53 protein-coding genes (2 of these 53 running past the window's edge) are annotated in these 56,876 nt (G+C 71.7%); 26 read left to right on the top strand and 27 right to left on the bottom strand.

Going from position 1 to position 56,876, the window contains the following annotated elements:
* Positions 1-426 carry the 3' portion of a polyprenyl synthetase family protein gene (locus tag H291_RS0107310; RefSeq protein WP_020014328.1) on the top strand. 723 nt of this gene lie to the left of the window's left edge, so 426 of the gene's 1,149 nt are visible here — the last part of the coding sequence; its start codon lies off the left edge, out of view; its stop codon occupies positions 424-426.
* Positions 427-450: 24 nt separating this feature from the next.
* Here H291_RS0107310 and pknB read toward each other — a convergent pair whose 3' ends face one another.
* On the bottom strand, positions 451-2,343 hold the full coding sequence (gene pknB / locus H291_RS0107305; protein WP_026365501.1) for a Stk1 family PASTA domain-containing Ser/Thr kinase: 1,893 nt from the start codon (positions 2,341-2,343) through the stop codon (positions 451-453).
* Positions 2,344-2,461: 118 nt separating this feature from the next.
* Here pknB and H291_RS0107300 point away from each other — a divergent pair, with 118 nt between their 5' ends.
* The gene (locus H291_RS0107300) at positions 2,462-2,827 is read left to right on the top strand and encodes an Rv2175c family DNA-binding protein (protein ID WP_026365500.1); all 366 of its coding nucleotides are present in this window, start codon (positions 2,462-2,464) and stop codon (positions 2,825-2,827) included.
* Between the two features lie 58 nt (positions 2,828-2,885).
* Here the strand turns inward: H291_RS0107300 and H291_RS0107295 are convergent, their stop codons facing one another.
* Positions 2,886-4,280 carry a class II 3-deoxy-7-phosphoheptulonate synthase gene (locus H291_RS0107295; protein ID WP_020014325.1) on the bottom strand — a complete coding sequence of 465 codons (1,395 nt, stop codon included), beginning with the start codon at positions 4,278-4,280 and terminating at the stop codon, positions 2,886-2,888.
* A gap of 55 nt (positions 4,281-4,335) precedes the next feature.
* On the bottom strand, positions 4,336-5,562 hold the full coding sequence (locus H291_RS0107290; RefSeq protein WP_026365499.1) for a pyrophosphate--fructose-6-phosphate 1-phosphotransferase: 1,227 nt from the start codon (positions 5,560-5,562) through the stop codon (positions 4,336-4,338).
* Positions 5,563-5,831: 269 nt separating this feature from the next.
* On the opposite strand from H291_RS0107290, the gene H291_RS0107285 reads away from it, so the two are divergent.
* Complete coding sequence (locus tag H291_RS0107285) at positions 5,832-6,377, top strand: GNAT family N-acetyltransferase (protein WP_020014323.1); 546 nt, start codon at positions 5,832-5,834, stop codon at positions 6,375-6,377.
* 75 nt (positions 6,378-6,452) lie between these two features.
* Here the strand turns inward: H291_RS0107285 and H291_RS0107280 are convergent, their stop codons facing one another.
* The gene (locus H291_RS0107280) at positions 6,453-8,285 is read right to left on the bottom strand and encodes an AMP-dependent synthetase/ligase (RefSeq protein WP_020014322.1); all 1,833 of its coding nucleotides are present in this window, start codon (positions 8,283-8,285) and stop codon (positions 6,453-6,455) included.
* A 165-nt stretch (positions 8,286-8,450) separates the two neighbouring features.
* Here H291_RS0107280 and H291_RS0107275 point away from each other — a divergent pair, with 165 nt between their 5' ends.
* A complete protein-coding gene (locus H291_RS0107275; RefSeq protein ID WP_020014321.1) occupies positions 8,451-9,395 on the top strand; it encodes an ROK family glucokinase in 945 nt (314 codons plus the stop codon).
* A gap of 96 nt (positions 9,396-9,491) precedes the next feature.
* Here H291_RS0107275 and H291_RS0107270 read toward each other — a convergent pair whose 3' ends face one another.
* Complete coding sequence (locus H291_RS0107270; protein WP_020014320.1) at positions 9,492-10,229, bottom strand: hypothetical protein; 738 nt, start codon at positions 10,227-10,229, stop codon at positions 9,492-9,494.
* 55 nt (positions 10,230-10,284) lie between these two features.
* Here H291_RS0107270 and H291_RS0107265 point away from each other — a divergent pair, with 55 nt between their 5' ends.
* Entirely contained in the window at positions 10,285-11,049 is a 765-nt protein-coding gene (locus H291_RS0107265; RefSeq protein WP_020014319.1) for a lysophospholipid acyltransferase family protein, read from the top strand.
* Between the two features lie 53 nt (positions 11,050-11,102).
* Here the strand turns inward: H291_RS0107265 and H291_RS0107260 are convergent, their stop codons facing one another.
* A complete protein-coding gene (locus H291_RS0107260; RefSeq protein WP_020014318.1) occupies positions 11,103-12,110 on the bottom strand; it encodes a LacI family DNA-binding transcriptional regulator in 1,008 nt (335 codons plus the stop codon).
* A 214-nt stretch (positions 12,111-12,324) separates the two neighbouring features.
* On the opposite strand from H291_RS0107260, the gene H291_RS0107255 reads away from it, so the two are divergent.
* The 7 genes from H291_RS0107255 (at position 12,325) to H291_RS0107225 (ending at position 20,872) form a co-directional block, all read left to right on the top strand.
* On the top strand, positions 12,325-13,602 hold the full coding sequence (locus H291_RS0107255) for an extracellular solute-binding protein (RefSeq protein ID WP_157236761.1): 1,278 nt from the start codon (positions 12,325-12,327) through the stop codon (positions 13,600-13,602).
* A 3-nt stretch (positions 13,603-13,605) separates the two neighbouring features.
* On the top strand, positions 13,606-14,496 hold the full coding sequence (locus tag H291_RS0107250) for a carbohydrate ABC transporter permease (protein WP_020014316.1): 891 nt from the start codon (positions 13,606-13,608) through the stop codon (positions 14,494-14,496).
* Complete coding sequence (locus H291_RS0107245; RefSeq protein WP_020014315.1) at positions 14,496-15,392, top strand: carbohydrate ABC transporter permease; 897 nt, start codon at positions 14,496-14,498, stop codon at positions 15,390-15,392. Before H291_RS0107250 ends, H291_RS0107245 begins: the two co-directional genes overlap by 1 nt.
* 10 nt (positions 15,393-15,402) lie before the next feature.
* The gene (locus H291_RS0107240; protein WP_020014314.1) at positions 15,403-16,590 is read left to right on the top strand and encodes a glycoside hydrolase family 1 protein; all 1,188 of its coding nucleotides are present in this window, start codon (positions 15,403-15,405) and stop codon (positions 16,588-16,590) included.
* 69 nt (positions 16,591-16,659) lie between these two features.
* Complete coding sequence (locus H291_RS0107235; protein ID WP_020014313.1) at positions 16,660-18,243, top strand: glucoamylase family protein; 1,584 nt, start codon at positions 16,660-16,662, stop codon at positions 18,241-18,243.
* A gap of 89 nt (positions 18,244-18,332) precedes the next feature.
* Complete coding sequence (locus H291_RS0107230; RefSeq protein ID WP_020014312.1) at positions 18,333-19,973, top strand: alpha-amylase family glycosyl hydrolase; 1,641 nt, start codon at positions 18,333-18,335, stop codon at positions 19,971-19,973.
* Between the two features lie 20 nt (positions 19,974-19,993).
* Positions 19,994-20,872 carry a phosphoribosylaminoimidazolesuccinocarboxamide synthase gene (locus H291_RS0107225; RefSeq protein ID WP_198012483.1) on the top strand — a complete coding sequence of 293 codons (879 nt, stop codon included), beginning with the start codon at positions 19,994-19,996 and terminating at the stop codon, positions 20,870-20,872.
* 6 nt (positions 20,873-20,878) lie between these two features.
* Here H291_RS0107225 and H291_RS0107220 read toward each other — a convergent pair whose 3' ends face one another.
* Positions 20,879-23,320, bottom strand: coding sequence for a hypothetical protein (locus H291_RS0107220; protein ID WP_020014310.1), 2,442 nt, complete (start codon positions 23,318-23,320; stop codon positions 20,879-20,881).
* A gap of 119 nt (positions 23,321-23,439) precedes the next feature.
* Between H291_RS0107220 and H291_RS0107215 the strand changes: the two genes are divergently transcribed.
* Together H291_RS0107215 and H291_RS0107210 are read left to right on the top strand one after the other, a co-directional pair.
* Positions 23,440-25,344, top strand: coding sequence for a DEDD exonuclease domain-containing protein (locus H291_RS0107215; protein ID WP_020014309.1), 1,905 nt, complete (start codon positions 23,440-23,442; stop codon positions 25,342-25,344).
* Positions 25,338-25,619: an Lrp/AsnC family transcriptional regulator gene (locus tag H291_RS0107210; RefSeq protein ID WP_020014308.1), complete on the top strand. Its 282-nt coding sequence runs from the start codon at positions 25,338-25,340 to the stop codon at positions 25,617-25,619. The genes H291_RS0107215 and H291_RS0107210 overlap by 7 nt, the downstream gene beginning before the upstream one ends.
* 32 nt (positions 25,620-25,651) lie before the next feature.
* Here the strand turns inward: H291_RS0107210 and qcrB (H291_RS0107205) are convergent, their stop codons facing one another.
* From qcrB (H291_RS0107205) to ctaE, 6 genes are all read right to left on the bottom strand, one after another.
* Positions 25,652-27,451, bottom strand: coding sequence for a cytochrome bc1 complex cytochrome b subunit (gene qcrB / locus H291_RS0107205; RefSeq protein ID WP_020014307.1), 1,800 nt, complete (start codon positions 27,449-27,451; stop codon positions 25,652-25,654).
* 228 nt (positions 27,452-27,679) lie between these two features.
* The gene (locus tag H291_RS0107200; RefSeq protein ID WP_020014306.1) at positions 27,680-28,309 is read right to left on the bottom strand and encodes a superoxide dismutase; all 630 of its coding nucleotides are present in this window, start codon (positions 28,307-28,309) and stop codon (positions 27,680-27,682) included.
* A gap of 165 nt (positions 28,310-28,474) precedes the next feature.
* On the bottom strand, positions 28,475-30,184 hold the full coding sequence (gene qcrB / locus H291_RS0107195; protein ID WP_020014305.1) for a cytochrome bc1 complex cytochrome b subunit: 1,710 nt from the start codon (positions 30,182-30,184) through the stop codon (positions 28,475-28,477).
* Positions 30,181-31,242: a cytochrome bc1 complex Rieske iron-sulfur subunit gene (qcrA, locus tag H291_RS0107190; RefSeq protein WP_020014304.1), complete on the bottom strand. Its 1,062-nt coding sequence runs from the start codon at positions 31,240-31,242 to the stop codon at positions 30,181-30,183. The genes qcrB (H291_RS0107195) and qcrA overlap by 4 nt, the downstream gene beginning before the upstream one ends.
* Positions 31,239-32,018 (bottom strand): cytochrome bc1 complex diheme cytochrome c subunit, encoded by a 780-nt coding sequence (gene qcrC, locus H291_RS0107185; RefSeq protein ID WP_020014303.1) that lies wholly within the window; start codon positions 32,016-32,018, stop codon positions 31,239-31,241. The genes qcrA and qcrC overlap by 4 nt, the downstream gene beginning before the upstream one ends.
* 105 nt (positions 32,019-32,123) lie before the next feature.
* Positions 32,124-32,777 carry an aa3-type cytochrome oxidase subunit III gene (gene ctaE / locus H291_RS0107180; protein ID WP_051109390.1) on the bottom strand — a complete coding sequence of 218 codons (654 nt, stop codon included), beginning with the start codon at positions 32,775-32,777 and terminating at the stop codon, positions 32,124-32,126.
* A 187-nt stretch (positions 32,778-32,964) separates the two neighbouring features.
* On the opposite strand from ctaE, the gene H291_RS0107175 reads away from it, so the two are divergent.
* Together H291_RS0107175 and trpD are read left to right on the top strand one after the other, a co-directional pair.
* Complete coding sequence (locus H291_RS0107175; RefSeq protein WP_051109446.1) at positions 32,965-33,417, top strand: response regulator transcription factor; 453 nt, start codon at positions 32,965-32,967, stop codon at positions 33,415-33,417.
* Positions 33,414-34,463 carry an anthranilate phosphoribosyltransferase gene (gene trpD, locus H291_RS0107170; RefSeq protein WP_020014300.1) on the top strand — a complete coding sequence of 350 codons (1,050 nt, stop codon included), beginning with the start codon at positions 33,414-33,416 and terminating at the stop codon, positions 34,461-34,463. The genes H291_RS0107175 and trpD overlap by 4 nt, the downstream gene beginning before the upstream one ends.
* Positions 34,464-34,568: 105 nt before the next feature.
* On the opposite strand, the gene H291_RS0107165 is transcribed toward trpD, so the two are convergent.
* Genes H291_RS0107165 through ctaC form a run of 3 tightly spaced genes read right to left on the bottom strand, consistent with a single transcriptional unit; the run spans position 34,569 to position 37,704 of the window.
* Positions 34,569-34,970, bottom strand: a complete 402-nt coding sequence (locus H291_RS0107165) for a cytochrome c oxidase subunit 4 (protein WP_020014299.1) — start codon at positions 34,968-34,970, stop codon at positions 34,569-34,571.
* The gene (gene ctaD, locus H291_RS0107160) at positions 34,967-36,781 is read right to left on the bottom strand and encodes an aa3-type cytochrome oxidase subunit I (RefSeq protein ID WP_020014298.1); all 1,815 of its coding nucleotides are present in this window, start codon (positions 36,779-36,781) and stop codon (positions 34,967-34,969) included. Before ctaD ends, H291_RS0107165 begins: the two co-directional genes overlap by 4 nt.
* Complete coding sequence (ctaC, locus tag H291_RS0107155; RefSeq protein WP_026365498.1) at positions 36,781-37,704, bottom strand: aa3-type cytochrome oxidase subunit II; 924 nt, start codon at positions 37,702-37,704, stop codon at positions 36,781-36,783. The genes ctaD and ctaC overlap by 1 nt, the downstream gene beginning before the upstream one ends.
* A 365-nt stretch (positions 37,705-38,069) precedes the next feature.
* Here ctaC and H291_RS0107150 point away from each other — a divergent pair, with 365 nt between their 5' ends.
* Together H291_RS0107150 and H291_RS33695 are read left to right on the top strand one after the other, a co-directional pair.
* Complete coding sequence (locus tag H291_RS0107150) at positions 38,070-39,296, top strand: cysteine desulfurase family protein (protein ID WP_020014296.1); 1,227 nt, start codon at positions 38,070-38,072, stop codon at positions 39,294-39,296.
* Between the two features lie 43 nt (positions 39,297-39,339).
* Entirely contained in the window at positions 39,340-39,591 is a 252-nt protein-coding gene (locus H291_RS33695) for a sulfurtransferase TusA family protein (RefSeq protein ID WP_020014295.1), read from the top strand.
* A 203-nt stretch (positions 39,592-39,794) separates the two neighbouring features.
* On the opposite strand, the gene erpA is transcribed toward H291_RS33695, so the two are convergent.
* Positions 39,795-40,148, bottom strand: a complete 354-nt coding sequence (gene erpA / locus H291_RS0107140; protein WP_020014294.1) for an iron-sulfur cluster insertion protein ErpA — start codon at positions 40,146-40,148, stop codon at positions 39,795-39,797.
* Positions 40,149-40,310: 162 nt separating this feature from the next.
* The gene (locus H291_RS0107135) at positions 40,311-40,880 is read right to left on the bottom strand and encodes a hypothetical protein (protein WP_157236759.1); all 570 of its coding nucleotides are present in this window, start codon (positions 40,878-40,880) and stop codon (positions 40,311-40,313) included.
* A gap of 41 nt (positions 40,881-40,921) precedes the next feature.
* Here H291_RS0107135 and nadA point away from each other — a divergent pair, with 41 nt between their 5' ends.
* The 3 genes from nadA to H291_RS0107120 are packed head-to-tail and all read left to right on the top strand — an operon-like array spanning position 40,922 to position 43,335.
* Complete coding sequence (gene nadA / locus H291_RS0107130; protein WP_121384534.1) at positions 40,922-42,136, top strand: quinolinate synthase NadA; 1,215 nt, start codon at positions 40,922-40,924, stop codon at positions 42,134-42,136.
* A gap of 13 nt (positions 42,137-42,149) precedes the next feature.
* Positions 42,150-42,758 (top strand): DJ-1/PfpI family protein, encoded by a 609-nt coding sequence (locus H291_RS0107125; RefSeq protein WP_020014291.1) that lies wholly within the window; start codon positions 42,150-42,152, stop codon positions 42,756-42,758.
* A 31-nt stretch (positions 42,759-42,789) separates the two neighbouring features.
* Complete coding sequence (locus H291_RS0107120; protein ID WP_033325791.1) at positions 42,790-43,335, top strand: acyl-CoA thioesterase; 546 nt, start codon at positions 42,790-42,792, stop codon at positions 43,333-43,335.
* A 10-nt stretch (positions 43,336-43,345) separates the two neighbouring features.
* On the opposite strand, the gene H291_RS0107115 is transcribed toward H291_RS0107120, so the two are convergent.
* Complete coding sequence (locus tag H291_RS0107115) at positions 43,346-44,725, bottom strand: dipeptidase (protein ID WP_020014289.1); 1,380 nt, start codon at positions 44,723-44,725, stop codon at positions 43,346-43,348.
* 56 nt (positions 44,726-44,781) lie between these two features.
* On the opposite strand from H291_RS0107115, the gene H291_RS0107110 reads away from it, so the two are divergent.
* Positions 44,782-45,399 carry a DUF3043 domain-containing protein gene (locus tag H291_RS0107110; protein WP_026365495.1) on the top strand — a complete coding sequence of 206 codons (618 nt, stop codon included), beginning with the start codon at positions 44,782-44,784 and terminating at the stop codon, positions 45,397-45,399.
* Between the two features lie 79 nt (positions 45,400-45,478).
* Here H291_RS0107110 and H291_RS0107105 read toward each other — a convergent pair whose 3' ends face one another.
* The 3 genes from H291_RS0107105 to yczE all read right to left on the bottom strand — a co-directional run bounded on the left by H291_RS0107105 (position 45,479) and on the right by yczE (position 48,213).
* Positions 45,479-46,492, bottom strand: coding sequence for an aldo/keto reductase family protein (locus tag H291_RS0107105; protein WP_020014287.1), 1,014 nt, complete (start codon positions 46,490-46,492; stop codon positions 45,479-45,481).
* 44 nt (positions 46,493-46,536) lie between these two features.
* Positions 46,537-47,379, bottom strand: coding sequence for a hypothetical protein (locus tag H291_RS0107100; protein WP_157236758.1), 843 nt, complete (start codon positions 47,377-47,379; stop codon positions 46,537-46,539).
* A 63-nt stretch (positions 47,380-47,442) separates the two neighbouring features.
* The gene (gene yczE, locus H291_RS29030; protein WP_020014285.1) at positions 47,443-48,213 is read right to left on the bottom strand and encodes a membrane protein YczE; all 771 of its coding nucleotides are present in this window, start codon (positions 48,211-48,213) and stop codon (positions 47,443-47,445) included.
* A gap of 62 nt (positions 48,214-48,275) precedes the next feature.
* Between yczE and yczR the strand changes: the two genes are divergently transcribed.
* A complete protein-coding gene (yczR, locus tag H291_RS0107090) occupies positions 48,276-49,760 on the top strand; it encodes a MocR-like transcription factor YczR (RefSeq protein WP_020014284.1) in 1,485 nt (494 codons plus the stop codon).
* Positions 49,761-49,790: 30 nt separating this feature from the next.
* Here yczR and H291_RS0107085 read toward each other — a convergent pair whose 3' ends face one another.
* Genes H291_RS0107085 through H291_RS0107070 form a run of 4 tightly spaced genes read right to left on the bottom strand, consistent with a single transcriptional unit; the run spans position 49,791 to position 51,923 of the window.
* Positions 49,791-50,000, bottom strand: a complete 210-nt coding sequence (locus H291_RS0107085; protein WP_020014283.1) for a hypothetical protein — start codon at positions 49,998-50,000, stop codon at positions 49,791-49,793.
* Positions 49,997-51,094 (bottom strand): quinone-dependent dihydroorotate dehydrogenase, encoded by a 1,098-nt coding sequence (locus tag H291_RS0107080; protein WP_020014282.1) that lies wholly within the window; start codon positions 51,092-51,094, stop codon positions 49,997-49,999. Before H291_RS0107080 ends, H291_RS0107085 begins: the two co-directional genes overlap by 4 nt.
* Positions 51,091-51,564 (bottom strand): hypothetical protein, encoded by a 474-nt coding sequence (locus H291_RS29025; RefSeq protein WP_157236757.1) that lies wholly within the window; start codon positions 51,562-51,564, stop codon positions 51,091-51,093. Before H291_RS29025 ends, H291_RS0107080 begins: the two co-directional genes overlap by 4 nt.
* On the bottom strand, positions 51,564-51,923 hold the full coding sequence (locus H291_RS0107070; RefSeq protein WP_020014280.1) for a hypothetical protein: 360 nt from the start codon (positions 51,921-51,923) through the stop codon (positions 51,564-51,566). Before H291_RS0107070 ends, H291_RS29025 begins: the two co-directional genes overlap by 1 nt.
* A 144-nt stretch (positions 51,924-52,067) precedes the next feature.
* Here H291_RS0107070 and H291_RS0107065 point away from each other — a divergent pair, with 144 nt between their 5' ends.
* Complete coding sequence (locus H291_RS0107065) at positions 52,068-53,630, top strand: leucyl aminopeptidase (RefSeq protein WP_020014279.1); 1,563 nt, start codon at positions 52,068-52,070, stop codon at positions 53,628-53,630.
* Between the two features lie 159 nt (positions 53,631-53,789).
* Here H291_RS0107065 and H291_RS0107060 read toward each other — a convergent pair whose 3' ends face one another.
* Positions 53,790-54,140: a hypothetical protein gene (locus H291_RS0107060; protein WP_020014278.1), complete on the bottom strand. Its 351-nt coding sequence runs from the start codon at positions 54,138-54,140 to the stop codon at positions 53,790-53,792.
* A gap of 227 nt (positions 54,141-54,367) precedes the next feature.
* On the opposite strand from H291_RS0107060, the gene lpdA reads away from it, so the two are divergent.
* Positions 54,368-55,801 (top strand): dihydrolipoyl dehydrogenase, encoded by a 1,434-nt coding sequence (gene lpdA / locus H291_RS0107055; RefSeq protein WP_051109389.1) that lies wholly within the window; start codon positions 54,368-54,370, stop codon positions 55,799-55,801.
* A 29-nt stretch (positions 55,802-55,830) separates the two neighbouring features.
* Positions 55,831-56,876, top strand: the 5' portion of a protein-coding gene (sucB, locus tag H291_RS0107050; protein ID WP_020014276.1) for a 2-oxoglutarate dehydrogenase, E2 component, dihydrolipoamide succinyltransferase. 781 nt of this gene lie beyond the right edge of the window; the window shows 1,046 of its 1,827 coding nt (coding positions 1-1,046); the start codon lies at positions 55,831-55,833; its stop codon lies off the right edge, out of view.

The following is a 56,876-nucleotide window of genomic DNA, read 5'->3' as shown; positions in this document are numbered from 1 at the left end:
GCGAGCCCGCGGGCCGCCGCCGACATCGAGGCGGCCGGCCTGCCCCTGGGCGAGGCGTTCCAGCTCCGCGACGACGTGCTCGGCGTCTTCGGCGACCCGGCCGTCACGGGCAAGCCCGCCGGTGACGACCTGCGCGAGGGCAAGCGGACCGTGGTCGTGGCCCGCACCCTGGCGCTGCTGCCCGACGCCGAGGGCCCCGAGGCGACGGTCCTGGTGGCCGCGCTGGGCAACCCCGACCTGTCCGAGGCGGAGGTGGCGCGGGTGCGCGAGGTGATCGTGGCCTCCGGCGCGCTGGACGCCGTGGAGCAGCTCATCACCGACCTCGCGGTGCGCGGCCACGCGTTGCTCGACCTGGCGGACCTCGCCGAGCCGGGCCGCGGCCTGCTCACCGACCTGGCCCACGCCGCCGTCGACCGGGCGGCCTGACACCCGAGCGGGTCCGAAGGGAGCTCACCACGTCCAGAGCGTGACCTCTTCGCCCTTCTTCAGCTTCTCCCCCGCCGCGGGCTCGGTCTCCTTGACGCCCTCGCCGAACAGCTCGCCGAAGCCGCGCACCACCGACGTGTAGCCGGCCTCGTCGAGCAGGGCCTGGGCGTCCTCGACCGACAGACCGACCACGTCGGGCACGGTGCCCTGCTCGCCCCTGCTGACGACGATCGTGATGGTGCTGCCCTGCTCGGCGCCCTTGCCGGCGTCCGGCTTGGTACGGATGACCGCCCCGGCCTCGACCTTCTTGTCGGACTTGTCCTCGCGCGCGACCTCGAACCCCTGCGCGGACAGCGTGTCCGTGGCGTCGGCGGCCGACAGGCCCGTCACGTCGGGCACGGTGACCGGCGGCGCCCCGTCCGAGACGGTGAGCCGCACGGTCTCGTCCGTCGGGACGGAGCCGCCCTCACGGACGGAGGCCCAGATCACCTCGTTGCGCACGACGTCTGCGGAGTACTCGCGCGAGACCTCGACGTCGACGAGGCCGACGTCGCGCAGGGCGGCGCGTGCCTCCTCCTCGGTCATGCCCACGAGCCCGCTCGGCACGTCGGCCAGCTCGGGGCCGAGCGAGACCACGAGGTCCACGGGCTCGTCGCGCAGCGTGCGCCGGCCCTCGTCGGGAGTCACGGAGATCACCTCGCCCTCGGGCACGTCCGAGTCGTGCTGCGGCACCCTGGAGGGCGTCAGCCCGGCCTCGGTGAGCGCCTCCTCGGCCTGCGCCTCGGTGACGCCCACGACGCCGTTCGGCACCACGGCGTAGGCACCCGGACCCTGCTCCGTGTACCACCAGGCGCCGAACAGGACCACGACCAGGGCTACGACGAGGGCGATCTTGCCGCCGAACCGGGACCGCCGCTCAGGCTGCGGCTGGGGTGGCTGCGGCGGCTGCTGGGCCGCCCAGCGCCCGGCGGGCGGCCGCTCCACCACCGCGGTGCGCGCGGCCTTCACCGCGGCCGACGACGGCGGGGGCGCCGCCTTGGCGGGGATGTCCAGCACCTCGTTGGGGATCTGCCGGAACGTGCTGCGCAGCACGTCGAGCGCCACGGCGGCGTCGTGCGGGCGCCGGTCGGGGTCGCGCGCCGTCAGCGCCTGCACCAGCACGTCGAGCGGGCGGCCCAGGTGGCCGGCGAACGCGCTCACGGGCGGCACGTCGGTGTTGACGTGCGCGTAGGCGACCTGGATGGGCCCCTCGCCCTCGTGCGGCAGGCGGCCCGTGAACAGCTCGAACGCGAGGATGCCCACGGCGTACACGTCCGCGCGGGCGTCGACGTGCCCCGTGGCGATGGTCTCGGGCGCGAGGTAGGCCACGGTGCCCAGCACGGTGCCCGTGGTCGTGTTCGACACCTCGGAGATGGCGCGGGCCAGGCCGAAGTCGGCCACCTTGGGGCGGCCGGTGCCCTCCTCCAGCAGCACGTTCTCCGGCTTGATGTCGCGGTGCACGATCCCCTTGGCGTGCGCGGCGGCCAGCGCGGAGAGCACCACGTCGAGGACGGCGAACGAGCGGCGCAGCGTGAGGTCGCCGTCGCGGATGAGCTGGCGCAGGTTGGTGCCCGGCACGTACTCCATGGTCAGGTAGCGCATGTCGCCGTCGGTGCCCTGGTCGTAGACCGCGACGACGCCGTGGTGCTGCAGGCCTGCCGCGGAGCGCGCCTCGCGCTCGAACCGCTGCCGGAAGCTCGCGGCCTGCTCCCCCTCCGCCAGGTGGGGGTGCATCACCTTCAGCGCGATCTCACGGTTCAGGCGCGTGTCGTGCGCGCGGTACACCGTGGCCATGCCGCCGCGCGCCACGCGCGCGACGATCTCGTACCGCCCGTCGACGAGGCGGCCGATGAGAGGGTCTGCCGTCACCTGAGCCACGGGTGGGAGTGTACGGGTGACCACCCACGCCCTGGCAGGAACCCGCATACCGGACAGCGGGCCGTTGCCGGATCGTTGCCGTGTCACGGTCTCGCGCCCCGTCGCCTAGGCTTGCGCCGTGACAGATCTCGACACCCTCGTGGGCGACTGGCTGACCCTTCCCGACCTCGCCGAGTCCCTCGACATCGAGGTGGGCAAGGCGCGCGGGCTGGTCAGCGACCGGCACGTGATCGGCATCAAGCGCGGGGAGCGCACCACCTTCCAGGTCCCGGCCCTGTTCGTGCTGCCCGACGTCGAGGGCCGCCCCGGCGTCATCCCCACCCTGCGCGGCACGATCATGGTGCTGGCCGACGCCCAGTTCACCGAGCCCGAGATCCTCGAGTGGCTGTTCACGCCGAACGACGAGCTCGGCGAGCGGCCCGTGGACGCGCTCATCCACGGCAAGCGCGCCGCCGTGCGCCGCGTGGCGCAGACGCTGCTCTGACCCTCCGGTGGGCCGGTCGCCCGGCCCACCGACCCGGCTGTCCGGCCCACCGACCCGGCTACCGCCGCAGCATCTCCGCGACCTGGAAGGCCAGCTCCAGCGACTGCTGGTGGTTCAGGCGCGGGTCCACGAGCGTCTCGTAGCGCAGCGCGAGGCCCGCGTCGGAGATCTCCTCGCTGCCGCCGAGCACCTCGGTGACGTCGTCGCCCGTGAGCTCCATGTGCAGGCCGCCCGGGACGGTGCCCAGCGCCTTGTGCACCTCGAAGAACCCGGCCACCTCGTCGAGCACGTCCGTCAGCCGGCGGGTCTTGTAGCCGCTGTCCGACGTGATCGTGTTGCCGTGCATGGGGTCGGTCACCCAGGTGACGTTCGCGCCGGACCAGGTGACGGCCTCGACGAGGGACGGCAGCACGTCGCGGACCTTGCCCGCGCCCATGCGCGTGATGAACGTGAGCCGGCCGGGCACGTTGTCCGGGTTGAGCCGCTCGGTGAGCGCGAGGGCGTCGTGAGGTGTCGTCGTCGGGCCGAGCTTCACGCCGATCGGGTTCGCGATCCGGGACATGAAGTCGACGTGGGCGCCGTCGAGCTGGCGGGTGCGCTCGCCGATCCACAGGAAGTGGGCGCTGGTGTCGTAGGCCCGGCCCGTGCGCTGGTCCGTGCGGGTCAGCGCCCGCTCGTAGTCGAGCACCAGGGCCTCGTGGCTCAGGAAGAACTCCACGGAGCGCAGCGCGTCGAAGTCGGCGCCGCACGCGTGCATGAACCGGATGGCGCGGTCGATCTCGTCGGCCGTCTTCTCGTACCGGGCGTAGGCCGGGTTGCTCATGAAGCCGCGGTTCCACTCGTGCACCTGCCGCAGGTCGGCGAAACCGCCCTGCGTGAAGGCCCGCACGACGTTCGCCGTGGCCGACGAGATCCGGTAGGCCTGCTCCAGCCGCTCCGGGTCGGGGATCCGGGCCTCCGGCGTGAACGGGAAGCCGTTGATCATGTCGCCGCGGTAGGCCGGCAGGGTCTCGCCGTCGCGCGTCTCGGTGTCGCTGGAGCGCGGCTTGGCGTACTGCCCCGCCATGCGGCCCATCTTGACGACGGGCGTGCTCGCTCCGTGGGTGAGCACCACCGCCATCTGCAGGATGGTGCGGATCTTGTTGCGGATGCGGTCGGCGTTCGCCTCGGCGAACGTCTCCGCGCAGTCCCCGCCCTGGAGCAGGAACGCCTCGCCCCGGCCGGCGGCGGCGAGCCGCTCGGTCAGGGTGTCGGCCTGTGCGGGCACCACGATGGGCGCGGCCTGGGCCAGGCGGCCGGTCGCGGCCGCCAGCGCGGCCGGGTCCGGCCAGGTGGGCTGCTGCCGCGCCTCCAGGGTGCGGAAGTGGTCCAGCCCGGCCTGGCCGGTGGCCCCGGCAGGCTCAGCAGGCCCGGTGGGACCTGCCGGACCTGCCGGATCGGTGACGGTGCTCATCGGCCCGCCGCCGGTGCCAGGGGTGCCGGGAGTGCCAGTGGTGCCCGCACGTCGCTCAGTGCTCCGCGGGAGCGGCCGGCACGAGCGGCTGGCCGATCTCGGCGAGGATCTGGCCGAACCACTCCTGCGAGACGTCGAACGCCTTGCCGCCGGCGATGCGCGGGAATGCGATGGCCTTGAGGCGGTCGCCGTCCTCCTCGTCGTGGCCGATGACGCCGGACTCGCCGCGCAGGGCGCACTCCACCGCGTAGTCGGTCATCGACTTGATGAGGCGCAGGTCCTCGGCGTTGGCGGCCGCGGCACGCGAGAAGTAGCCCGACTTCTGGACCATGACCTTCTCGGCGCCCAGCTTCTCCGCGAACTGCTTGGCGAACCACTGGCCCGGGTTGATGGTGTCCAGCTTCACGTGCCCGAACGGGTCGCGCTCGACCGTCTCGCCGGCCGCCTCGAGCTGGGCCACGATCTCGTGCATGCCCGCACCCTCCGAGAGGAAGATGTTGACGTTGCCGATCTCGTCCATGACGCCGCGCAGGCGCTTGGCCTCGCCCTCGAGGTCGATCTCGAGCTCGGGCAGGAACACGGCGTGCACGTCCCAGCGCTCACGGGACAGGCCGAGGGCCGGGGCCCACTCCTGGTCGTCGAGCCAGCCGCGGTAGGCCTGCGCCGTGGCGGCGGTCAGCCAGCCGCAGTGGCGGCCCATGACCTCGTGCACGATCAGCATGCGCGGGCCCACGCGGTTCTCGCCGATGACGTTGGCGGCGAACTTCGCGCCCTCCTCGGCGGCGGTCCACGCGCCGAGCGACTGCTTGATCGGCACCACGTCGTTGTCGATCGTCTTCGGCAGGCCCACGACGGTGAGCTCGTAGCCGTTCTCGTGCAGGTAGGCGGCCAGGTCGGCGGCGGTCGTGTTCGTGTCGTCGCCACCGATGGTGTGCAGCACGTCCACGCCGTCGGCCTTGAGCTGCTCCGCGGCGACATGCAGCGGGTCCTGACCCTCCTGGACCAGGCCGCGCTTGACGGCGTCCTTCACGTTGGTCAGCTTCACGCGCGAGTTGCCGATCGGCGAGCCGCCGAACTTGTGCAGGACGTGCGCCTGCTTACGAGCCTCGTCGTCGATCTCGATCTTGTTGCCCGTCAGCAGGCCGTGGTAGCCGTGCAGGTAGGCAATGATCTCGATGTCGGGGTCGAGCTCGGTGTAACGCTCGATCAGACCGCCGACCGACGACGACAGGCAGGGCGCGAAGCCGCCGGCGGTCAGCAGGGCCACACGACGAACAGCCATCGGAGGAGCACCTCTCATCAGGGGGATTTCGGGGGCGCCCCCGCCGGCATCCAGCCCGCGCGGCACCCTTCGTCGTCATCCTACTGAGCGCCGGGGACACCGCTCGGCGCGTCCGGTGACTGAGCACGCCGCCGGACAGGGTCGGACGACCGCCGGACGACGTCGGCGGCCCGGTTCCGGCGCGCGACCGGGCCTCGACACGTGCCCGGACGGCGTGCGAAAATAACCCCGAACCTCTCGGTGCCATGTTGCCCGAGAGGCTTTTTGTTATGACGAACTCAGCGAAGACGACCCCAGCAGACACCCCCGCCCGGCTCACCGTCCGCCCGACGACGCCGGCCGACCGGCCCGTGCTCGAACGGCTCTGGCTCCTGTTCCGGCACGACATGTCCGAGGTCTCCGGCGCACTGCCCGACCCGAGCGGCCAGTTCCGGCGCGAGCGCCTGGACGCGGCGTTCACCGACCCGGGATGGCGGGGCGCCGTCGCGCACCTGGAACCCGCGGGCGGCGCCGCCTCCCCCGTCGGGTTCGCGCTGGTGCGCGGCCTCGACGGCCCCACCCGGGTGCTGAGCTCGTTCTTCGTGGTCCGCGGCGTGCGGCGGATCGGCGTCGGCCGGGATCTCGCCGCGCAGGTGCTGCAGAGCTTCCCCGGGTCGTGGGAGGTCCCGTTCCAGGACGCCAACGCGCCCGCGGTGCGGTTCTGGCGCACGGTGGCCACGGACGCCGTCGGCGAGGCGTGGACGGAGGAGCACCGGGCCGTCCCGGGCCGCCCGGACGTCGCCCCGGACACCTGGATCTCGTTCACCAACGGCTAGACCTGCCGGGAGCTCACCCACCCGCTGGTCGAGCTTGTCGAGACCGGTCTCGACAAGCTCGGCCAGCGAGGAACCTCAGTTGAGCAGGTGCAGGCTCTCCTTGTTCTTGTCCGCGTACAGGCGCTCCACGTCGGCGTCGAAGTCCTTGAGGAACACCGCCCGCTTCACGCTCTGCTTCGGCGTGAGGTAGCCGTTCTCGATCGTCAGGTCGCCCGCGAGCACCGTGTACTTGCGGATCGACTCGGCCTTCGAGACCGACTTGTTCGCCCGCTGCACCGCGCCGTCCAGGGCCGCGAGCACGTCCGGGTCCTTGCGGGCCTCCTCGACGGACATCGCCGGCTTGCCGTGCATCTTGAGCCAGCCCGGCAGGCCCTCGGCGTCGAGCGTGAAGAGCGCCCCGATGAACGGCTTGCCGTCGCCGACGACGACGCACTGGCTGACCAGCGCGTGCGCGCGGATGCGGTCCTCCAGCATGGAGGGCGCCACGTTCTTGCCGCCCGCGGTGACGATGATCTCCTTCTTGCGGCCGGTGATCGTCAGGAACCCGTCGTCGTCCAGCACGCCCAGGTCGCCGGTGCGGAACCAGCCGTCGTCCGTGAACGACTCCGCCGTGGCGGCCTCGTTCTTGTGGTACGCCCGGAAGATGTGGTGGCCCTTGAGCAGGATCTCGCCGTCCTCGGCGATCTTCACGCCGCAGCCGGGGAGCTGGAGGCCGACCGAGCCGATCTTGGTCGCCGTCGGCCGGTTCACGCTGGTCGGGGCCGTGGACTCGGTGAGGCCGTAGCCCTCCAGCACCTTCAGGCCCAGGCCCCGGTAGAAGTGCCCGAGGCGCTCGCCGAGCGGGCCGCCGCCGGAGACCGCGAACTCCGCGCGGCCGCCGAGCTTGGCGCGCAGCTTGGAGAAGACCAGCGCGCTGGCGACCGCGTGCTGCAGCCGCAGGCCCAGCCCCGGGCCCGACGGCGTGTCGAGCGCCCGCGACCACGCGATGCCCGTCGCCGTGGCCCAGTGGAAGATCTTGGCCTTGCCGCCGGCCGCCGCCGTCTGCTCGGCCGTGTTGTAGACCTTCTCGAACACCCGCGGCACCGCGAGGATGAAGGTCGGCCTGAACTCGCCCAAGGCGTCCACCAGCGTGGTGGTGTTGCCCCAGTGGCCGGTGACGACGCCGCCCGCGACGGCGAGCACGTGGATGTAGCGCGCGAACACGTGCGCCATCGGGATGAACAGGAGGGTGCGTCCGCCCTCCTTGGCGAACACCTCCGGCACGGCCTCGACGGCGTTCACGGCGAGCGACGCGAAGTTGCGGTGCGTCAGCTCGGCGCCCTTCGGGCGACCCGTGGTGCCCGAGGTGTAGATGATCGTGGCGAGGTCGTCCAGGCCGGCGATGGCCCGGCGGCGGGTGATCTCGTCGTCGGGCACGTCCTTGCCCTCGGCCGCGACCGCGTCGAGCGCACCGTCGTCGATGACGAGCACGTCGGTCACGAGCGGGCAGGCGTCGCGCACCTCGGCGACGGTGTCGGCGTTGGCCGTGGTCTCCGCGAAGACGAGCTTGACCTCGGCGTCGGACAGGATCCACTCGACCTGCTCGGCCGAGGACGTCTCGTAGACCGGGACCGGCACGGCGCCCGCGGCCCAGGCCGCGAAGTCCAGCACGGCCCACTCGTACCGCGTGCGGCACATGATGCCCACGCGGTCCCCCGGTTCGATGCCGCGGGCCACGAGGCCCTTCGCCACGGCGACGACCTGGGCGTCGAACTCGCCGGCGGTGACGACCCGCCAGGGCTCGCCCTTCCCCGCAGGAACCTCCATCATCGGCTTGCCGGCACCGGCGGCGACCCGCTCAGCGAGAACGTCGTTGAGGTTGGAGGTGGGGGGCAGCTCGATGAGGATCGGGCTGAAGATCTCGTCCATTCTGACTCCAGTGGCAGTACTGACCGTGCCTGCAAAGATACCGGGAAACGGACTCCGCGTGTTGCACTCCGCGCGGTCGCTACCCTGGGTGTGCGCACCTTCTCGGTGCAGCCCCCTTTTCGACGGTCCACGCGGCCGTCGCGCAACGAGAGAACGTGAGGACGAATGCACGCCATCGGGGTCGACATCGGCGGCACCAAGATCGCTGTGGGAGTCGTCGACGAGGAGGGCCAGATCCTCGCCCAGGTGCGCCGGGAGACCGACGCCGACGACGTCGCGCACATCGACAGGGCCATCGCGGACGCGTGCAACGAGCTCGTCAAGGAGCACGAGGTCGGCGCGATCGGCCTGGCCGCGGCGGGCTTCGTCAGCCCGGACCGCACGTCCGTGAACTTCGCCCCCAACATCGCCTGGCGGGAGTACCCGCTGGCCGCGAAGGTGGCCGAGCTGGTGGACGCCGACCTGCCGATCGTGGTGGAGAACGACGCCAACGCCGCCGGCTGGGCCGAGTTCCGGTTCGGCGCGGGCCGCGAGGCCACCGACATGCTGATGCTCACGGTCGGCACCGGCCTGGGCGGCGCCGTCATCTCCGAGCGCGACCTGGTGCGCGGCAAGTGGGGCATGGCCGCCGAGGTCGGGCACATGCGGGTCGTGCCCGAGGGGCACTACTGCGGGTGCGGCCACGAGGGCTGCTGGGAGCAGTACGCCTCGGGCAGCGCCCTGGAGCGCGACGCCCAGCACGCCGCCGTCGCGCGCGTGGACCAGGCCGGACGCCTGCTCGAGCTCGCCGGGGGCGACCCGGAGAAGATCCGCGGCAGGATGGTGACCGAGGCCGCCCAGGAGGGCGACGAGCTGTCGGTCGAGCTGCTCGCGACCCTCGGCCGCTGGATCGGCGAGGGCTCCGCGTCCGTCGCTGCGCTGCTCGACCCGGAGCTCATCGTGATCGGCGGCGGCGTCGGCGCGGCCGGCGACCTGCTGCTCGGCCCGGTGCGCCGCGGCTTCGAGGCGCAGCTGTCCGCCATGGGCCACCGGCCCGTGGCCGCGATCGAGCTCGCCCTGCACGGCAACGAGGCGGGCATCGTGGGCGCGGCGGACCTCGCGCGCCGCTGATTTCTCCGGCGCAAGATCTCCCGCTCAACACGCCCGAGAACGTGTCAGACGCTCAGATCACCCGGGTGATCTGAGCGTCTGACATTGACGAACCTTCTAGACGACGGCGCCGGGGCCGTCGTCGTCCGGGTCGCGCTGGTGCGGCATGCGCCAGATCAGCACACCGAGGCCGGCGACGAACAGGCCCAGCCCGATCTGCCCGGCGAGCGGCGGGATCGAGACGGCCGGCACCGCCGCCGAGACGATCATGCCGATCACCGCGAGCACGGGGATGCCCACCACGAAGCTCCACGCCATCGTGAGCAGCGGGTCTCGGGACAGCAGCGCGGGCGGCTCGGGCGGCGTGAAGTGCGAGTCCGCCTCCTCCTGCGCCTCCGCCTCGGGCGACAGCGGCCAGTCGCGCGGGCCGGAGGGCTGGTCCGGGCGCGTCCGCGCCCGTTCCTCGTCGGCACCGGCCGCGCCGTCGGCCTCCGTGCCGCTCGTGGTCCAGTCGCCGGCGGCCCAGCCGCCGTCGCTCCAGCCCCCGACCTGACGGCGGCCCGCCCGGTCGCCGCCGGCCCGGTCGCTCCCGGCACCATCACCACCAGCACGCTCACCACCAGCGGGACCGCGCGCGCCGTCGTCGTCGCTGCCCTCGTCATCGGACCGCGATGTCTGAGAGGATGCGGCGGACTTCTCCGTGCCGCCGGTCTCGCCGTCGGCCCGGGATACGTCCATGTCGCCGAGCGTGGCGACGATGTCGGCCCAGCGCGAGGCCACGTCGTCGTCGCCCAGCTCGCGTGGGGTGTCGCCGGGCACGTCGTCGTCGCGGTCGTCGGTGTTCGATGCGGCCATGGGCACACTCTATTGTCGTCGGGGGGCCCGCGGGGGCGGGTCTTGAGGAGGAATCTTGTTCTACTGGGTGATGAGGAACGTGCTGGTCGGCCCGCTGCTGCGCCTCGCGTACCAGCCGTGGGTCGTCGGCGCCAGGAACGTGCCGCGCAGCGGCGCCGCGATCGTGGCCAGCAACCACCTCGCGGTGATCGACTCGTTCATCCTGCCGCTGCTGATCAAGCGCCGCGTGACGTTCCTCGGCAAGTCCGACTACTTCACGGGCAAGGGCCTCAAGGGCAAGATCGTGGCCTGGTTCATGACCGGCATCGGCGTCATCCCGGTGGACCGTTCCGGTGGCGCCGCCAGCGAGGCGGCGCTGCGCACCGGCCTGCGCGTGCTGCGCGAGGGCAGCCTGTTCGGCATCTACCCCGAGGGCACCCGCAGCCCCGACGGCCGCCTGTACAAGGCGAAGACGGGCGTGGCGCGGATGGCGCTCGAGTCGGGCGCGCCGGTCATCCCCGTCGCCATGGTCGACACCGACGTCGCCCAGCCGGTGGGCCGCACCGTGCCCGCGTTCATGCCGCTCGGCGCCGTGATCGGCGAGCCCCTGGACTTCAGCCGGTACAAGGGCATGGAGACCGACAAGTTCGTGCTGCGCGCCGTGGCCGACGAGATCGAGTACGCGATCCTGTCGCTGTCCGGCCAGGAGTACGTGGACGCGTACGCGGCCAGCGCCAAGGAGCGCGCGGCCCGCGGCGAGCCCCCGATCCCGACGGCCGAGGAAGGCCCCGGCGGCCTCCCCCTGCCGGAGGTCGAGAAGCCGCGGCGCCCGCAGCGGTAGTCCGCGGAACGTCGGCCCGGCCCAGCCCAGCCCGGTACCGGCCCGGCGCTCGCCTAGCGGGCCGGCGCCGCGCTCGACGCCCGCACCACGAGGCTCGTGGCGAGCTCGGTGCGCAGGGTGTGCCCGCTGGCCGTGCGGGCCCGGTGCACGAGGTCGACGGCGGTGGCGCCCATCTCGGCCAGCGGCTGCCGCACCGTGGTGAGCGCCGGGTCGATCCAGGGCGCGATCGGCAGGTCGTCGAAGCCGACGAGCGAGACGTCGCGCGGCACGACGAGGCCCTCCTCGCGCAGCGCGCGCAGCGCCCCGAGAGCGGTGTCGTCGCTGCTGGCGAAGATCGCGGTGGGCGGGTCGTCCAGGCCCATCAGCCGCTGCGCGCCCTCGTAGCCCGAGGTGACGCCGTAGGCGCCCACGTAGACCAGGTCGTCGTCGGTGGTCAGGCCCGCGCGGATCATGGCGGCGCGGTAGCCCGCGAGCCGCGCGATGGCGTTGTCCTGCTCCAGCGCGCCGGTGATGGTCGCGATGCGCGTGTGGCCGAGCGACAGCAGGTGCGCCGTCGCCTCCAGCCCGCCCTGGAAGTTGGTGGCCCCGACGCTGAGCATCCCCTCCGGGGGCCGCTGCCGCGGGTCGACGACGACGAGCGGCGTGCCGGTCTGCTCCAGGGCGCGCCGCGCCTCGGCGTCGGGCACCGCGACGATGCTGACCAGGCCGTCGGTGCCGCGCTCCAGCGCGTGCCGCACCCAGGAGCTGCAGTCGTCGGGGTCGGGCTCGACCGCCAGGACGACGTCCAGCCCGAGCCTACGGGCGCCCGCGACGGCGCCGCGGACGACGGCCTCGGACCAGGTGCCCTCGAAGTCGACGATGCGCACGTCGATCATGCCGGTGGGCTTGGCCGCCGGCGGGCGGACCACGTAGCCGTGCCGCTCCAGCACCTCGGTGACCCGGGCCCGCGTCTTGCCCGCCACGTCGGGGCGGGTGTTGAGCACCTTGGAGACGGTCGGGACCGAGACGCCCGCCTCGGCCGCCACGACGGCGAGCGGGATGTGCGGCTGGTCGGTTGCCATGGGTCCTCCGTCGGACGTTTTCCGAAATCTGTCTCCGAAACCAGGATGGTAGCCCATCGCGTGACTCGCCTCCGCACCGTTGGGAGACCGGGGCAACTGGCCTGAGATCGTGCTACCAGGCTGGTTGACACCGCACGGCGCCCCGTCTAACCTCCCGTGGTCTTTCCGAGATTCGCCTTCGAAATTTCGGAAACAGATCAACAAGGGAGTGATCGTGAACAGGACACCTCGCCTCGCCGCAGCGGCGACGGCGTCGACCCTCACGCTGGCCCTCGCCCTGACCGGGTGCGGCCGCAGCGACGAGGCCGGCACCACGGCAGACAGCGCCAGCAGCATCTCGGACGGCCCCGCCACGGGCACCGTCGAGGTGTGGGCGATGGGCACCGAGGGTGAGCTGCTGCCCGAGCTCGCCGAGCAGTTCGAGGCCGACAACCCCGACGTCACCGTGAACGTGACGCCGGTGCCGTGGGAGTCGTCCACCGAGAAGATCAACACGGCCATCGCCACGGGCGAGGTGCCCGACGTCATGCAGGTCGGCACCACCCTGATGAGCGGGTTCGTGGGGCTGGACGGCCTCGCGCCCACGCCGGAGGACATCGACTCCTCGGCGTTCTTCCCGGGCGCCTGGGAGACCACCGAGGTCGACGGCACCTCCTACGGCGTGCCCTGGTACGTCGAGTCGCGCGTGCTGTACTACCGCACCGACCTCGCCGAGGAGGCCGGCGTCGAGGCGCCCGAGGACTGGGCCGGGCTGGCCGACTTCGCGGCCGGCCTGCAGGACGCCGGCGCCGAGCACGGCATCGCGCTGCAGACCCGCGGCAACTCCACCGCCCTGATGTACTTCCCGTTCTACTGGCAGGCGGGCGGCGAGATCCTGGACGACGCCGGCGAGTTCACGCTCGACAACGACGCCCAGGTCAAGGCGCTGGAGTACTACTCCTCGTTCATGCGCGACGGGCTCGCCCCGCCGGTGCTCGTCGAGGAGGAGAAGGTGCAGAACTTCGTCGACGGCAAGCTCGGCTCGTTCGTCTCGGGCCCGTGGGAGCGCGCCAACCTGCTCACCACCGCGGGCGACGACTTCGCCGACAAGTTCGGCGTGGTGCCGCTGCCCGCCGACGAGACGACGGCGTCGTTCATCGGCGGCTCCAACCTCGCCGTCCTCGCGGACGCCGCGAACCCCGACTCCGCCTGGAAGTTCGTGCAGTTCGCCACCGACCCGGCCGTCCAGGTCGACTGGTTCGGCATCTCGAACGACCTGCCGGCCGTCCAGTCCTCGTGGGAGGACCCGGCGCTGGCCGACGACGAGGCCGTGGCCATGTACCAGGGCGTGCTGGAGACCGCGCGCTCGACCCCCGCGATCCCCACCTGGTCGGAGATCGAGCACGAGCTCGACCTGATCATCGAGCAGACCATCGCGGGCGACCTGACCCCGCAGGAGGCCGCCACCAAGATGCAGGAAGCGGCCACCTCGATCGGGACAGGCCTGGACTGACCCGTGGCCATCTCCGCACGCCGCCGCCGCACGGGCCTCGCCGCCTGGGGCTTCGCGCTGCCCTTCACGATCCTGTTCGCCGTGTTCATGCTGGTCCCGGTGGCGTCCTCGCTGTACATGGCGTTCACCGACATGCACGGCGCGGACCTGAGGACGCCCTGGGCCGTGAACTTCGTGGGGTTCGACAACTTCGCGGCCGCGCTGGCCGACCCGAAGTTCCAGCAGGCCGCCGGCAACACGCTCTACTTCGTGGGCGTCGCGATGCCGCTCACGCTCGGTATCGCGCTGCTGCTGGCGGTCCTGCTGAACTCGGGCCTGGTCTGGTTCCGGTCCGTGTTCCGCGTGGGCTTCTACGCCCCGGTCGTGACGTCGATCGTCGCGGTGGCGGTCGTGTGGCGGTTCCTCCTGCAGCCCGACTTCGGGATCGTGAACTCGGCCCTCGGCCTGGTCGGGATCGACGGGCCGCGCTGGCTCACCGACGAGGTCTGGGCCATGCCGTCGCTGATCATGATGGCGACCTGGCGCAACGTCGGGTACTCCATGGTGATCCTGCTGGCCGGGCTGCAGGGCATCCCGCGTGACCTGTACGAGGCCTCGGCCATCGACGGCGCGGGTGCCGTGCGCCAGTTCCGGTCCATCACGGTGCCGCTGCTGCGGCCCACCCTGCTGTTCTGCGCCGTCATCACCGGGATCGGCTACCTGCAGTTCTTCGAGGAGCCGTTCGTCATGACGCAGGGCGGTCCGCTCGGGGCCACCAACTCGGTGGCCTACGAGGTCTTCAACCAGTTCGGGTTCGGGAACTACGGCCTCTCGGCCGCGATGAGCTACGTGCTGTTCGTCGCCATCGTGATCCTGTCCTACCTCCAGTTCCGCCTGCTCAGGACGGAGAAGTGATGACTGTCCTCACCGAGCGGCCCAGGACCCGCCGCCCCGCCGGGGACCAGCCCTCCGAGGGCCGGTCCGCCGCCCGCCGGTTCACGCCGCGCGCGATCCTCCTCAACGTCGTGCTCCTGCTGGGCCTCGCGGCCTCGTTCGGGCCGCTCGTGTGGATGATCGTCTCCTCGGTCAAGCCCGAGGGCGAGATCCGGCAGTTCCCGCCGACCCTGTTCCCCGAGCAGCCCACGTGGGACAACTACACCGAGCTCTTCGCGACGCTCGACTTCCCGCGGTTCTTCGCGAACTCGGTGGTCGTGGCGCTGGCCGTCACCGTCGGGTCGGTGCTGTTCAGCGCCATGGTCGGCTACGCGCTGGCCAAGCTCGACTTCCCCGGCCGCCGCGTGCTGTTCCTGCTGATCATGGGCACGCTCATGGTCCCGGGCATGGTCACGTTCGTACCGCTGTTCGTGCTCGTGGCCAACCTGGACCTGATCAACACCTACGCGGCGCTGATCCTGCCCTTCCTGGCGGCGCCGTTCGGCGTGTTCCTGATGCGGCAGTTCATGCTCGACATCCCGGACGAACTGCTCGACGCCGCCCGCGTCGACGGCGCGGGCGAGTTCCGCACGTTCTTCGCCGTCGTGCTGCCGCAGACCAAGCCCGCGCTGGCGACGCTCGGCATCCTGACGTTCCTCGGGTCCTGGAACAACTTCCTGTGGCCCCTGGTCGCCGTGCAGTCGGCCGACAAGTACACGCTGCCCGTGGCCCTGGCCCTGTACTCCACGGGGCAGAACACCGTGCAGTACGGCCTGCTGGTGGCGGGCGCGACCGTCATCGTGCTGCCCATCCTCATCGTCTTCCTCGCCCTGCAGCGGCACATCGTGCAGGGCATCTCCACCACCGGCCTGAAGTAGGAGTTCTTCCGTGACCGAACAGATCACGCTGCCCACCGCCCCCGAGTTCCTGTGGGGCGCCTCGACCGCCGCGCACCAGATCGAGGGCGGCAACACCAACAGCGACTGGTGGGCCAAGGAGCACGTCGCCGGGTCGCTGTGCGCGGAGAGCTCCGGCGACGCCGTCGACAGCTACCACCGCTACGGCGAGGACATCGCGCTGCTGGCGGCCGCCGGCCTGAACGCGTACCGCTTCTCGATCGAGTGGGCGCGCATCGAGCCGGCCGAGGGCGAGATCTCACGGGCGCAGCTGGCGCACTACCGGCGGATGATCGACACCTGCCTCGAGGCGGGCGTGACGCCGATGGTCACGCTGCTGCACTTCACGCTCCCCCGCTGGTTCGCGGAGCGTGGCGGCTGGTTCGCGCCCGACGCCGTCGACCTGTTCAGCCGGTACGTCGAGACCACCACGGAGATCCTGGGCGACGTCGGCCACGTCGTGACCATCAACGAGCCCAACATCACCTCGATGATGCTCGGCGCGAGCCGGCGCACCAACCTGGACGCCGCCGGGCTCGCCGCCCCGGACCAGGCCGCCTCGGAGATCCAGGCCACCGCCCACCGGCGCGCCGTCGACATCCTGCACGGGCTGGGGCACGTCAAGGCCGGCTGGACCATCGCCAACCAGGTGTTCCAGGCGGCGCCCGGCGCCGAGGAGGCCCGCGACGCCTACGCCTACCCGCGCGAGGACTTCTTCCTGGAGGTCGCGCGCGGCGACGACTTCGTGGGCGTGCAGAGCTACCTGCGCACCATCATCGGGGCGGACGGCGAGCCCATCCCCTTCGGCGACGACGTCGAGAAGACCCTGACGGGCTGGGAGTACTACCCGCAGGCGCTCGGCGAGGCGCTGGAGTACACCCACAAGATCACCGGCGGCGTGCCGATGATCGTCACCGAGAACGGCATGGCCACGGCCGACGACTCCCGCCGCATCGACTACACCACCGGCGCGCTGGAGGGCATGGCCAACGCCATCGCCGCCGGCTGCCAGGTGGACGGCTACCTGCACTGGTCGCTGCTGGACAACTACGAGTGGATGAGCGGGTTCCGGCCCACGTTCGGCCTGATCGCCGTGGACCGCACCACCTTCGTGCGCACGCCCAAGCCGAGCCTCGCGTGGCTCGGCCGGGTCGCGCGCACGGGGCTGCTCGCCCGCTGACGCACCACCTGTCAGCCAGACCCTTTCCGCACTGCCCTGTCCCCACTACGACGACGTAGGAGACACCTGATGAGCAGGATCCGCACCGCGCTCGCGACCGGAGCCGTCGCCGCCCTGGCGTTCGCCGCACTGCCGGCGAGCGCCACGGGGGCGACGCCGGCCCCGGAAGCCGCGTCCCAGAGCACTCCCGGCACGACCACTCCCGGCAACACCACCTCAGCCAAGGACCGCCGCCAGCTCCATGCGTGGGCCGCCGACACCTGGCGCTCGTTCGAGGCCATGGTCGACGACGAGACGGGCCTGCCGGACGACAACATCGGCGGCGACCTGGACCCCGCCAGCCGCGGCGGGTACACGTCGCCCACCAACATCGGCGCCTACCTGTGGAGCACTGTCGTGGCCCGCAACACGGGCCTGATCGACCGCAAGGAGGCCCGCGAGCGCCTGTCGACGACGCTGCACACCGTGGCCGGGCTGGAGAAGCACGAGCCGAGCGGCATGTTCTACAACTGGTACGACCCGGCCACGGGCGCCAAGCTCCTGACCTTCCCCACGAGCGGTGACCCGGTCAAGCCGTTCCTGTCGAGCGTGGACAACGGCTGGCTCGCGACGGGCCTGCTGCTGACCGCGCGGGCGGAGCCGTCGCTGGCCCGCGCGGCGGACGCCGTCCGCGAGGACATGGACTTCGGCTGCTACTACGACCCGGCGCAGAACCAGATCCGCGGCGGGTTCTGGGACGAGGACCCGCGGGAGACCGCGCCGGTGGCCGGCGACTACTGCGAGATGGGCGCCGACGTCTGGTACACGGGCCACCACTACGGGGCGTTCAACACGGAGCCGCGCATCGCGTCCTACCTGGGCATCGCCGAGGGGCAGATCCCGGCGGAGCACTACTTCGGCACGTACCGCACGTTCCCCGACACGTGCGACTGGTCCTGGACCGAGACGCGCCCGGTGGGCCAGTGGGCCGAGCACCTGGGTGTGCCCGTGTTCGAGGGCGCGCTGCCGTACCGCGGCATGCGCGTGGTGCCGACCTGGGGCGGCAGCATGTTCGAGGCGCTCATGGTGCCGCTGTTCGTGCCCGAGGAGACGTGGGGCCCGCGCTCGTGGGGCCGCAACCACCCGCTGTACGTGCAGGGTCAGATCGAGCACGGCCTGCGGGAGGCGGACTACGGGTACTGGGGCTTCTCGCCGTCCAACGACCCGGCCGGCGGGTACCGCGAGTACGGCGTCGACCAGCTCGGGCTGGACGGGCCGGGCTACACCTCCGACCAGGAGCGCACGACGGTCGACCAGCCGTACGAGGGCTGCCGCGAGGGCTCGCCGGCGCCCACCGAGTACGGCGACGGCGTGGTGACGCCGCACGCGTCGTTCCTCGCGCTGCGCTACGCGCACGGTGACGCGATGACGAACCTGCGCAACATCGCCGCGGACTTCGACGCGTACGGCCCGGGCGGCTTCTACGACGCCGTGGCCGTGCGCAGCGGCCAGGTCTCCCAGCGGTACCTCGCCCTGGACCAGGGCATGATCATGGCCGCGCTCGGCAACGAGCTGGCCGACGACGCGATGCGCCGCTACGTCTCCCGCGGCGCCCTGGAGCGCGAGGTGCGCCCGCTGATGGCCATGGAGACCTTCGCCGTCGGCCGCGACTGAACCCCTCCGTGTCAGACGCACAGGTCACTCCGGTGATCTGTGCGTCTGACACGCTGGATCTTCCGCACCATCTACGAAGGGGTAGTTCCTTGGCCTCCGTCGACCTCGCGTCCCGCCTGGGACGCACCGTGCTGTACCAGATCTACCCGCAGTCCTTCGCGGACTCGAACGGCGACGGGATCGGCGACCTCGCCGGGATCGCCGAGCGCCTGGACTACCTCGCGTGGCTCGGGGTGGACGCGATCTGGCTCAGCCCGTGCTTCGTCTCCCCGTTCGCCGACGCGGGCTACGACGTCGCCGACTTCCTCACGATCGCGCCGCGCTACGGCACGAACGAGGACCTGGCACGGCTGACCGAGGAGGCCGGACGGCGGGGCATCTCCGTGCTGCTCGACCTCGTGGCCGGCCACACGTCGGACCAGCACCCCTGGTTCCGCGCGTCGGCCGACGACCCGGACGACCACCGGTTCGTGTGGAGCGACGTGCCCGCCGAGGGCTTCCAGTCCGGTCGGGGGAAGCGGGGCGGGTACTACAAGCCCAACTTCTTCCCCGTGCAGCCCGCGCTCAACTTCGGGTACGCCCGCACGGACCCCGCCGAGCCCTGGCGGCAGCCCGTCGACGCGCCCGGGCCGCTGGCCAACCGGGCCGCCCTGCGCGAGATCATGGCGCACTGGTTCGGCCTCGGCGTGGCCGGGTTCCGCGTCGACATGGCGGCGTCCCTCGTCAAGGACGACCCCGGCCACGTCGAGACCGGCAGGCTGTGGCACGAGATGCGTGCCTGGCTGGACCGCGAGTGGCCCGGCCGCGTGATCATCAGCGAGTGGGGCGACCCGAAGGTCGCCGTCCCCGCGGGCTTCCACGCCGACTTCTTCCTCCAGTTCGGCGGCGACGACGACGGCCTGCCGCTGCGCTCGCTGTGGAACAACAACGCGGGCACGGTGAGCGAGTCCTGGGGCGAGCTGGCACCGTGGGCCGGTGCGGACGGCGCCGGTGACGCGGCCACGTTCGTGCAGGCGTGGCAGGCCGCGACGGATGCCATCGCGGCGACGGACCGCGGCGGCGTGGTGGGCCTGCCGACGTCGAACCACGACTTCACGCGGCTGGTGGCGGGCCCGCGCGACGCCGAGCAGGCCCGCGTGGCGCACGTGCTCACGATGACCTGGCCGGCCCTGCCGTCGGTCTACTACGGCGACGAGATCGGCATGCGGTACGTGCCGGGCACCCCCACGCTGGAGGGCTCGCGGCTCGGCCCGGCGTACGACCGGGCCGGCTCGCGCACGCCGATGCAGTGGGGCGATCTGCCCGCGGACCCCTACGGCCCGGGCAAGCCCGCGGACTCGGCCTACCTGCCGGAGGATCCCGACCCGGAGCGTCCGACGGTCGCCGCCCAGGTGGACGACGCCGGCTCGCTGCTGCGCCTGGTCCGCGACCTGATCGCGCTGCGGCACGGCGACGAGCGGCTGGACGCGGCGGCGCCGGTCGATGTGCTGGCCACGGGATACCCCCTGGCGTACGTGCGGGGCGGCACGCTGGCCGTGCTGCTCAACCCGGGGAGCGCGGCGGTGGAGTTCCCGCTGGCCGGTGCCGCCGGGGGACGGACACTGCTCGGCCGGGGGTTCCGGGTCGAGGCGGGCGGCGGGGCGGGCGGCGGGGCCGGCAACGGGACAGGCGCCGACGTCGTGCACCTGGACGGCTCCGGCTACGCCGTCCTGGACCTCGCGGGCGCATGACGCACTCATGGTGACGAGCCCTGGTACGCGCACCGGCCCGGTGCGCGTACCGGGTTAGCCTTGGCCCCGTGGAACTGATCCGGAAGGGCAAGGTTCGCGAGGTCTACGCGGACGGCGACGATGTGATCCTGGTGGCCTCCGACCGCGTGTCGGTGTACGACGTCGTGCTGCCGACGCCCGTGCCCGACAAGGGCGCGATCCTCACCCAGCTCTCGCTGTGGTGGTTCCGGCAGTTCGCCGACCTGGTGCCCAACCACGTGATCAGCGAGGACGTCCCCGAGGAGTGGGCCGGCCGCGCGATCCGCTGCAAGAAGCTGACGATCGTCCCGGTCGAGTGCATCGCCCGCGGGTACCTCGCGGGCGGCGGGCTGGACTCGTACAACGCCACCGGCAGCGTGTCCGGCGTGGCGTTCCCCCCGGGCCTGGTCGAGGCCGACCGGCTGCCGGAGCCCGTGTTCACGCCGTCGACCAAGGCCGACGAGGGGCACGACGAGTACATCTCCGTCGACGAGATCGCCAAGGAGCTGGGCGCCGAGACCACGGACCGCCTGCGCGAGCTGACCCTCGCCATCTACGACCGCGGCGCCGAGATCGCGCGCGAGCGCGGCGTCATCATCGCCGACACGAAGCTGGAGTTCGGGTTCGACGCCGACGGCGTGCTGACCCTCGCCGACGAGGTGCTCACGCCCGACTCCTCGCGCTTCTGGAAGGCGAGCGAGTACGAGCCCGGCCGCGGGCAGTGGTCCTACGACAAGCAGTTCGTGCGCGACTGGTCCTCGACCCTGACCGGCTGGGACCGCACCTACCCCGGGCCCGAGATCCCGGCGGACGTCGTCGCCGAGACCCGCGCCCGGTACGTCGAGATCTACGAGCAGCTCACGGGCGAGACCTGGGGCTGAGCCGCCTCACTCTCCGCGCGGCTTGAACTTGACCACCTTGTTGTCCCCGGGGCGGTTGAAGTTCCCCTTGAACGCCCAGTTCAGGTAGCCGCCGTCGCCCTTGCGCGTGACCGTCCCCGAGTCCAGCCCCACCACGTAGAAGTCGCCCACCGTGGCCAGGTGCACCTTGCCCGTGACGTCGGGCCCGAACTCGAGCCCGATGTCGCGGTGCCGGACGATGATGTTCTTGTCCGGGAACGCCTTGGCGTACTCGTCGGCCAGCGACCTGCTCTTCTCGCTCCGGCTGCCCGGCACGTCGCCGTCGAAGTCGGTGCCGGGGTACGTGCCCTCGTCCCTGTCGTACATCGGGTTGAACCAGTCGCCGCCCAGGCCCTGCTTCACCTTGCCGTTGGTGTAGTAGTCGTCGTCCGGCTCGAACTTCTCGTGCCGGCAGCGAGGGGCGGGCTCGACCTTGACCTTGTTGCCGTCCACGTCCGTGATCTCGAACGACGACTCCTTGAGCACCCGCTCCTCGTCCGTGGTGATCCACTCGCCCTTGAGCAGGTCGATCCCCTGCCAGCTCACGCCCGTCTCGACCTTCTCCTCGGTCTTGGTGTCGTCGTAGGTCAGCTCGCGGACGTTGCCGTGCTCCTCCAGCGCCTCGCGCAGCTCGCCGCCGTCCTCCTGGTCGTCCCGGTCGATCTCGATGTCGCCCTTCTTGAGCTTGCCCTCGTCGTCGCGCGGGAACAGCTCGTCGACCATCGGCGTGAACTTCTCCCGCAGGTCCGGGTACTGGTTGAAGTCGAGGATGAACTCCTGGACGGACGAGGTGCCCTCCTGCTTGTTCTTGCTGTAGCTGCCGCCCGCCTCGAAGCCGTACGGCAGGTCCGTCTCCACCTCGAACCCGGCCTCGTAGAGCGTCGCGAGCGCCTGGTCGTCGATGGTGATGTACATCTGCACGAGGTCGCCGTTCTCGTCGAAGTACACGGTGGTCTTCGTCGAGCCCTTCCACGTGGCGCCGACCCCGCCCTTGCCCATCAGCTTGCCGAGCTTGTCGCTCTTGCCCCACGGCCCGCCCGGCCCGAGCGCGCCGGAGACCAGGAAGCCGCCGATGTCCGTGGACGTGTAGCTCACCTCGTAGAGGCCGTTGTCCCAGAGCCGGTCCTCGACCATGACCTCGCCCTCGTAGCTGCCCTCCGCGCTGCCGCCCGCACCCACGCCCTTGCCGTCCTTGCTCTTGCCGCCCTTCTGCCCGTCGATCCCGACGTTGACGGTGACCTTCTTGGTCTCGGTGTCCGCGTCGTTGACGACGTGGTGGTCCGGCTCGTCCTCGAGATGGTCGTTGTAGCGCCGCTTCGCCGGCTCGCAGCCGGCCTGGAGCTGGCCGCCGAAGGCCCCGCAGGCGCTGTCCATGCCCGACTTCAACCCGTCGGTCCTCGACTGCCACGAGATCCACTCCTGCGCGTCCTCGACGCTCGTGAACTCGTACGCGGTGTCGCTCGTGACGCCGTCGATCGCGGACACGCCGAAGGAGATGGGCGAGCCGAAGATGTCGTCGCCGGACACCCCACCGCCGAACCCGCTGCCCTTGAGCATGTGCACCCGGACGCGGCCGTCACCGAGCCGCTCGATCATCACCGCCTCCGTGGTGCTGAACCGGAAGAACAGGAACGACGTCGTGTGGTCCTCGATGTGGGTGTTGACCTGGACGTAGCAGTCGGGCTCCATGTTGTCGTACGCCGTCGTGACGCACTCGTAGAGCCACCCCGACGTCGCGGCGCGCTCCCTGCCGGGCTTCGAGTCCTTGTACGCCTCCCACTCGGCGTCGCACACGTCCTGGGGCACCGGGAGCCACTTGCAGCCGATGCGGACCTTCGGCGGGTCGAGGCTGACGTCCTCGCTGGTCGGCATCGTCCGGTTGCACTCCTCGTCGTCCGGGTCCTCGCTCTCGTCGCCCCAGCCGGCGGTCACGCAGTCGACGATCTTGTCGTTCCCCTCGCGCTCCAGGCTCTCGTCCCGGCCGCCCGAGATCACCGTCTTCCAGACGTCGTCGAGCTCGGTCTCCGAGACGGTGAACAGGCACGTCACGGGGATCGGGTACCAGACGCAGCCGATCTGGATCACGACCATGGCGGTGTCGTGGTCCTCCTGGGCGACCCGGGACAGCGTGAGCTCGTCCTCGCACGAGGTGTCGCCGGGCCGGTCGTCGTCGCCGGGGCCGCCCGGCCCGTCGTCGTCGCCGGGCCCGTGCCCCGGCCCGTCGACGCAGTCCTCGGGGCTCTCGGGCTGCCCGATGGACTGGACGGCGCAGACGAGCTGGCCGCTCAGGTCCCGGCCCACCGGCGTCGCCGCCGCGAGCGCCACGGCGACCACGAGGAGCAGCAGGCCGACGACGGCGACGTACTCCGCGAGCGCCTGACCTCGCTCGTCGGGGGCTGGACGCTCGTCGGAGGCGGGCCGGCGGATCATCCGAAGACTCTAGGAACTGGTGTCCGCCCAGGCCAGAGGCCTCGGGCCCAGCCGCCGGTGGGTCCGCGGGCCCACTCGGGTGCCCGGCGTGTCGGGGCGTGTCAGTGACTCCGGCTAGCGTGCAGGCCGTGAACACCTCCACGTCCGCGGGCACCCGGGCCCCGTACCAGGCGACCTTCGAGGAGCTCGGCACGCCGCTGCGGGACGTGACCTTCGTGGTGGTGGACCTCGAGACCACGGGCACCAACGCCAAGGAGGGCGGCATCACCGAGATCGGCGCCGTCAAGGTGCGCGGCGGCGAGGTGCTGGGCGAGTTCCAGTCGCTGGTCAACCCGGGGCAGCCGGTCCCGGCGTTCGTCGCGCGGCTGACCGGCATCACCAACGCCATGGTCGCCACGGCGCCGGACATCGCGCTGGTGCTGCCGAGCTTCCTGGAGTTCGCGCACAACACGGTGCTGGTGGCGCACAACGCCCCGTTCGACGTCGGCTTCCTCAAGGCGATGTGCTCCCGGCTGGACTACCCGTGGCCCGGTTTCACCGTGGTGGACACGGTGCCCCTGGCCCGGCGCCTGGTCACGCGGGACGAGGCGCCCAACCACAAGCTGTCCACGCTCGCCAACCTGTTCCACGCCACCGTCTCCCCGGAGCACCGGGCGCTGGCCGACGCGCGGGCGACGGTCGACGTCCTGCACGCCCTGTTCGACCGGCTCGCGCCGATGGGCGTGACGCACCTCGAGGACCTGGCGACGGCGGCCGACCCGGTGCCGCCCGAGGTGCGCCGCAAGCGGCACCTCGCCGACGGGCTGCCCGACTCCCCCGGTGTCTACCTGTTCCGCGGCCCCGGGGACGAGGTGCTGTACGTCGGCACGTCGGTCAACATCCGCAAGCGCGTGCGCTCGTACTTCACCGCCGCCGAGAAACGGCGGCGCATCACGGAGATGGTGCGCATCGCCGAGCGGGTCACGCCCGTCGCGTGCGCCACGCCGCTGGAGGCGCAGGTGCGCGAGCTGCGGCTCATCACCGAGCACGCCCCGCGCTACAACCGGCGCTCCAAGTTCCCGGAGCGGCACTCGTGGGTGCGGCTGACGGACGAGGCGTACCCGCGCCTGTCGGTCGTGAGCGGCGTCGTGGCGGGCGCCGCGCACATCGGGCCCTTCGGGTCCCGGCGGACCGCCCAGGAGGCCGTGCACGCCCTGCACGACGCCCTGAACCTGCGCCAGTGCACCGCCCGCATCCCGCTGGTCTCCAAGCGGCCCGGCAGCCCCTGTGCCCTGGCCGGCATGGGCCGCTGCTCGGCGCCGTGCGTGGCGACCGGGGGCCCGGACACCTCCTACGCGGACGTGGCCGAGGCCGCGCGCGACGCGCTGACCGGCGACCCGGCCCCGGTGGTGCGGGCGCTCTCCGACCGGATCGCGGCGCTGGCCCACCAGGAGCGGTACGAGGAGGCGGGCGAGGTCACGCGCCGCCTGCGGGCGTTCGTGCACGGAGCGCACCGCGCCCAGCGGATCGGCCCGCTGGCCGGGTGCGCCGAGCTGGTGGCCGCGCGCCCCTCCGGCATCGGGGACGCCCCGGGCAAGCCCGGCGGCTGGGAGATCGTGGTGATCAAGCACGGCCGGCTCGCCGGCACCGACGTCTCGGCACCAGGCGCCAGCCCGCTCCCCCTCGTGGACGCCCTGCGCACGACGGCGGAGCACGTCGAGCCGCCCGTGGTGCCCGCGCCCGCCGCGCACCCCGAGGAGACGGACCTGCTGCTCGCCTGGCTCGACTCCCCCGGCGTCCGGCTGGTGCACGTCAGCGACACCTGGGCCTGCCCGGTGCGCGCGGCCGGCGCGCACGCCGACCTGACCTGGGCGTCGGAGCGGGTGCGCGTCGAGATCGGCGAGGCTGACGCGGGTTCCGGGGCTGACGCGGGTTCTGGGGCTGACACGGACTCCGCAGCGGGTGCCGGGGAAGCCGCCGGGGCCGCCGTGCCCGTGGCGGAACCCGCGAACGGCCGGCACGTGGATACGATGACGGCATGCTGACCGCGATCGTCCTCATCGACGCCGAGACGTCCCGCATCCCCGAGGTCGCGCAGGAGGTCGCGAACATCGACGGAGTGAGCGAGGTCTTCTCCGTGACGGGCAAGACCGACCTGGTCGCGATCGTGCGTGTGCCCGAGCACGAGCAGCTCGCCGGCGTCGTGTCCGACCGCGTGAACAAGGTGCCGGGCGTGCAGAACACCGAGACGCTGATCGCGTTCCGCGCCTTCTCCAAGGCGGACCTGGAGCAGGCGTTCGCGCTAGGGCTGGACGACTAGCTCGGGGACCAGCTCGGGCTCGGGGTCGACGTCTAGCCCTTGCTCCCGGGCCGCGGCTCCTCGCCCGGTCCCGTGGCGCCCTCGCCGTCGGCTCGGGGGCCGGAAGTACCCGGCCTGGAACTCCCCGGGCCGGTGCCGCCCGGCCGAGTGCTGCGCGGCCCGGCGGTTCGCGGGCCGGAGGTGCCCTGCCCGACACCCGCGGGCGTCCTTGCCTCGATCGCGTCGTGCTCGCCGTGCGAGTGGGCTGCCGCGAGCTCCGCCGGTGTCGCCGGCTCGACCCGGTCCTCGTAGAAGAACTCGGACAGCCGCTGCCACCGCCGGTCGGAGCGGTAGCCCTTGCGCTTGACGCCGCGCGCGTCCATGGCGGGCTTGATCTCCAGCGGTCTCGGCGAGGTGTGCTGGGTGCGCAGCCAGACCTCCTGCGGGTCGAGCGGGGTGTGCACCTCGACGTACTCGCCGGTGGCGAAGCGCACGATGCGGCCCGACTCGTGGCCGTGCAGCACCAGCTCGCGGTCCTTGCGCTGCAGCGCCAGGCACACCCGTTTGGTCACGAAGAAGGCGAACAGGGGCCCCACGAACAGCAGCACGCGCAGGACCCACGTGATCGCGAAGATGCTCAGCGCGAAGTGCGTGGCGATGAGGTCGTTGGTCGCGGCCAGGGCGCACACGAGGAACGCGACGAACAGCGCGACGGCGACGGCCGTGCGCACCGGACGGTTGCGGGGCCGGTCGAGGACGTGGTGCTCGCGGTGGTCACCGGTCGCGCGGGCCTCGAGGAACGGCCACGTGCCAAGGAGCGTGAACAGGATGCCCGGCACGATCACCGCGGGGATCAGGATGTTCATGGGCAGCGTGTAGCCCCACAGGACCCACTCGAAGCCTGGCCCCGGCATCAGCCGTAGCGCGCCGTCGACGAAGAGGATGTACCAGTCGGGCTGCGTCCCGGCGGAGACCGGCGCCGGATCGTAGGGCCCGTAGTTCCAGACGTTGTTGATCGCCATGGTGCCGCCCATGAGCGTCAGCACGCCGGCGATGATGAAGAAGTTTCCCGTCATCTTGGCCACGTACACCGGCAGGGCCGGGTAGCCCACGACGTTCTTGTCGCTGCGGCCGCCGCCCGGGTACTGCCCGTGCTTCTGCAGCACCATCAGGAACAGGTGCAGCGCGATGAGGGCGATCAGGAGCCCGGGTATCACGAAGATGTGCAGGGTGAACAGCCGTGGGATGACCTGGTCGCCCGGGAACTCGCTGCCGAAGATCAGGAAGGACAGGTACGAGCCGATCAGGGGGATCGCCTTGACCACGCCGTCGATGATGCGCAGGCCGTTGCCGGACAGCACGTCGTCCGGGAGGGAGTAGCCGGTGAAGCCGGCCGCCAGGGCCAGGATGAGCATCGTCAGGCCGACGATCCAGTTGATCTCGCGCGGCTTGCGGAAGGCCCCGGTGAGGAACACCCGGAACATGTGCAGGACGATCGAGCCGATGAAGATCAGGGCCGACCAGTGGTGGATCTGCCGCATGAGCATCCCGCCGCGCACCTCGAACGACATGTGCACGGTGGACTGGAACGCGGCCGACATGAGCTGGCCGTTCATCGCGGGCGGATACTCGCCCTCGTACCGCACCAGCGCCATGGACGGGTCGAAGAACATCGTCAGGAAGAACCCGGACGCGATCAGCACGATGAACGAGAACAGCGCGATCTCGCCGAGCATGAACGACCAGTGGTCGGGAAACACCTTGCGCGCAAGCTCCTTCACCAGCACCCCGATGCTGGTGCGCTGGTCAAGATAGTCGGCTGCCTTGCCGACCGCACTCGGACGCTGCTTCATCGCCACGTCATCACCCCGTTGATAGGCGGCGCGGGCCACTTCCTGACCTCCAGTAGACACCGTGCCGCGCTTCGCTACCACCCTCCACGACGAAGAGGCAGGTCAGGACGTGACATGACAGATCCGGCGCACCCCGTTTTTCGGGGTGCGCCGGATCTGGTCCGTCGGTCAGGCCGTTGCGGCCCGCCGCGGGGTCAAGCAGCGTTCATGCAGGGTTCAGGCAGGTGGTCAGGCCGAGGCGACGACGAGGCCCGCGGTCTGCGTCTTGGCCCGTGCCAGGCGCTCGGAGACGTTGCTCCACGACACCAGGTTCCACCAGGCCTTGATGTAGTCCGGGCGGACGTTCAGGTAGTCGATGTAGTAGGCGTGCTCCCAGCAGTCCAGCATGAGGACCGGGGTGAGCGCGAACGGGATGTTGCCCTGCTGGTCGAACAGCTGGACCACGACCAGCTTCTGGCCGACCGAGTCCCAGGCCAGGACGGCCCAGCCGGAACCCTGCACACCGGCGGCGACGGCGGTGAAGTGCGCCTTGAACTTCTCGAACGAGCCGAAGTGCTCGTCGATCGCGGCGGCGATGTCGCCGGTCGGCTCTCCGCCGGCCTCCGGTGCCATGTTCGTCCAGAAGATCGAGTGGTTGATGTGACCACCGAGGTTGAACGCGAGGTCCTTCTCGATCTTGTTGACGTTTGCCAGGTTGCCCGTCTCGCGGGCCTCCTCGAGCTGCTCCAGGGCAGTGTTGGCACCCTTGACGTACGTCGCGTGGTGCTTGGAGTGGTGCAGCTCCATGATCTTGCCCGAGATGTGGGGCTCGAGCGCGGCGTAGTCGTAGGTCAGGTCAGGGAGCGTGTAGACAGCCATTGCTGAGGTACCTCCAGGATCGGTCCGCGCACCGGACGGTGCGCAGGGTGGGACGCCGTCCTGGTCGTGCGCCGGTGTGGTGCCCGCCGGGACGGCAATGGCCCGTGTCCCCGGCCGCAGACGCGGACCGGGAGACACAGGCCATCGCTTGGTGTCGCAGGTCGCTCAGTGCTCCCGCGAGGTTCCCGCACCGGCCTCGACGGCCTGGTGCTCGGAGCCGGTCAGCTCGTCGTGCTCACCGTGCGAGTGCGCGGCCGCGACCTCCGCCGGCGTGACGGGCGAGACACGGTCCTCGTAGAAGAACCGGGACAGGCCCTGCCAGCGCTTGTCGGCGCCGTAGCCCTTGCGCTTCACACCGCGAGCGTCCGTCTTCGGGGCGATCGTCAGCGGGGCGGGAGCGTCGTAGTTGACGCGCAGCCAGCGCTCCTGCTCGTCGAGCGGGGTGTGCACCTCGATGTACTCGCCGTTGGCGAAGCGCACGATGCGGCCCGACTCGTGACCGTGCAGCACCAGCTCGCGGTCCTTGCGCTGCAGGCCGAGGCAGATGCGCTTGGTGACGTAGTACGCGAACACCGGCCCGACGAAGAACAGCACGCGGAACACCCAGGTGATCGCGTTGATCGAGAGCGCGAAGTGCGTGGCGATGAGGTCGTTCGACCCGGCCAGGGCCAGGATGATGAACGCCGTCAGGAACGCGACGCCCAGGCCGGTGCGCGCCGGCTTGTTGCGCGGGCGGTCCAGCACGTGGTGCTCGCGGTCGTCACCCGTGACCCGGGCCTCGAGGAACGGGTACACGATGAGGAACGTGAACAGGATGCCCGGGATGACCACGGCCGGGATCAGGACGTTCAGCGGCAACGTATAGCCGAAGATCACCCATTCCGTGCCCTGGCCCGGCATCAGGCGCAGCGATCCCTCCAGGAACAGCATGTACCAGTCCGGCTGTGCGCCGGCCGAGACCGGCGACGGGTCGAACGGCCCGTAGTTCCACACGTTGTTGATCGACATCGTGGCGCCCATGAGCACCAGCACGCCGAACACCATGAAGAAGTTGCCGGTCATCTTGGCGACGTACACCGGCGCGGCCGGGTAGCCCACCACGTTCTTGTCGGTGCGGCCACCACCCGGGTACTGGGTGTGCTTCTGCAGCACCATCAGGAACAGGTGCAGCGCGATGAGGGCCAGCAGGATGCCCGGCACCACGAAGATGTGCAGCGTGAACAGGCGCGGCACGATGTGGTGCCCCGGGAACTCCCCGCCGAAGATCATGTACGACATGAACGAGCCGACCAGGGGGATCGACTTGACCACGCCGTCGGTGATGCGCAGGCCGTTGCCGGACAGCACGTCGTCGGGCAGCGAGTAGCCGGTGAAGCCGGCCGCCAGGCCCAGGATCATGAGCAGGATGCCGACGATCCAGTTGATCTCGCGCGGCTTGCGGAACGCGCCGGTGAAGAACACGCGCATCATGTGGACGACGATCGAGGCCATGAAGATCAGCGCCGACCAGTGGTGGATCTGCCGCATGAGCAGGCCGCCGCGCACCTCGAACGACATGTCGAGGGTCGAGGCGAACGCCACGGACATGAGCTGCCCGTGCATGCTCGCCGGGTGCTCGCCCTCGTAGCGCTCCAGCGCCATGGACGGCTCGAAGAACATCGTCAGGAAGAAGCCCGAGATGATCAGCACCACGAACGAGAACAGGGCGATCTCGCCGAGCATGAAGGACCAGTGGTCCGGGAAGACCTTGCGCGCGAACTCCTTGACGGCGACGCCGATGGAGGTGCGCTGGTCGAGGTAGTCCGCGGCCTTGCCGACGGTCGTCGTCGGCTTGGCCGGTGCCTCGTGCTTGGTGTCTTGGGTCGCGGTGCTCACTTCAGGCGCTCCCAGAAGCTCGGGCCGATGGGCTCGGCGAAGTCGTCCTGCGCGATGAGGTAGCCCTCGTCGTCCACGGTGATCGGGAGCTGCGGCAGCCGGCGGTTGGCCGGGCCGAAGACCACGTTGGCGCTGTCGGCGATGTCGAACGTCGACTGGTGGCAGGGGCACAGGAGGTGGTGGGTCTGCTGCTCGTAGAGCGCCACCGGGCAGCCCACGTGCGTGCAGATCTTCGAGTAGGCCACGATGCCCTCGTGGGACCAGGTCTCGCCGGGGGGCGACTGGTCGGCCTTGAGGTCCTCGGGGTTGAGACGGACCATGAGCACGACGGCCTTGGACTTCTCGTTGATCCACTCGTGCGTCTCGCGGAACTCGTCGGTGGTCTCGGGGACCACGTGGAAGACGGAGCCGACGGTCACGTCGGCGGCCTTGATGGGCCGGCCCGACGGGTCGATCGCGAGGCGCGTGCCGGTGCGCCACATGGTGTGCTTGAACTTGGAGACGTTCCAGTCACCGCCCACCGAGCCGATCAGCGGCACGGCGATGGCGAGCGGGAAGAGCGCCAGGGCACCGAAGAACGCGCCCTTGAGCACGCCGCGGCGGCCGACGACGCCCGAGTCCTGCAGGCCGTCGTTGAGGTCCTTGACGGCGATCGCGCGGTCCGCGTCGTTGGTCGCGAGCGGGTGCCGCTCCTGGACCATCTCCTTGTCGCCCATGAGCGCCTTGGCCCAGTGGATGCCGGCGATGCCGATTCCCAGCAGGGACACCGCGAGGCCGAGGCCGATCAGCAGCGTGGAGAGGCGGACGCCCGACGTCGTGCCGTCCGGCGGGACCATCACGTAGGCGACGATCGAGCCGATCGTGCCCAGGATGGACAGGACGAACAGGAAGGTGACGGTCCGCTCGGCGCGCTTGGCGGCGCGCGGGTCGGTGTCGGTCAGCCGGTGCTTGTGCTCCGGGACGCCCGGGTCGGCGAACCGCTCGACGTCGGTGCCCGCCTGCGGGGTGACCGTCACCTCGTGCGAGGTGTCGGCGGGGTTGTTCTGGTTCTCGCTCACGAGGACTTCGCTCCGATCCACACTGCGGCGCCGATGAGCAGACCGAGGCCGATCGCGAAGGCCCAGAGGCCCTCGGACACCGGGCCGAGGGCGCCGAGCGCGTTACCGCCGGCCGACCCCTCGCGCTGCTCGACGAGGAAGGACACGATGTCCCGCTTCTCGTCCGGCGTGATGTTGGCGTCGTTGAACACCGGCATCGACTGCGGGCCGGTGAGCATCGCCTGGTAGATGTTCCGCTCCGACGTCTCCCAGAGGGCAGGTGCGAACTTGCCCTCGGAGAGCGCGCCGCCGGCGCCCACGGCGTTGTGGCACATGGCGCAGTTGGTGCGGAACAGGGCCATGCCGTTCGAGGGGTCGCCCTGAGTCGGGTCGACCTGCTCGTCGGTGGGGATCGCCGGACCGGCGCCCAGCGAGGCGACGTAGGCGGACAGCGCGGCCGTCTGCTCCTTGTCGAACTGCGGCGGCTTGGCCTCGGCCTGCGGGCCGTTCATCTGCATCGGCATCCGGCCGGTCGACACCTGGAAGTCGACGGCGGCAGCGCCGACGCCTACCAGGGACGGCACGCCCTCGGTGCCCTGGGCGTTCGCGCCGTGGCACGTCGCGCAGTTGGCCTGGAACAGCTTCTTACCGGTCTCGATGTCCGCGGTGCTGACGGTCTCGGCCTTAGCCGTGCTCGGAGCCAGGGCGGCGTAGACGCCGCCCGTGGTCAGCAGCGCCAGCAGCAGGAGAACGACCGGCGCCAGCCGGTGGTGCCTGCGGGCGGCGAGTGCCTTCACGAAAATTTCCTCGTCTCGCTGTGAGTGTTGAGCTTCTGTAATGAACCTGGGCCACCGCACGTGGCCGGGTGGGACGGCCACCCGGTGGGGCGGCCGCGCGACCGGTCAGCGCAGCAGGTAGATCACCGCGAACAGCGCGATCCACACCACGTCGACGAAGTGCCAGTAGTAGGACGTGACGATCGTGGTGGTGGCCTCGTGGTGACCGAAGCGCTTGGCGGCGAACGAGCGACCGAGCACGAAGAGGAACGCGATCAGGCCGCCGGTCACGTGCAGGCCGTGGAAGCCGGTGGTCATGTAGAAGACCGAGCCGTACGGGCTGGACGAGATGGTCAGACCCTGGTGCACCAGCTCGGTGTACTCGAAGATCTGGCCGCCGATGAAGAACGCGCCCATCAGGTAGGTCATGGTCAGCCACTCGTGCATGCCCCAGGTCCAGAACTGGAAGAGCTTCCCGGAGCGCGACGGCTTGAACTGCTCGGCCTTGAAGACCGCCCACTGGCAGGTGAACGAGGACAGCACCAGGACGATCGTGTTGATCGTGGAGAAGGTGATGTTGAGCTTGTCCGCCTGCAGCGCCCACTCCTCGGCCGGCATCGTCTGCCGGACCGTGAAGTACATCGCGAAGAGCGCTGCGAAGAACATGAGCTCGCTCGCGAGCCAGACGATCGTCCCGACCGAGACCGGGTTGGGACGATTGACTGTCACGTGCTGGTGCGTGGGGGTGGCTGCAGCCGTTGCGGTCGACACGACAGCCATTATGGCCGACGTTCGGGTGTCCCGAACGCCGAACCGTCACAGACGCTCGCGTCGAATCTCACAAAGTCCTTCCAACGCCCTATCCGGGCCGTCACTTGCTGACGCGATTCAACAGAGTGCCATGAAAAGGGCGCGGACAAATCTGCCGTGCGGCCTGGGTCTGTGCCACGATCGACGCATGACCGGCATGACGACGGATGTGACCAGCGCAGGTGCGAACGGTGCGGCTTCCGGCAGCACGACGTCGAGCCCGCGAGTCCTCCTGTACAGCGACGACCGCACGGTGCGCGAGCAGGTGCGCCTCGCCGTGGGCCCGCGCCTGCACGCGGGCGCGCCCGAGATCACCTGGGCGGAGGCCGCCACGGCGACCGCCGTGGTGGACAAGGCCGACAACGAGACGTGGGACCTGCTCGTCCTCGACGGAGAGGCCGACCAGGCCGGCGGCATGGGCCTGTGCCGCCAGCTCAAGAACGAGATCTACGAGTGCCCGCCGGTGCTCGTGCTGACGGGCCGCCCGGCGGACGCGTGGCTGGCGACCTGGTCGCTGGCCGACGGCGTCGTGGCGCGCCCGCTGGACGCCGTGAAGGTCCAGGAGGCCGTGGCCCACCTGCTCGCGCCGTCGACGGCGGGGACCGCGTGAACCTCGAGGCACCCACCTGGTCCGGCCTGCTCGCCGGGCTGATGACCGGCACGGACCTGAGCCAGGAGGAGGCCCGCTGGGCCATGGACCGGGTGATGACGGGCGAGGTCTCCCCCGTCCAGCTCGCGGGCTTCCTGGTGGCGCTGCGCGCCAAGGGCGAGACCGTCGACGAGCTCGCGGGCCTGACGCACTCCATGGTCGAGCACGCGACCCGCATCGACGTGCCCGGGCCCTCCGTGGACATCGTCGGCACCGGCGGCGACCGCGCGCACACCGTGAACATCTCGACGATGGCGTCCGTCGTCATCGCCGGCGCGGGCCTGCGCGTCGTGAAGCACGGCAACCGGGCCGCGTCGTCGTCGTCGGGCAGCGCGGACGTGCTGGAGGAGCTGGGCATCCGCCTGGACCACACCCCGGAGCGGGTGGCGCAGATCGCGCGCGAGGCCGGCATCACGTTCTGCTTCGCGATGGTGTTCCACCCGTCGATGCGGCACGCGGGCGTGGCCCGCAAGGAGCTGGGCGTGCCCACGGCCTTCAACTTCCTGGGGCCGCTGACCAACCCGGCCCAGCCGCGTGCGGCGGCCGTGGGCTGCGCGGACGCGCGGATGGCGCCCCTGATGGCGGGCGTGTTCGCGGAGCGCGGCAAGTCCGCGCTGGTCTTCCGCGGCGACGAGGGGCTGGACGAGCTCGCGGCGACCGCGGGCGCGACCATCTGGGAGGTGGCCGACGGCCACGTCACCGAGCACCGCCTGGACCCCGCCGAGGACCTGGGCCTGACCCGCATCAAGGTCGAGGACCTGCGCGGCCAGGACGCGGCCTACAACGCGGGCGTCGCGCGCGCCGTCCTGGCGGGCGAGGCCGGGCCGGTCCGCGAGACCGTGCTGCTCAACGCGGCCTCGGGCCTCGTGGCCGACGGATCGCTGCCCGGCACGGGCTCCGGCACGCTCGTGGAGCGGCTCACGGCCGGGATCGGCCTCGCGGCCGAGGCCGTGGACTCCGGGGCGGCACAGGCCACCCTGGACCGCTGGATCGCGGCCAGCCGCTAGCCGGCTCTGCCGCGCGGACACGAACGGCGGTAAAGCGTTAAAGACGCCGGGCGGCGCATCTCCCGCAGGAGGTGCGCCGCCCGGCGTCTTTCACGCGTTACCGCGTCAGTGCGAGTGGATACCCCGCGAGTACTCGAACACCCAGCCCACGAGCGCGATGACCGCGACACAGAAGCCGATGTAGAGCACCCACCAGCCCACGGCCAGGCCGAGGAAGCAGATCGCGGCGGAGCCGGCGATCGCCAGGGGCCACCAGCTCCAGGGTGCGTACACGCCCTGGTCGCCTGCGGCGTCCTCGATGTTGCCGTTCGGGTCGTCCTCGGGCCGGGCGTCGATGCGCCGGGCCGTCAGCGTGAGGTACGCGCCGATCATCGCCACCAGGCCACCGACAAGCGGCATGCCCAGGTAGCCCACGGGCTCCTGCCACTCGGTCATGAAGCCGTAGACCACGCCGGCCAGGACGAAGAAGGGCGTTCCCCAGAGGAACAGCCGTGCCTCGATCTTCACTTGCTGGTCCCCTCGTCCGGCTGGTCAACGATGGTCGTGCTGCTCTGGCCGGAGTCGCCGGTGCCGTTCGCGGCGCGCTGCTGGGCCTGCTTGTCCTGACCGCGCCGGTCGGCCTCGCCGTAGATGTTGTCGAGCACACCGCGGTTGTACTCCGGGTGCTCCATGGCGACGACCTCGGGGTGGTGCAGGTCGAACGCCGGCGACTCCGAGCGGATACGCGGGAGCGAGGCGAAGTTGTGCCGCGGCGGCGGGCAGGACGTGGCCCACTCCAGGGAGCGGCCGTAGCCCCACGGGTCGTCGACCGTGACCTTGGGCGCCTTGCGCCAGGTGATGTAGACGTTCCAGAAGAACGGCAGGGTCGACGCCGCGAGGATGAACGCGCCGATGGTCGACACCTGGTTCTCCCAGGTGAAGCCCTCGTCCGGCATGTAGTCCGCGTAGCGGCGGGGCATGCCCTCGACACCCAGCCAGTGCTGGATGAGGAACGTGGTGTGGAAGCCGACGAACAGCATCCAGAAGTGCACCTTGCCCAGGCGCTCCGACAGCATGCGGCCGGTCATCTTGGGCCACCAGAAGTAGAACCCGGCGAACATCGCGAACACGACGGTGCCGAAGACCACGTAGTGGAAGTGCGCGACCACGAAGTACGAGTCGGACAGCTGGAAGTCCAGCGCCGGGCTCGACAGGATGATGCCGGTCAGACCACCGAAGAGGAAGGTCACGAGGAAGCCGATGGACCAGAGCATCGGCGTCTCGAACGTGAGTTTCCCTCGCCAGAGCGTGCCGATCCAGTTGAAGAACTTCACGCCGGTCGGGACCGCGATGAGCATCGTCATGAACGCGAAGAACGGCAGCATGACCGCGCCGGTCACGTACATGTGGTGCGCCCACACCGTCACCGACAGCGCGGCGATCGCGATGGTCGCGTAGACCAGGCCGGTGTAGCCGAAGATCGGCTTGCGGCTGAAGACCGGGAAGATCTCGGACACGATGCCGAAGAACGGCAGCGCGATGATGTACACCTCGGGGTGGCCGAAGAACCAGAAGAGGTGCTGCCAGAGGATGGCGCCACCGTTCTCCGGGTTGAAGATCTGCGCGTCGAGACGACGGTCGGCACCCAGCGCGAACAGCGCGGCGGCCAGCGGCGGGAAGGCCATCAGCACGAGGAGGCTGGTGACCAGCGTGTTCCAGGTGAAGATCGGCATCCGGAACATGGTCATGCCCGGGGCGCGCATGGTGATGATCGTGGTGATGAAGTTGACCGCACCGAGGATCGTGCCGAAACCGGCCAGCGCCAGGCCGAAGACCCAGAGGTCTCCGCCCAACCCTGGACTGTAGGTCGTGGTCGACAGCGGCGCGTACGCGAACCAGCCGAACGACGCGGCACCCTGCGGGGTGAGGAAGCCGGCCGTGGTGATGAGGCCACCGAACAGGAACAACCAGTAGGCGAACATGTTCAGACGCGGGAACGCGACGTCGGGCGCGCCGATCTGGAGCGGCATGATCACGTTCGCGAAGCCCGCGAACAGCGGGGTGGCGAACAGCAGCAGCATCACGGTGCCGTGCATCGTGAAGAGCTGGTTGTACTGCTCCTTGCTCTGCACGAGCTGGATGCCGGGCTCGAAGAGCTCCGCGCGGATCAGCAGGGCCATGAGGCCGCCGATGCAGAAGAAGATGAACGACGTGATCAGGTAGAGGTACCCGATCGTCTTGTGGTCAGTGGAGGTGATCCACTTGATGATCGTCCGGCCGAGCGTCTGGCGCCCGGGGGCCAGGCCCGGGATCAGCTCGGTCGTGGTCGCTGCGGCCATCAGTGCCCAGCCTCCTCTTCCGTGGTTACCGCCGGGTCCTCCACCGGACCGGCCGTGCGGGCGAGGTCCATGCCGAGCGAACCCGTCTGGCCCTTCGCCTCGAGGTCCGCCATGTGGGCGTCGTACTCCTCGGCGGACACGACCTTCACGTTGAAGAGCATGCCGGAGTGGAACTCACCGCAGAGCTCGGCGCACTTGCCGGCGTACGTGCCCTCGCGGGTCGGCGTCACCTGGAACGTGTTGGTCCGGTGCGGGATCATGTCCTGCTTGTACAGGAACGCGGGGATCCAGAACGAGTGGATGACGTCACGCGAGTCGAGCGTGAACTCCACGGTCTCGTTCACCGGCAGGTAGAGCGTCGGGAAGGACGTCGAGGTGCCGACGGCGCCGTCGAGCTCGTCCTCCGCGGTCACGCTGCCGGGGTCCGCCTCGTGCTCGCCGTAGTCGTAGACGTTGGCGTCGAGGTAGTTGAAGTCCCAGCTCCACTGCTTGCCGATCACCTGGATGTGCTCGGTCGCGGTGCCGTCGACGGTCTTGATGGCCGTCACGTCGCGGTCGGTGTACCAGAACAGCACGAGCACCATGATGATCGGCACTGCCGTGTACATGAGCTCGAGCGGCAGGTGGTAGCGCGTCTGCACCGGGAGCTGGTGGTCGTCCTTGCGCTTCCGGTAGGCCGCGATGCACCACAGCATCAGGCCCCAGGTCACGATGCCCACGGCAAGGGCAGCGATCCACGAGCCCACCCACAGGTCGGTGATGCGCTCGGTCTGGTTAGTCACCTCCCCGTCGCTGTAGCCGGGCAGGTATCCGCGCTGGACGGATTCACTTGCGCAGCCAGAGGCCAGCACTGCGACTGCGGCGGCAAGAGCCGACGCACGCAGGATGGCCCGCCGGGTGCGGGTAGGTGGCTTCGAGTGCAAGGGAGGCCTTTCACGTCTCGTCCGGCGCGTCGCACCGGTTTCCTCCCGAGCTCCACGCAGAACCTTCGTCCTCGATGGGATGCAGCCTAGCGCGCTCCGGGGCCTGATGATGCCCGGAACGCCCCCGGAGGAACGTGACGCACTCCGCACCTGGGGCACACATCGACGCTGTTCAGGACACCCACCCAGGTCGTGTCAGAACGATCGCCGTGCGGGACCTGCGGGTACGGGTGCGAGGATCAGGAGGACGACGGCGGAGGCACGCCGCGAACCGCCGTCCGAACCCCGGATCAGACCCTCGTCAGACCCGCGTCAGACCCTTGCGGACCGCCCCCGCGGACCCGCACCCAGCAGCAGGAGGACGTGTGAGCCACGCCACCCCGGCCGACCCGGCCAGGTCCACCACCCCCGGCCGGGTGTACCTCGACAACGGCGGCCGCGCGCCCTGGCACCCGCTCGCCCGGCAGGCGTTCGAACAGTCCCTGGCCGACGGCTGGGCCGACCCGCGCCGGCTGCACGCCGAGGGCCGCCGCGCGGCCCGGCTGCTCGACGCCGCGCGCGAGGCGATCGCCGCGGTGCTCGGCGCCCGGACCCAGGAGGTCCACCTCACGCCGGGCCACACCGCCTCGCTGCACGCGGCGGTCGCGTCGGCCGCCGCGGCCCGACGGCGCGCCGGCTCCGCCGTCGTGGTCGGTGCCGTCGAACGTGCCGCGGTGCTGCACGCGGCGCGGCTGGCCGGGGGCGGCTCGGCTGGTGCGGGCGGCGTGGCCGGGACGGGCGGTTCTGATGGGACCGCCGAGGCGCCCGGCCCCGTTCCCGTCGACCGGTTCGGGCGGGTCGACGCCGAGGCGATGGCCGTCGCCGTCCGGGCCCCCGGGGTCGCGCTGGCCGCCCTGCAGCACGCGAACGGCGAGGTGGGCACTCTCCAGCCGGTCGGGGCCGTGCACGACGCCGCCCGCGCGGCCGGCGTCCCCCTGCTGGTCGACGCCGGGGCGAGCGTCGGGCACGTGGCGGTGCCCGACGCCTGGGACCTGCTCGCCGCCGACCCGGCCGACTGGGGCGGCCCCGCGGGGATCGGCGTGCTCGCCGTCCGGCAGCGGGTGCGGACCGTGCCCGTCGGGCCCGAGGACGAGGACCCGTGGGCCCCGGGCGGCGTCAGCGTGCCGCTCGCGTTCGCGGCCGCGGTGGCCCTGCAGGCCGTGGAGTCCGACCGGGTGGCGCAGGAGGCGCGGCGCCGGGCGCTCGTGGAGCGCGTGCGCGCCGAGGTGGCCCGCATCCCCGACGTCGAGGTGGTGGGCGACCCGGACGGGCGTCTCCCCCACGTCGCGACCTTCTCGTTCCTCTACGTGGACGGCGAGGCGCTGGTCACGGAGCTGGACCGGCACGGGTTCGCCGTCGGCTCCGGGTCGGCGTGCACCGCGAGCACGCTGGAGCCGTCGCACGTGCTCGCGGCGATGGGCGTGCTCACGCACGGCAACGTGCGGATCGCCCTGGACCGGTCCACGACGGCCGACGAGGTCGAGCGGTTCCTCGCGGTGCTGCCCGGTGCCGTGGCGCGGGTCCGGGAGATGTTGGGCGTCGGCGGCCTGTGACCTCTCGCAGGTGTCAGACACACAGGTCACTAGAGTGACCTGTGTGTCTGACACGCTGGTGGACGCTCGCGGGCTGCGCTGCCCGCTGCCCGTGATCCGGCTCGCCGCGGCCGCGAAGGACCTGCCGGCGGGCACCGAGCTGACGGTCCTGTCGACCGACCCGGCCGCCAAGCACGACGTGCCCGCCTGGTGCCGCATGCGCGGCCACGAGCACGTGGGAACCCGGGAGCACCGGGCCGGGGGTTCGCGCGACGAGGACTGGGACGGCTGGGCCGTCACGGTCCGGCTCGGCTGACGCGCGCCTCTCCCCTTTGAGGCCTAAGTTTCTTCGCTTTGGACAGCCCCAAAGCGAAGAAACTTAGGCCTCAAAGGAGAAGACGGCCCCACGCGAACCAGGCCCGGGCGACGTCGGGAGGCACCCGGGGACGACGACGGGCCGGTCACCGTGATGGTGACCGGCCCGTCGTGCCGAGAACGTCGCTCAGCGGGAGGCTGCGATCAGGAGAACGACCCGCCGCAGGCGCATGCGCTGCCGGCGTTCGGGTTGTCGATCGTGAAGCCCTGCTGCTCGATGGTGTCCTTGAAGTCGATCGTGGCGCCCTCGAGGTACGGCACGCTCATCTTGTCCACGACGACCTCGACGCCGTCGTAGTCGCGCAGAGCGTCCCCGTCGAGCACCCGCTCGTCGAAGTAGAGCTGGTAGATCAGCCCGGAGCAGCCACCCGGCTGCACCGCGACGCGAAGGCGCAGGTCGTCGCGGCCCTCCTGCTCGAGCAGGCTACGGACCTTGCCCGCGGCGACGTCGGTGACGTTGACGCCGTGGGTAGCGATGTCCGTGGTGGTGTCGGTCATGTCATCTCCCGATCGTGTTCGACATACCGGTAGTCGATCCTTGAACGTTGCCAACCCATCGGCTGGTCCGTCTGTTCCCGCTTGCCGGTCTGTTCTCAGATCGTACGCCCACGTCCCGCCGGATCCCATCACCGTCCGGGATGCGCGTCGGCCTCCGCGCCCTCAGCGCGCCCAGCCCGGCGACCACGTCCGGGCCACGCGGGCGAGGTCGTCGCCGGCCACCTCGTGCACCCCGCTCAGGCCCGCCGTGGACCACTCCCGCCTGCTCACCTCGCTGCGGCCCGTGACCACCACCACCGGCACCGCGTGCGGCGCGGCGGCCGCCGCCGCCTCCACGACCACCCCCTTGTGCAGCCCCTCGCCGTCCAGCCGCGTGACGTACGCCACGACGACGTCGGCGCGTCCGGCGACGTCGGCCAGCTCCGCACCCTCCGCCCGCGGCAGCGCGGACGGGGCGGGCCCGGGCGCGGCGGGCCCCGGGTGCGCGGGCCCGGCGTCCTGCGCCCCGACGGCGGCAGGCCGGCCCACCGGGATCGCCGGCCCCGCCAGGAGCACGCCCCGGGCGGCGCCGTCGTCGTGCACCGGCCGAGCCGGGGGCGCGGTGACGAGGCCGGGCACGCGGAACTCGCGCGCCTCGGTGGTCGCGTGCGGGGCGGCGGCGAGCCACGCGGCGGCGAGTCGCTCGGCGTCGGGCAGGGTCTCGGCAAGCAGCAGCACGTGCACGAGAGGCATCGTGGCACCGTCCTGACTGAGTGTCACCACCGCGTGTCATGATGGTGACCGTGAGCACCCTGCTGGCTGAATACTCCGGCTTCTCCGAGCCCGCCTCGTCCCCGTTGCTGCTGCTCGGCCAGGGGCGTGACCTGGCCTCCGAGCGCGGCGTGGAGTGCACGGGCGAGCTGCCCGCGCCGAGCGACCCCGACCTCGTCGACCGGGCGCGCGCCGCACGGGCCGCCCTCGGCAGCCGCGCGTTCGTCCTGGGTCACCACTACCAGCGCGACGAGGTCATCGACTTCGCCGACGTCACCGGTGACTCCTTCAAGCTCGCCCGCGAGGCGGCCGCCCGCCCGGAGGCGGAGTTCATCCTGTTCTGCGGCGTGCACTTCATGGCCGAGAGCGCGGACATCCTGACCTCCGACCAGCAGCAGGTCGTGCTGCCGGACCTCGCGGCCGGCTGCTCGATGGCCGACATGGCCGCGATCGGCCAGGTCGAGGAGGCCTGGGCCGTGCTGCAGGACGTCGGCATCGCGGACTCCACGATCCCCGTCACCTACATGAACTCGTCGGCCGCCATCAAGGCGTTCACCGGGCGCCACGGCGGCACGGTGTGCACCTCCTCCAACGCGGAGGTCGCGCTGCGCTGGGCGTTCGACCAGGTGGGCGGCGTCGACGGCACCGGAAAGGTGCTGTTCCTGCCCGACCAGCACCTGGGCCGCAACACCGCGGTCCTCGAGCTCGCGATGTCGCTGGACGAGTGCGTGGTCTTCGACCCGCGCAAGCCGAACGGCGGGCTGACCGACCAGGAGCTGCGCGACGCGCGGATGATCCTGTGGCGCGGCCACTGCTCGGTGCACGGGCGCTTCTCGGAGCAGAACGTCACCGACATCCGCGCGGCAGTGCCCGGCGTCAATGTGATGGTGCACCCCGAGTGCAAGCACGAGGTCGTCACGGCGGCCGACTACGTGGGCTCGACCGAGTACATCATCAAGCAGCTCGAGGCGGCCGAGCCGGGTTCCGCGTGGGCCATCGGCACTGAGCTGAACCTGGTGCGCCGGGTCGCGCGGGCGCACCCGGACAAGCAGGTGCACTACCTCGACTCGACGGTGTGCTTCTGCTCGACCATGAACCGCATCGACCTGCCGCACCTCGTGTGGGCCATGGAGTCGCTCGTCGAGGGGCGCATGGTCAACCGGATCGTCGTGGACGCCGACGACGCCCACTGGGCGCGGGTCGCGCTCGACCAGATGCTGGCCCTTCCCGGAATCTGACCGGGCTGAGCGTGTGAGCGGCAACGGCGGGCTGCGCATCGGGATCTTCGTCTTCGACGGGGCGGAGGAGCTCGACGTCGTCGGGCCCTTCGAGGTCTTCGCGGAGTGGGGGTCCCACTCCCAGCTGCGGCCGACCGTGAGCACGTTCTCCTGGGACGGCGCCGGCGTGCGCCTCGCCAAGGGCCTGCGAATCCTGCCGGCGCACGGCGCGGACGACGTCGGTCCGCTGCACGTGCTGGTCTACCCGGGCGGGCTCGGCACGCGGCCGCTGCTGGCCGAGCCGGGGCACCTGGAGTGGCTGCGCCAGATCCGCAGGCAGACGCCGATCATGGCGAGCGTCTGCACGGGCGCCCTGCCGCTCGCGGCCGCCGGGCTGCTCGCGGGCCGGCCCGCCACCACGCACCACGAGCACTACGACGAGCTGACCGACCTGGACCCGAGCGTGCTCGTGGACACCGAGGCGCGGTACGTGGACGACGGCGACGTGATCACCTCGGCGGGCGTCTCCTCCGGCATCGACATGGCACTCCACCTGGTCGAACGCCTGGAGACGCCGGCCGTGGGGCGGTCGGTGCGCAGAGCGATCCAGCACCCGCCGACGCAGTCCGGACAAGGTATCTAGTACTGCCGGTTCTCGGTATAACCTCGGGCGCATGGCTCGCATGCTCCAGCTCACCTGGACCGGACTCTTCCCGCGCAAGGCCCGCCCCGGACAGACCCTGCTCGACCCCTCGGTCACCCGGATGCGCGTCGGCCCCCTGGACCTCGACTCGTACCTGCACGTCAACAACGGCACGTACCTGCAGATGATGGACGTCGCCCGGAACAACCAGATCGCCGACCTCGGCATGTTCCCGGTCGCCAAGGAGAAGGGCTGGGCCCCCGTGGTCGCGGCCTCGACCATGAAGTACCGGCGGTCCCTGCAGCCGTTCGACCGGTTCGAGATCACCACGCGGATCCTCGGCTGGGACGAGCGCGTCTTCTACCTGGAGCAGGTGTTCACGCGCGGGGACAAGCTGTACGCCCGCGGAATCGTCGCCAGCCGGTTCCTGGACCGCAAGGGCAACCGGATCTCCGCCCTCGAGGTGGTCCGGGACGCGACCGGCGCGGACCTGCCCTCCCCCGAGCTTCCCGAGGACGTCGCGGCCTGGGCCCGCGCGATGGACGTGGCACCGCGCGAGCCCTCGACCACGAGCTGACCGGGAGGGGCTAGAGCCCCTCGCCCACCTTGGTGAGCAGCAGCGCCTCGGCCAGGACCACGTTCTGCAGCTCGCCCAGGTGCACCGACTCGTTGGCGCCGTGCGCCCGCGAGTCGGGGTCCTCGACGCCGGTCACGAGGATCGCGGCGTCGGGGAACACCTCGAGCAGGTCCGCGATGAACGGGATGGACCCGCCCACGCCGACGTCGACCGGCGCGGTGCCCCACGCCTCGGTGAAGGCGGCACGCGCCGCCCGCATGGCCGCCGTGTCGCCGGGGGCGAGGAACGGCTTGCCCTGCTCGCCCGACCGCCACGCGGCCTGCACGCCGAACGGAGCGTGCTTCGCCACGTGCGCGGCCAGCGCCGCGTCGGCCGCCGCCGGGTCCTGGCCGGGGGCGAGCCGCAGCGAGATCTTGGCGGTGCAGCGCGGCGCGATCGTGTTGGACGCCTCGGCCACCGAGGTGACGTCCATGCCGATCACGGACAGCGCGGGCTTGGACCACAGCCGCCCCGACAGGGTGCCGGTACCGGCGAGCGCCACGCCGTCGAGCAGCGAGGAGTCGGCGCGGAACGCGGCCTCGTCGTAGTCGACCTCGGGCTCGGGCGCGGTGACCAGGCCCTCGATGGCGACGTCGCCGGCGTCGTCGTGGAAGGTCGCCACGAGGCGGGACATCAGGGTGACCGCGTCGAGCACGGCGCCGCCGAACATGCCGGAGTGCACGGCGTGGTCCAGGACGCGCAGCTCGATCTCGCCGTCGACCAGGCCGCGCAGCGACGTGGTCAGGGCGGGGACGCCCACCTTCCAGTTGGTGGAGTCGGCCACGACGATGACGTCGGCGGCGAGCAGGTCGCGGTAGGTCTCCAGGAAGGCGCGGAACGACGGCGAGCCCGACTCCTCCTCGCCCTCGAGGAAGACGGTGACGCCCACGGGCAGGTCGGCGCCGTCGGGCAGGCCGAGGGCGCGCAGGGCGCCGAGGTGGGCCACGATGCCCGCCTTGTCGTCGGCCGCGCCGCGCCCGAAGAGGCGCTCGCCCACCTGCGTGGGCTCGAACGGGTCGGTGTCCCAGGTGGCCGGGTCGCCCGGGGGCTGCACGTCGTGGTGCGCGTACAGCAGCACGGTCGGCGCGCCCTCGGGGGCGGGGCGGCGGGCGACGACGGCGGGCGCACCCGGCGTGCCGTCGGGGCGGGGCGCGGACAGGATCTGGACGTCCGGCAGGCCGGCGTCGCGCAGGAGCTGTGCGGTGGCGGCGGCGCTGGCGGCCACGTGCTGCTGGTCGAACGCGGCGGCCGAGACGCTGGGGATGCGCACGAGCGCCTCGAGGTCTGCCTGGAGGGCGGGGAACTGCTCGGTGACGCGGGCCCGGAGGGCCGCGGTGGTATCGGTGGTCACGCCCCCACGTTAACGGCTCGGAACCGGCCGCCGCCGGGAGCGATTAGGCTGGGAGGGTGTTCTCCCGCAGCAAGACTTCGACACCAGACGGCGTGACCCCCGTGGGCGACTCCCCCGACGAGGTGACGCCGACGTCCGACGCGGCCCAGACCGCCGCCGGCAAGGGCCGCCCCACGCCCAAGCGCAACGTCGCGCAGGCCGCCAACAAGCGCCCGCTGGTCCCGGACGACCGCCGGGCGGCGCGCAAGGCGCAGCGTGAGAAGTCCCGCGTCGACCGGGAGCGCGCCTACCAGGCGATGCAGACCGGTGACGAGCGGTACATGCCGGCCAAGGACAAGGGCCCGGTGCGCCGGTACGTGCGCGACTTCGTCGACGCGCGCTGGAACCTGGGCGAGTTCTTCCTGCCGGTCGCGTTCATCTTCCTGTTCGCGACGTTCTTCACGCAGCAGTACCCGCAGCTCAGCATCTTCGTGATGCTCGGCCTGTACGGGTTCCTGTTCCTGACGATCGTGGACGTGTGGCTGCTGTGGCGGTCGCTGAAGAAGCGGCTGACGGCCAAGTTCGGCGAGGTGCCGCGCGGCCTGGTGATGTACACGGTGACCCGCGCCTACCAGCTGCGCCGGTCGCGGCTGCCCAAGCCGATGAGCAAGAAGCGCGGCAACTACCCGGAGTGACCCGGGACTGACACCCGAAGACCTGTGGGGGGGCGGAACCGGACGGTTCCGCCTCGCCACAGGTCTTCGGTGCGTGGTGTCAGGCCAGGCGCTTCTTGGGCATGCCCTCGAGCGTCTTGGCCGGGTCCCGCTCGACGACGCCGGTCAGGGCCTCGTCGATCTGCTTCATCAGCTCGGCCGGGATGGTCACACCCGAGGCCTTGACGTTCTCCGCGACCTGCTCGGGGCGGGAGGCGCCCACGAGCGCGGCCGCCACGTTGTCGTTCTGCAGCACCCAGGCCACGGCGAGCTGCGCCATGGACAGGCCCAGCTCGTCGGCGACCGGCTTGAGGTTCTGCACGGCGGTCAGGGTCTCGTCGCTCATGAAGCGGCTGATCGTCTGGGCGCCGCCCTTCTGGTCCGTGGCGCGCGAGCCGGCCGGCGCGGCCTGGCCCGGCAGGTACTTGCCGGACAGGACGCCCTGGGCCATGGGCGACCACACGATCTGCGAGACGCCGACCTCCTTGGAGGCGGGGACGACCTCGTCCTCGATGACGCGCCACAGCATCGAGTACTGCGGCTGCGAGGAGATGAGCTGGAAGCCCAGGTCCTTGGCGAGCGCGGCGCCGGCGCGGATCTGGTCGGCGGTCCACTCGGAGACGCCGATGTAGAGGGCCTTGCCCTGGCGGACGACGTCGGCGAACGCCTGCATCGTCTCCTCGAGGGGGGTCTCCACGTCGTAGCGGTGGGCCTGGTACAGGTCGACGTAGTCGGTACCGAGGCGCGTCAGCGAGCCGTTGATCGACTCCAGGATGTGCTTGCGCGACAGGCCCGTGTCGTTGGGGCCCTTGGGCCCGGTGGGCCAGTACACCTTGGTGAAGATCTCGAGGGACTCGCGGCGCTCGCCCTGCAGCGCGTCGCCGAGGACCTGCTCCGCGACGGTGTTGGCGTACACGTCGGCGGTGTCGAAGGTGGTGATACCGGCGTCGAGGGCGGCCCGGACGCACGCCGAGGCGACGTCGTTCTCGACCTGCGAGCCGTGGGTGAGCCAGTTGCCGTACGTGATCTCGGAGATCTTGAGACCACTGTTACCGAGGTACCGATAGTTGACCATGAAGGCACCCTATGCCAGGCCTTCGAATCGAATCGACCCCCTGGTTACACGGCGGGGTGCGGAGTGCGGTGCAGACCTCGCAGCACCCCCGCGGCCAGCAGGGCCTGCCCCGCGACGTAGACCACGGGCGTCAGCCGGAGGGCGAACACGTAGATGCCGGCCTCGCCGACGAACAGCCCGACGGGCAGGAACGCGGCCGCCGCCACGACCAGCAGGGCACCGATGCCCGCGAGGCGGTCGACCCGCCAGGCCGCCACGGTCAGGAACGCCACCGCGACGCACCAGGCGGCGCAGGCCGTGACCGCACCCACCACGTACTCGCCGACGTCCAGGTGGGCCACCCCGGAGATCAGGACGACGACGGCCGCGCCGCCGACGACCCAGCAGGCCGCGGTGGTCAGGCGGAACAGGCGCCCGCTGCCGAGCCACCCTCGGATCGCGAACGTCTGGACCACCAGGGACAGCGCGAGCAGGGCGATGACGAGCATGGGGGCGTAGATGACCCCCTCGAGCTCCATGCCGCCCAGCAGCACGTCCCACACCCCGGGCAACAGGGTGCGCGTGACCACGGCGTCTCCCAGGTAGCCCAGGGCCAGCGCCACGAGGGTCAGGGCGACGGGCCGCGGCCGCCTGCCGGCGGCGGCCGTTCCCGTCGCGCCCCCGGCTGCACCGGGCCGCGACGCCGCCCACAGCGTCAGCGCCAGCAGCGGTAGCAGCAGGAGCTGGGCCACGACCGGAGCCGTGACGCCGCCGTCGCCCCACGGCTCCACGTCGCCCGTCAGCCGGACCACGACCGCGAGCAGGAACGCGCCGAAGGCGATCCGGGCGGTCCACCCGGGCAGCAGCGTGCGGATGCCGGGACGCGTCAGGACGTCTTCGCTGGTCATGGTCATCATGGTGCGGGGCGGACCCTCCTCGCGCCAGCAAAACCGTGCGGCCGGTGCCAGACCTCAGTGCCGGTCGGTCAGGCCCGTCGGCGCGAGCCACCGCGCGGCCACCTGCACCACCGGGCCGACGCCGAAGGCGAACACCACCGTGGCCCAGCCGAAAGTGCCACCCAGCAGCACTCCGACCACGACCACCGTGACCTCGATCGCGGTCTTGACCAGCCACACGGGCCAGCCGGTGCGCTGCACGATCCCGGTCATCAGACCGTCGCGCGGGCCCGGCCCGAGGCGGGCGCCCACGTAGGCCGCGGTGCTCACCCCGAGCAGCACGGTGCCACCCAGCGCCAGCGCGATGCCGACCGGGAGCCCCGGGTGCGGCAGCAGCCGTTCGAGCACCCACAGGGCCGGGTCGATGACGAGGCTGATCACGATGATGTTGGCGATCGTGCCGATCCCCGGCTTCTGGCGCAGCGGGATCCACGCGAGCATGACCAGCAGCCCGACGCCGAGGACCACCCAGCCGTACGCCAGCCCGGTCCGGTCCACGATGCCCTGGTCCAGGACCGCCCACGGCATCGCGCCCTGGCCCGAGTGCAGCATCATCGCGGTCGCGACGCCGAAGCCCACCAGGCCGAGCAGGAGCTGCACGCCGCGGCGCCAGGGGCGCATCAGGACGGGCGCGGCCTCGGGTGCGGGAGCGGGCTCGACGCCGCCCTCCACAGCTGCCGCGAGGAGCGGTGCGGGCGTGGGCGTCAGGACGGGGGTGGTGCCGGCCGCGGCGTCGGCCGAGAGGTCGGGGGCGGGCTCGGCCGGGCGGCCGGTGGTCGTCGTCATGCCCTCATGGTGCGGGACCATTGGCCTTGTCATCCAGGGCCAATCGCGCAAGAGTGGCCCCTATGTCCGCCGCGACCCCGACCGTGCTGCGCCAGCTCTCCCCCGCCACGACCGCCCGGCTGCTGGGTGCGTGGCACGCGGGCGGGCCGGCGTACATCGCCCTCGCCGACGCCCTGCGGGCCGCCGTCCTGTCCGGCACGCTCGCGCCCAACACCCGCCTGCCCAGCGAGCGCGAGCTCGCCGCCACGCTGCGGGTGTCGCGCACCACGACGTCGGGCGCGTACGCGCGGCTGCGCGAGCTGGGCTTCGCGGTGAGCCGTGTCGGGTCGGGCACGGTCGCCACGCTGCCGCAGCGCAGCGCCGAGCCTGCTCCCGGCCGCCCGGCCGGCGGCGACGCCCCCGTGCCCGACGACGCCCTGCGGGCGGCGACGCCGGCGGGTGCCACGTCCGGCGTCGGGCACCTGGACCTGTGGCAGGCCACGCCGCCCGCCCCGCCCGAGCTGCACGAGGCCTTCGCCCGCGCCCTGGAGCGGCTGCCGGCCTACCTCGACTCCGGCGGGTACGAGCCGCACGGGCTCGCGCCGCTGCGCGAGGCGGTCGCCGCGCGCTACCGCGAGCGCGGCGTGCCGACCACGGCCGACCACATCCTCGTGACCACGGGCGCGCAGCAGGCGATCGCCCTGCTGGCGCACACCCACCTGCGGCCGGGCGACCGCGCGGTCGTGGAGTCGCCCACCTACTTCCACGCCATGGAGTCCATGCGCGACGCCGGGGGCCGGGTGGTCGGCGTGCCCACGGGGCCGCTCGACGTCGACCTGCTGGCCTCCACGGTGCGGCGCGCCCAGCCGCGCCTGGTGTACCTGGTGCCGGACTTCCAGAACCCGACGGGGTTCGTGCTGTCCGCCGACGAGCGCGCCGCGGTCCGGGAGATCGCCGACCGGTTCGGCGTCACGGTGGTCGGGGACGAGACGCTCGTCGAGCTCAACCTGTCGGACCAGCCGATGCCGCCTGCCTTCGCCGGGGACGGCACGTCGCCGCACGTCGTGTCGGTGGGGTCTGCGTCCAAGGCGTTCTGGGGCGGCCTGCGGGTCGGCTGGGTCCGGGCGCACCCGCAGGTGATCTCGCACCTCGCGCGGGCGCGGCAGTCCGCGGACATCGCGACGGCGGTGCTGGAGCAGCTCGCCGTGGTCGAGCTGCTCGGGCGCCACGAGGAGGTCATGGCAGGCCGGCGGCGCATGCTGCGCGAACGGCGGGACCTGCTGGTCGGCCGGCTCCGCGAGGCGTTCCCGTGGGACGTGCCGACGCCGCAGGGCGGGCTGTTCTGCTGGGCCGACCTGGGCCGGCCCGTCGCGCAGGCGTTCGCCGCGGCGGCGGCCGCCGAGGGCGCCCTGGTCGCGGCCGGGCCGATCTTCAGCCCCGACAGCACCGGCGCGGCGTCCCGCGTGCGGCTCACCTTCACGCGGTCGCCCGCCGAGCTGGCCGACGCCGTGCCGCGGCTGGCCCGGGCCTGGGCGCGGGTGGCGCCGTCGGGCAGGGCGAGGCACTGACCGCGCCCCTGGCACGGCTCCGGGCGAGCCTCAGTGGGTTCGCAGCTCCACGCCCGGCGCCGCCTGCGTGCCGTCGTGCAGCAGGCTCGCCTGCACGGCGCCGACGGCCGCGAGCTCGCGCCAGTGCTCGCCGAGCCACTGCTCGGCGTCGTACTGCGCGGTGAAGACGGGCGTGACGGGCTCGGTCAGGCGACGCCCCTCGGCGTCGTCCAGGGCCCACTCCCACTGCGGACGGATCACTCGTACCTCCCACTTGCCGTGGAGCCCGCCGAACGGGTCAGGGCGCGGTTGATCTCCGACGCCCACAGCGGCCCCTCGTAGACGAACGACGTGTACCCCTGGGTCAGGTCGGCGCCCGCGCGCAGGTACGCGCGGACGTCGTCGGCCCGGGTGATGCCGCCCACGCCGATGATGACGGGTCCGGTGCCGAGGCGCTCCCGCAGGCGCGCGACGACCTCGATGCCCCGACCCAGCAGCGGCGGGCCGGACAGGCCGCCCGGGCCGCGGTCGTGCCCGATGGTGGTGTTGACCGCGACGACGCCGTCCAGGCCCAGCTCCAGCACGAGGTCGGCGACGGCGTCGACGTCGTCGTTCGCGAGGTCGGGCGCGATCTTGACCAGGAGCGGCACGCGCCGCCCGGTGCCGCGGCCGGCGGCCGTGCCGACCGTGGCCTCGTCGGCGGCGGCGCGGACGGCCTCCAGGATGGGCCGCAGCGACTCGGTCGCCTGCAGGTCGCGCAGGCCCGGCGTGTTCGGGGACGAGACGTTGACCACCAGGTAGTCCGCCCAGGGGGCGAGCAGCCGGGCCGACGTCGCGTAGTCACCCGCCGCGAACTCCGGCGGCGTCACCTTGGACTTGCCGATGTTGGCGCCGACGACGATCGCGCGGCCCGCGGCGGTGCTCCGCAGCGCCCGCAGGCGCTCGGCGGCGGCCGCCGCGCCCTCGTTGTTGAAGCCCATCCGGTTGCGCACGCCCCGCACGTCGAGCTCGCGCCACATGCGCGGCTTCTCGTTCCCGGGCTGCGGGCGGGCGGTGACGGTGCCGATCTCGACGAACCCGAAGCCGAGCATCGTCAGGCCCCGGATCGCGCGGGCGTTCTTGTCGAACCCGCCGGCCAGGCCGAACGGCGCCGGCACCACGCGGCCGAAGAGGCGCACGCTGCCCGGGCCGCCGGCGCGCTGGCCGAGGTACGGGGCCAGCGCCCCCTGCGCGACGTCCCGGAGCACCGGCACCTTGCCGGCGCGCTCGATCATCGAGAACGCGAGCTCGTGGGCCCGCTCCGGGTCCATCCGGCGGAAGATGCCGTTGAACAACAACGAGTACGGCCAGCTCATGCGGTCCTCTCCTCGGACGTGCTGCGCGACGTCCGCCACAGCCACCACAGCCCGACGAACGGCAGGACCAGCGGCACGTAGCCGTAGCCCTGGCCGAACCCGGACCAGACGGTCGACTCCCCGAACACGCCGGGGTCGGCCAGCGACAGGGCGCCGATCGTGACGACGCCCACCGCCTCGATCCCGACGGTGATCCAAGCGGTCACGCGCCAGGCGGGCGTGCCGATCGCGAGCGCGAAGGTGGCGACCACGTACACCGCGGCCGCCAGGGTCGAGAGCGTGTAGGCCACGGGGGCCTCGCCGAACTTCACGACGAGCTCGTAGGACGACCGGCCCAGGGCGGCGAACGCCAGGATGCCGTACACGGTCACCAGCACGCGGCCGAAGCCCCGCCCGGTCCGCCGTGCGGCCGTCCTCTCGCTCGGCCCCGTCGGTCCAGCCGGTCCGGTCGGTTCCGTCGGATCTGTCATCACGCCCCCATCCAGATCTGCCACATGCGCCACTCCAGGAACGCCACCGTCAGGGACGCCACGAGCAGCACGACCGAGCTCCACCTGGTGCGCTCGGCGAAGGCCCACGCGGCGGCGACCGGCAGGATCACCAGGGTCGTGGCGAAGTAGCCCCAGAACAGCAGCGGGTCGCTCGCCCCGCCACCGCCCGCGCCCTGCACGATCGCGACGACACCCTGCACGAGCAGCAGGACCTCGATCGCGGCGCCGCCCCACAGCTGGTTCAGGATCACGGCGCGGTCGCGGGCGACGAACCAGCCGGCCCACCCGGCCAGGGCCACGCAGAGCGCGACCACGAGGAGCAGGAGGCCAAGGATCACGTCCGCAGACTACCGGGCGGCACCGGCCCACCGGCAATCGGATCGCGCGTGACCTGCGCCTCGATCGGCCCGTCCAGGGCCGGTAGGCAGGCCGTTCCCCCGCTCACGGACCGGCGGTCAGAGGTGCGGGATACGATCGGCTGCGTGACCGACGTGACCCTCTCCAGCAAGAATCCCACCGCCGTGAAGGCCGAAGCGCTCGTGGTGGCGACCGCCCAGACGTCGGACGGCGTAGCCGTCGTGTCCGACCAGCTCCCCACCGACCTGCTCACGCAGCTCGAGACGCTCGCCCCGCAGCTCGGCGTCACGGGTGCGCGCGACGAGGTCCGCAAGATCCCGGCCGGCGACAAGCTCGCCGCCGACGTCCTGGTGCTGACCGGCCTGGGCGAGCGCACCGAGGACGGCACGTTCACCGCGGAGACCCTGCGCCGTGCCGCCGGTGCCGCGACCCGCGAGCTCGCGGGCCTCTCCTCCGCCGCCATCGCGCTGCCCGCCTCCGACGACGCGGAGATCACCGCCGTCACCGAGGGCGCGCTGCTGGGCGCCTACGCGTTCAACCGCTACCGGACCTCGGGCAAGGCCACGAAGGACGGGGCGAAGGACGCCAAGGACGCCAAGAACGGCGCCCGGAACGGCAAGGACCCGGTCGCCGCGATCGAGATCCTCACCCCGCTGCACAAGAACGCGAAGGCCAAGCTCGCCGCCGAGCGCGCCGAGATCCTCGCCGCGGCCGTGCACGCCACGCGTGACCTGGTCAACACCGCGCCCAACGAGCTCTACCCGGCCACCTTCGCCGACGCCGCCAAGGCCGCGGCCAAGGACGTCAAGCACCTCAAGGTGACGGTGCTGGACGACAAGCAGCTCGCCTCGGGCGGCTACGGCGGGCTCACCGCCGTGGGCCAGGGCTCGTCCCGCGGCCCGCGCCTCGTCAAGGTCGCCTACACGCCGGCCAAGCCGACCGCCAAGGTGGCGCTCGTGGGCAAGGGCATAACGTTCGACTCGGGCGGCATCTCGATCAAGCCCGCCGCCGGCATGGAGGCCATGAAGTCCGACATGGCCGGCGCCGCCGCCGTCCTGTCCACGGTGGTCGCCGCGGCCAAGCTGAACCTGCCGGTCGCCGTCACCGGCTACCTCTGCCTCGCGGAGAACATGCCGGGCGGCAACGCGCAGCGCCCCGCCGACGTCATCACCATCTACGGCGGCAAGACCGTCGAGGTGCTGAACACCGACGCCGAGGGCCGCATCGTCATGGCGGACGGCCTGGTCTCCGCCGTCGAGGACGGCCACGACGTGGTGCTCGACATCGCGACGCTCACCGGCGCGCAGATGGTGGCGCTCGGCAACCGCACGTCCGCCGTCATGGGCACCGACGCGGTGCGCGACGAGGTCAAGGCCGCCGCCGACGCCTCGGGCGAGCTGTTCTGGCCGATGCCGCTCCCCGAGGAGCTCAAGTCGAACATCAAGTCCAAGGTGGCCGACGTCGCCAACTCCGGCCCGCGGTGGGGCGGCATGCTCAACGCCGGCCTGTTCCTGCAGACCTTCGTGGGCGACCACCCGTGGGCCCACCTGGACATCGCCGGGCCGGCCTTCAACGAGGGCGGCGCGCACGGGTACACCTCCGGCGGCGGCACCGGCGTGGGCGTGCGCACGCTGCTGAGCTTCGTCGAGGGCCGCGCGGCGGCCGCGGCGGCCGCTCCCGCGAAGTAGAACCACGGCGAAGTTGTGGCGAGGTAGAACTCCAGCGAGGTAGAACCCTGGCGAGGCGGCCGAAGCTGCCTCGCCAGGGTTCTACCTCGCTCTGGTTCTACCTCGCTGGAGTTCTACCTCGCTGGAGTTCTCTCTCGCCGGAGTTCTACCTCGGCGGGATCACTTCTTGCGCTGGGCGCTGTTCCAGTCGCGCATCCGCTGCGGGTAGCCGGTGAACCGCACGTTGTACACGGGCACCCCGAGCTGGTTCGCGATGTCGAAGGCGGTGCGCTCGTCGGGCACTCGGCGGCGCGTCCACTCCCCCGTGCTGGCCACGAGCAGGATGGTGCTGGGGATGTCGGTGGTCGGCGGCTCCACGTAGGCCTCGACGCCGACCCGCGAGGAGATGAACTCACCGAGGTGTGCCAGGGTCTGGCGACGCGCGTCGTTGCTGGTCGGGCGCGCGCCGCCGCCGGGCGTGGAGCGTCGCTGGAAGAAACGCGCGAGCGAGCTACGAGACTGGCGGGGCATGCACCGAGGGTACTAGCGAGAGCGGCAGTGTCCTAGGCATCTCCACGCACATCGCAGGAAACTCGCACTTCCGGAGCCGCCCGCCTTTTCACAACGGCGTCATTTGCGTCAATGTCGCCACGGTCACACCCGACAGACGGGGTGCACGATTGGGGCCACGCCCGCTGAAGTGTCAAGATGGCTTGCGGCGCCAACCCGCGCAGCAGACGCAGTCACCTCCGCCATCCATGAGGAGCCAGCACTTGCCTACGCATGACAACCCGGACACGTACGACGTCGTCGTGCTCGGTGGGGGAAGCGGCGGCTACGCGGCCGCCCTCCGCGCCGCGCAGCTGGGCCAGAGCGTGGCCCTCGTGGAGAAGGACAAGCTCGGCGGGACCTGCCTGCACGTGGGCTGCGTGCCCACCAAGGCGCTCCTGCACGCGGCCGAGGTGGCCGACGCCGCCGCGCACGGCGCGCAGTTCGGCGTCCGCACCTCGCTGGACGGCATCGACATGCCCGGCGTGCTCGCCTACAAGGACTCCGTGGTCGCGGGCCTGTACAAGGGCCTGCAGGGGCTGATCGCCTCCCGGAAGATCACCGTCGTCGAGGGGCACGGCACGCTCGCCTCCCCAGGCGTCGTCGAGGTCACCGCCGCGGACGGCACGAAGACCGCCTACACCGGCACCCACGTGGTGCTCGCAACCGGTTCGTACGCCCGGAGCCTGCCGGGCCTCGACCTCGGCGGCCGCGTCATCACCTCCGACCAGGCGCTCACGCTGGACACCGTGCCGAAGTCCGTGGTGGTGCTCGGCGGCGGCGTGATCGGCGTGGAGTTCGCGAGCGTCTGGAAGTCCTTCGGCGCCGACGTGCAGATCGTCGAGGCGCTGCCCCACCTCGTGCCGAACGAGGACGTCGCGCTCTCGAAGGCGCTGGAGCGCGCGTTCCGCAAGCGCGGCATCAAGTTCTCCCTGGGCGACCGCTTCGCCCAGGTCAAGCAGTCCGACGACGGCGTGAAGGTCGAGCTCGAGTCGGGCGCCACGTTCGACGCCGAGCTGCTGCTCGTCGCCGTCGGACGCGGCGCGCGGACCGCCGACCTCGGGTACGAGGCCGCCGGCGTGCGCGTCGACCGCGGTTTCGTCCTGACCGACGAGCTGCTCCGCACCGGCGTCACCACGCCGGCAGGCGGGCAGGTCTGGGCGGTCGGCGACATCGTGCCGGGCCTGCAGCTCGCCCATCGCGGGTTCGCGCAGGGCATCTACGTGGCCGAGCAGATCGCGGGCCAGTCGCCCGCGCCGATCGACGAGGCGGCGATCCCGCGCGTCACCTACTGCGAGCCGGAGGTGGCGTCGGTAGGCGTCACCGAGGCGAAGGCCGCCGAGCTGTACGGTCCGGACCAGGTGGAGACCATCGAGTACAACCTCGCGGGCAACGGCAAGAGCAAGATCCTGGGTACCCAGGGCTTCGCCAAGCTGGTGCGCCGCAAGGACGGACCCGTGGTCGGTATGCACCTGATCGGCTCGCGTGTGGGCGAGCTGATCGGCGAGGGCCAGCTCATCGTGGGCTGGGAGGCGTTCCCTGAGGACGTCGCCTCGCTCGTCCACGCACATCCCACCCAGAACGAGGCACTCGGAGAGGCACACATGGCACTGGCCGGCAAGCCTCTGCACGCCCACAACTGACCATAACGACAAAGGAGACCTCACAGGTCATGTCTGAGAACGTGCAGCTGCCGGCCCTCGGCGAATCCGTCACCGAGGGCACTGTCACCCGCTGGCTCAAGGCTGTCGGCGACGAGGTCGCCGTCGACGAGCCGCTGCTCGAGGTGTCGACCGACAAGGTCGACACCGAGATCCCGTCGCCGATCGCCGGCGTCCTCGAGCAGATCCTCGTCCAGGAGGACGACACCGTGGAGGTCGGCGCGACCCTCGCCGTCATCGGTGACGGCTCCGGCTCCGGTGCCGCCCCGGCGGCGCCCGCGGCCGAGCCCGCCGCTGCGGAAGCTCCCGCCGAGGAGGCTCCCGCGGCCGAGCCCGAGCCGGCTCAGCCGGCCGAGGCCACGCCCGCCGAGGCGCCCGCCGCCGAGGCCCCCGCGCCCGCCGCCGCTCCGGCTCCGGCCGGTGGCGGCACCGACGTGCCGCTGCCCGCCCTGGGCGAGTCGGTCACCGAGGGCACCGTGACGCGCTGGCTCAAGGAGGTCGGTGACGACGTCGCCGTCGACGAGCCGCTCCTCGAGGTCTCGACCGACAAGGTCGACACCGAGATCCCGTCGCCGGTCGCCGGCAAGCTCCAGGAGATCCTGGTCAAGGAGGACGAGACCGTCGAGGTCGGCGCCATCCTGGCCCGCGTCGGCTCCGGCGCCGCCGCTCCGGCGGCCGAGGCCCCGGCAGCTCCGGCCCCCGAGGCGCCGAAGACCGAGGCTCCGGCCGAGGCCACCCCGGTGCCGGACCCGGCCGCGGACTCCCCGGCCCCGGCCGAGGCCGCCTCCCCCGCTCCGGCGGCTCCGGCTCCGGCCGCGCCCGCCCCGGCCGCTCCGGCTCCGGCCGCCCCGGCGCCCGCTGCCCCGGCCCCGGCCGCGCCGGCTCCCGCCGCTGCCGCTGGTCGCACCGCCGGCTCGTACCTGACCCCGCTCGTGCGCAAGCTCGCCGCGGAGAAGGGCGTCGACGTCGCCACGGTGACGGGTACCGGCGTCGGTGGTCGCATCCGCAAGGAGGACGTGCTCGCCGCGGCCGAGGCGAAGGCCGCTCCGGCCCCCGC

This window comes from Promicromonospora sukumoe 327MFSha3.1, assembly GCF_000385135.1.
Lineage (GTDB): Bacteria > Actinomycetota > Actinomycetes > Actinomycetales > Cellulomonadaceae > Promicromonospora > Promicromonospora sukumoe_B.
This window is presented reverse-complemented; position numbering and strand designations above follow the sequence as displayed.

Excerpts from the sequence above, each read along its gene's own strand:
- H291_RS0107295 (WP_020014325.1), bottom strand. The coding sequence starts at position 4,280 with ATGAGCACCGTCACCGATCCGGCAGGTCCGGCAGGTCCCACCGGGCCT.
- H291_RS0107290 (WP_026365499.1), bottom strand. The coding sequence starts at position 5,562 with ATGGCTGTTCGTCGTGTGGCCCTGCTGACCGCCGGCGGCTTCGCGCCC.
- H291_RS0107285 (WP_020014323.1), top strand. The coding sequence starts at position 5,832 with ATGACGAACTCAGCGAAGACGACCCCAGCAGACACCCCCGCCCGGCTC.
- H291_RS0107280 (WP_020014322.1), bottom strand. The coding sequence starts at position 8,285 with ATGGACGAGATCTTCAGCCCGATCCTCATCGAGCTGCCCCCCACCTCC.
- H291_RS0107275 (WP_020014321.1), top strand. The coding sequence starts at position 8,451 with ATGCACGCCATCGGGGTCGACATCGGCGGCACCAAGATCGCTGTGGGA.
- H291_RS0107270 (WP_020014320.1), bottom strand. The coding sequence starts at position 10,229 with ATGGCCGCATCGAACACCGACGACCGCGACGACGACGTGCCCGGCGAC.
- H291_RS0107260 (WP_020014318.1), bottom strand. The coding sequence starts at position 12,110 with ATGGCAACCGACCAGCCGCACATCCCGCTCGCCGTCGTGGCGGCCGAG.
- H291_RS0107245 (WP_020014315.1), top strand. The coding sequence starts at position 14,496 with ATGACTGTCCTCACCGAGCGGCCCAGGACCCGCCGCCCCGCCGGGGAC.
- H291_RS0107235 (WP_020014313.1), top strand. The coding sequence starts at position 16,660 with ATGAGCAGGATCCGCACCGCGCTCGCGACCGGAGCCGTCGCCGCCCTG.
- H291_RS0107220 (WP_020014310.1), bottom strand. The coding sequence starts at position 23,320 with ATGATCCGCCGGCCCGCCTCCGACGAGCGTCCAGCCCCCGACGAGCGA.
- H291_RS0107210 (WP_020014308.1), top strand. The coding sequence starts at position 25,338 with ATGCTGACCGCGATCGTCCTCATCGACGCCGAGACGTCCCGCATCCCC.
- qcrB (WP_020014307.1), bottom strand. The coding sequence starts at position 27,451 with ATGAAGCAGCGTCCGAGTGCGGTCGGCAAGGCAGCCGACTATCTTGAC.
- H291_RS0107200 (WP_020014306.1), bottom strand. The coding sequence starts at position 28,309 with ATGGCTGTCTACACGCTCCCTGACCTGACCTACGACTACGCCGCGCTC.
- ctaE (WP_051109390.1), bottom strand. The coding sequence starts at position 32,777 with ATGGCTGTCGTGTCGACCGCAACGGCTGCAGCCACCCCCACGCACCAG.
- H291_RS0107175 (WP_051109446.1), top strand. The coding sequence starts at position 32,965 with ATGACGACGGATGTGACCAGCGCAGGTGCGAACGGTGCGGCTTCCGGC.
- ctaD (WP_020014298.1), bottom strand. The coding sequence starts at position 36,781 with ATGGCCGCAGCGACCACGACCGAGCTGATCCCGGGCCTGGCCCCCGGG.
- erpA (WP_020014294.1), bottom strand. The coding sequence starts at position 40,148 with ATGACCGACACCACCACGGACATCGCTACCCACGGCGTCAACGTCACC.
- H291_RS0107135 (WP_157236759.1), bottom strand. The coding sequence starts at position 40,880 with ATGCCTCTCGTGCACGTGCTGCTGCTTGCCGAGACCCTGCCCGACGCC.
- nadA (WP_121384534.1), top strand. The coding sequence starts at position 40,922 with ATGGTGACCGTGAGCACCCTGCTGGCTGAATACTCCGGCTTCTCCGAG.
- H291_RS0107120 (WP_033325791.1), top strand. The coding sequence starts at position 42,790 with ATGGCTCGCATGCTCCAGCTCACCTGGACCGGACTCTTCCCGCGCAAG.
- H291_RS0107105 (WP_020014287.1), bottom strand. The coding sequence starts at position 46,492 with ATGGTCAACTATCGGTACCTCGGTAACAGTGGTCTCAAGATCTCCGAG.
- H291_RS0107100 (WP_157236758.1), bottom strand. The coding sequence starts at position 47,379 with ATGACCAGCGAAGACGTCCTGACGCGTCCCGGCATCCGCACGCTGCTG.
- yczE (WP_020014285.1), bottom strand. The coding sequence starts at position 48,213 with ATGACGACGACCACCGGCCGCCCGGCCGAGCCCGCCCCCGACCTCTCG.
- yczR (WP_020014284.1), top strand. The coding sequence starts at position 48,276 with ATGTCCGCCGCGACCCCGACCGTGCTGCGCCAGCTCTCCCCCGCCACG.
- H291_RS0107080 (WP_020014282.1), bottom strand. The coding sequence starts at position 51,094 with ATGAGCTGGCCGTACTCGTTGTTGTTCAACGGCATCTTCCGCCGGATG.
- H291_RS29025 (WP_157236757.1), bottom strand. The coding sequence starts at position 51,564 with ATGACAGATCCGACGGAACCGACCGGACCGGCTGGACCGACGGGGCCG.
- H291_RS0107060 (WP_020014278.1), bottom strand. The coding sequence starts at position 54,140 with ATGCCCCGCCAGTCTCGTAGCTCGCTCGCGCGTTTCTTCCAGCGACGC.
- lpdA (WP_051109389.1), top strand. The coding sequence starts at position 54,368 with ATGAGGAGCCAGCACTTGCCTACGCATGACAACCCGGACACGTACGAC.